Genomic DNA, 52,221 nt, shown 5'->3' with positions numbered 1-52,221 from the left:
CGCCCTGGTGGCCTCCGCCGCGGCCGGCGCGTTCGTGCTGCACCGCCGCATCCCGTGGCGGGGGGGCCGGGGGGGGGCGGGGCGCGGGGGGGGGGGCGCCCCGGGGCCGCCGGGGCCGCTCGCGCCACGGCCCGTGCACGTCCGGACGGCTCAGACCGGGATGCGCGGGCCGCAGGACCCGGTTGGATCGTCGAGAACCGAAGGCGACGGCACCCGCTGCGTCGCCGCTCCGGCGGTGCTCACGGCCGCAGCCGTCCCCCGCCCGAGTCGTTCTTCCACCGATCCGCCGAAATCCGCGGAATCACCGACCTGGCAGTAGGAACGCTAAACGACGTCCGCCGGTGCGCACCACGATCCGGCGGAAGTTGCACGAGACGGACCAGTGCTCGCCAGCGAACGGCCCCGGCCGCAAGTAGGTGCTCGCGCTCCCGGGGCCGGACCGCATTTTCCAGGCGGCACGATCGGCGTCGCGCGGAACGGCCGCGGACCGGCCGAACCCGGGTCCGTCGCTGGTCAGGGAGCCTGGTCGACCGTTCCCGGGTCGGTGTCTCCGCGCCGCCGGGCCGGATCGCGCCGAGCCCCGGGGAGGCCCGGGAGAAACCGGCGCGGGGTGCGCGGACCCGGTTCTGCGCGATTCCTCGGCGCCATCCGGACGGCGGTTCCACGCGACCGGGGCCACCCGCGCGGGCACCGGTCCCGGACGCCGGACGCGGGCCGACGCGCTCGCGCGCGAGGCGTTCTACTGGACGCCGGGCCGCTGCGCGGTGTGCTCCGAACGGCCCAGTCCGAAAACGCGGTGTGTGCAGAGGTGACCATGAGCATGACCCGTCAAGTGGTACCGGTAGCCTTGCGCGACGTGCCTTCCGCGCTCGCGACAGCCCCGCCTCGACCCGCTCTGGTCGAGCCGGTGCAGATCCACCAGCTCGCCGGGACGATCGGTGCGCGGGTCATCGACATCCCTGGTCACACCCCTGGTGAAGGGGTGGTGACCGGAGCGACCCTGCGAGCTCAGCACGTGCGTCCCGGCGATCTGTTCGCCGCCCTCCCGGGAACCCGGGTGCACGGAGCCGACTTCGCCGCCGACGCCCTCACCGCCGGCGCCACCGCCGTGCTCACCGACCAGGCCGGCGTGGACCGCGTCGCGCTGCTCGACCACCCGCGGGTGCGGGCCGGGGAAGTGGCGCTGCTGGTGCACGATGACCCGCGCGGCGTGCTCGGCTCCGCCGCCGCCCGCATCTACGGCGACCCGTCGCAGAAGCTCACCATCCTCGGCGTCACCGGCACGTCCGGGAAGACCACCACCAGCTACCTGCTGGAGTCCGCGCTGCGGGCCGCCGGGCACACCACCGGGCTGGTCGGCACCGTCGAGACCCGCATCGCCGGGGAACGCCTCGACAGCGCCTTCACCACGCCCGAGGCGCCCGATCTGCAGGCGCTGCTGGCCGTCATGGTCGAGCACGGCGTCACGCACGTGCCGATGGAGGTCTCCAGCCACGCCCTCGCGCTCGGCCGCGTCGGTGGCACCCGGTTCGCCGTCGGCGCGTTCACCAACCTCTCGCAGGACCACCTCGACTTCCACCGCGACCTGGAGGACTACTTCCAGGCGAAGGCGCTGCTGTTCGACGGCCGCTCCGAACGCGAAGTGGTGTGCGTCGACGGCGAGTGGGGCCGGCGGCTGGTCACCGAGGACACGATCACCGCGTCCACCACCGGCGACGCGAGCTGGACCGCCACCGACGTCGAGACGTTCCCGACCGGCGAGCAGCGCTTCCGCGCGCACGGTCCGGACCGGACGCTGGACGTGCGGCTGCGGCTGCCGGGGCCGTTCAACATCGCCAACGCGCTGCTGGCCGCCGGAGTGCTCACCGCCGCCGGGATCCCCGCCGACGCGATCGAACGCGGACTGGCCGAAGTGGACGTGCCCGGCCGGATGGAGCGGGTCGCCCTCGGGCAGGACTTCACCGCCGTGGTGGACTACTCGCACAAGCCCGGCGCCGTCTCCGCGGTGCTCGACGCGGCCCGCGCCCAGGTCATCAACGGGGGCGGCCGGGTGCTCGTCGTGCTCGGCTGCGGCGGTGACCGGGACGTGGCGAAGCGGCCGCTGATGGGCGAGGCGGCCGCGCGCCGCTCCGACCTGCTGGTGGTCACCGACGACAACCCGCGCAGCGAGAACGCCACCGACATCCGCGCCGCCATGCTCGCCGGGGCGCTGGAGGTGCCCGAGGGCGAACGCGGCGAGGTCGTCGAAGCGGGCGACCGGCGCGAAGCCATCGCCGAAGCGGTGCACCGAGCCCGGGCCGGGGACGTCGTCGTGATCGCCGGCAAGGGGCACGAGACCGGCCAGGAGGTGGCCGGGGTCGTGCACCCGTTCTCGGACCGGGACGAGGTGGCGGCGGCGCTGCGGCGCAGGCTCGACACCGGCAGCGCCCGGATCGGGGACGGCAGTGGGGGAACGCAGAACACGGGGGAACCCGCGCCCCCGGCCGGTGGCCGGGGCGGCAACGAGGAGGCAAGGTGATCCGGCTCAGCCTGGCTGACATCGCGGAAGCGGTCGGCGGCAGGCTCCACCACGCGGACGGCACCGAGTTCGTGACCGGTTCCGTCGAATTCGACTCGCGCAAGATCGGGCCGGGCGGGTTGTTCGTCGCGGTCCCTGGCGAGCGCGTCGACGGGCACGACTTCGCCGCTCGCGCCGTCGCGGACGGAGCCGCCGGCGTGCTCGCCGCGCGCGAAGTGCCCACCGCCGACGGACCGATCCCGACCGTGATCGTTCCGGAGCTGTCCGAACACCACCCGAGCCGGGCCATGGCCCTCGCCGGGGACGTCGACGGCAGCGGCGCCGCAGTGCTCGCCGCCCTCGCGCGGCTGGCGCGCGCGGTGGTGGACCGGCTGCCCGAGCTCGCCGTCATCGGGGTCACCGGTTCGTCCGGCAAGACCTCGACCAAGGACCTCATCGCGCAGGTCCTCGAACCGGCGGGCCCGACCGTGGCGCCGCCCGGGTCGTTCAACAACGAGCTCGGGCATCCGTGGACCGCGCTGCGCGCCGACGAGCACACCCGGCACCTCGTGCTGGAGCTCTCCGCCCGCGGTCGCGGCCACATCGCCGCGCTCTGCGAGGTCGCCCCGCCGCGGATCGGCGCCGTGCTCAACGTCGGCAGCGCGCACCTCGGCGAGTTCGGCTCGCAGGAGGCCGTCGCGCAGACCAAGGGCGAACTCGTCGAAGCGCTGCCCGCCGCCGCCGACGGCGGGGTCGCCGTGCTCAACGCCGACGACCCGCTGGTCGCCGCGATGGCCGAGCGCACCCGGGCCCGCGTGGTCCGGGTCGGGCAGAGCCCGGCCGCCGACGTGCGCGCCGAGGACATCGAGCTCGACGAGCAGGCGCGCGCCGAGTTCACCCTCGTCACCGCCACCGGCTCCGCCCGGGTGAAGCTGCCGCTGCACGGCGAGCACCACGTCGGCAACGCGCTCACCGCCGCCGCCATCGCCGTGGAGCTCGGCGCGAGCGTCGAGGAGGCCGCCGCGCGGCTCGGCTCGGTGCGGCGCGTCTCCGCCCGGCGCATGGAGGTCACCGAGACCCTCGGCGGCGTCACCGTCATCAACGACGCCTACAACGCCAACCCCGAATCGGTGCGCGCGGCGCTCAAGACGCTCGCGTCGATGACCAGGGGCAAACCGGGCCGCGCCTGGGCGGTGCTCGGAGTCATGGGCGAACTCGGCGATGCCGAGGTCGCCGCGCACGACGAGATCGGGCGGCTCGCCGTCCGGCTCAACATCGACCGCCTCGTGGTGGTCGGTGACCAGGCACGGGCGATGCACCAGGGTGCCTCGCTGGAAGGGTCATGGGGAGAGGAGTCGGTTCTGGTGCCGGATGTCGATGCCGCCGTCGCGCTGCTGCGCGACGAGCTGCGTCCCGGTGACGTCGTGCTCGCCAAGGCGTCCAAGGTCGCCGCGCTGTGGCGCGTCGCCGAACAGCTGACCGAGCAGGTCACCGATCGATCCGCCACCGAGCGAGCCGGGGGTCAAGCGTGAAGAGCATCCTCGTCGCCGCAGCGGTGGCGCTGGTCATCTCCATCCTGTTCACCCCGTACCTGATACGGATCTTCTCCAAGCAGGGCTTCGGCCAGGAGATCCGCGAAGAGGTGCAGAAGTCGCACGCCGCCAAGCGCGGCACGCCCACCATGGGCGGCATGGCGATCCTCGTCGCCATGTGGGCCGGGTACCTGATCACCCACCTCACCGTCGCGGAGGAAGGCCCCACGGTCTCCGGCCTGCTGGTGCTGGGGCTCACCACCGCGCTGGGCATCGTCGGCTTCCTCGACGACTTCATCAAGATCCGCAAGCAGCGCAACCTCGGCCTGAACAAGACCGCGAAGCTCGTCGGGCAGCTGGTCGCCGCCGTGCTGTTCGCGATCCTCGCGATGCGGTTCCCCGACGACAACGGCATCACCCCCGCTTCCGAGCACCTGTCGTTCATCCGCGACATCAGCATCGTGTCGTTCGGCGCCATCGGGTTCGTGATCTTCGCGTACGTGGCGATCAGCGGCTGGTCCAACGCGGTCAACTTCACCGACGGCATGGACGGGCTCGCGGGCGGTACCGCGGCGATGGTGCTGGCCACCTACGTGCTGATCTCGTTCTGGCAGCTGCGCTACGACTGCACGGGCGGGGGCGGCAGCGGGCCCGCCTGCTACACGGTCCGCGACCCGCTGGACATCGCGATCGTCGCCGCGGCCGCCATGTCGGCGTGCATCGGGTTCCTGTGGTGGAACGCGGCACCCGCGAAGATCTTCATGGGCGACACCGGTTCGCTCGCGCTGGGCGGTCTCGTCGCCGGGCTGAGCATGGTCACCCGCACCGAACTGCTGATGATCATCATCGGCGGGCTGTTCGTCGTCGAAGCCCTCTCCGTCGTGCTGCAGATCGTCGTGTTCCGCAGCACCCGGCGCAGGCTCTTCCGGATGGCACCGTTCCACCACCACTTCGAACTCGCCGGGTGGGCGGAAACCACGGTGATCATCAGATTCTGGGTGCTGGCCGGGATCAGCTGCCTGTTCGGCGTCGGGCTGTTCTACGCGGACTGGCTCAGCCTCTACGGCGGCTGACGATCCCGGCGGCCACGCCGCCGGCAGGAGAGGAGAGTGCGGTGACCCGAACGTTGCGGGACCGGCGGGTGCTGGTCGCGGGTGCCGGGGTGTCCGGCCGCTCGGCCGCCGAAGCGCTGCTGGCGGCCGGTGCCGAAGTCACCGTCACCGACGCGTCCGAAGAACGGCTCGCCGCACTCGACTCCGTCCGCGCCGGCGGCGGTCGGCTCCTGCCCGGACTGCTCGAACCGCCCGCCGGGACCGACCTCGTCGTCACCAGTCCCGGCTGGCGGCCCGGCACGCCGCTGCTGGCCGCCGCCGCCACCGCGGGCATCGAGATCATCGGCGAGGTCGAATTCGCCTGGTGGCTCGACCGGGCGCGGCCCGAACCCGCCGACTGGCTCGCCGTCACCGGCACCAACGGCAAGACCACCACCGTCACCATGCTCGAATCGGTGCTGCGCGCCGCCGGGCTCGACGTCGTCGCCTGCGGGAACGTCGGGCTGCCCGTCGTCGACGCGGTGCGTGCCGGGCACCGGGTGCTCGCCGTCGAGCTGTCCAGCTTCCAGCTGCACTGGTCCCGATCGCTGGCCGCGCAGGCCGGGGTCGTGCTCAACCTCGCCGACGACCACCTCGACTGGCACGGCACCCTCGACGCCTACGGCGCCGCGAAGGCCAAGGTGTACGCGGGCAACGTCGTCGCGGTGCACAACGCCGACGACGAGTGGTCCACCCGGCTCTCCACCGGCGCGGGCAGGCCCGTGTCCTTCACCCTCGGCGAGCCCGGACCCGGCCAGCTCGGCATCGCCGACGGCACCCTGCTCGACCGGGCCTTCGCCGACGACCCCGCCGGGGACGTGCTCGCCGACGTCGCCGACGTGCACCCCGGCGGGCCGCACAACCTCGCCAACGCGCTCGCCGCCGCCGCGCTCGCCCGCGCCCACGGCGTCCCCGCCGACGCCGTCGCCCGTGGCCTGCGCGCGTTCGAACCCGGCGCGCACCGCTCCGTCGTCGTCGCCGAAACCGGCGGCACCACCTGGGTCGACGACTCCAAGGCCACCAACCCGCACGCCGCCGACGCCGCGCTGCGCGCCCACGAACGCGTCGTGTGGATCGCGGGCGGCCTGCTCAAGGGCGCCGACGTCGACGAACTCGTCGCGCGCAACGCCGGGCGCCTCGCCGCCGTCGTGCTCATCGGCCGCGACCGCGCCGCGTTCGCCGAAGCGCTCGCCCGACACGCCCCGCACGTGCCCGTCGAGCAGGTCTCGGCGGGGGACGATGCGGGCATGTCCCAGGCCGTCACCAGGGCCGCCGCGCACGCCACACCCGGCACCGCGGTGCTGCTCGCCCCCGCCGCCGCGTCCATGGACATGTTCACCGACTACGCGCACCGGGGGCGGGCCTTCGCCGACGCCGTGCGGGCGCTGCCCGCCACCGCCCCCACCACCGGCGGGTGATCGCGGTGACCACCTTCGCAGCGACCGCGCGCCGGCCCCGCCGCACCCGCAAGCCCACCGGGCTCGCGGCCATCACGACCCCGCTGACCGCGTGGCTCACCCGGCCGCTCGCCTCGTTCCACCTGCTGCTCGCCGTGTTCGGCCTGCTCACCGTGTTCGGGCTCGTCATGGTGCTGTCGGCGTCCAGCGTGGACTCGTTCACCAGCGCCGGGTCCTCCTACGACATCTTCATCCGGCAGGTCATCTACTGCGGCGCCGGACTCGTGCTGTTCTACGGGGCGCTGCGGCTGCCGGTGCGGCAGATGCGCAAGCACAGCCTCACCGTCTTCGGCGGCTGCCTGCTGCTGCTCCTGCTCGTGCTCACTCCGCTGGGCAGCGTCCGCAACGGCGCGCAGAGCTGGTTCGTGCTCGGCGGGATCTCCTTCCAGCCCGTCGAGTTCGCCAAGATCTCCTTCGCGCTGTGGGGCGCGCACGTGCTCGTCACCAAGCGCGGGCTGCTCGCCCAGTACCGGCACCTGCTGGTGCCCGTGGTGCCCGCGGCGATGCTGATGTTCGCGCTCGTCATGCTGCAGCCCGACCTCGGCTCCACCATCACGCTGTTCATCGTGCTGCTCGCCCTGATGTGGTTCGCCGGGGCGCCGCTGCGGTTGTTCGGCGTCTCCGTGCTCGGCGCCATCACCGCCGCCGTCGTCCTCGCGATGGTCGCGCAGTACCGGATGGACCGGATCACCACGTTCCTCGACCCCGCCTCCGATCCCACCGGCCGCGGCTACCACGCCCGGCAGGCGCTGTTCGCGCTCGCCGACGGCGGGCTGTTCGGCCGCGGGCTCGGCCAGGGCTGGTCGAAGTGGCAGTACCTGCCCAACGCGCACAACGACTTCATCTTCGCCGTCATCGGCGAGGAGCTCGGGTTCGTCGGCTGCGTCATCGTGCTCGTCCTGTTCGGCACCACCGCCTACGTCGGGATGCGCATCGCCGCCCGCAACACCGACCCGTGGATCAGGCTCGTCTCCGCGACCCTCACCGCCTGGCTCGTCGGGCAGGCCGCGATCAACGTCGGCTACGTCGTCGGCCTGCTGCCCATCACCGGGCTGCCGCTGCCGCTGATCTCCTCCGGCGGCTCGTCCGTGGTGACCAGCATGCTGGTGTTCGGGCTGCTGGCGAACTTCGCCCGGCACGAGCCGGAAGCGATCGCCGCGCTACGGTCGCTGGGGCCGGGCCGCGTCGGGAAGCTGCTGCGCCTGTCCACGCCCGAGCCCTACCGCCCACCGGCGAAACGCCGCCCGGCGCGCACCGCGCCCACCAGCCGCCCCGGAGCGCGCAGCGCAGGGGCCCAGCCGACCCGCCGGGGATCACCGGACGCGCGGAACCGCACCGCGGCCCGCGGCAAGACCGGATCCCGGGCACAGACACGAGGAGGACACCGTTGAGCGGGCAGCACCCGGCCCCCGGACACCCCGCCCGGCGCGGCCTGTCGGTCGTCGTCGCAGGCGGCGGCACCGCCGGACACATCGAGCCGGCCCTCGCCCTGGCCGACGCCGTACGCAGGATGCGCCCGGACGCGCGCATCACCGCGCTCGGCACCGAACGCGGACTGGAGAACCGGCTGGTGCCCGCACGCGGCTACCCGCTGGAACTGGTGCCGCCGGTGCCGATGCCGCGCAAGCCCAGCACCGAACTGCTGCGGCTGCCGCTGAAGGTGCGCGACTCGGTGCGCAAGACCAAGGACGTGCTCGAACGCGTCCAAGCCGACGTCGTCGTCGGGTTCGGCGGCTACGTGTCGCTGCCCGCCTACCTCGCCGCGCGCGGGCGCACCCCCATCGTCGTGCACGAGGCCAACGCCCGGGCGGGCATGGCGAACAAGGTCGGCGCCCGGTTCGCCGAGCGCGTCCTCGCCGCCACCCCCGACAGCGGGCTCGCCGGGGCCCGGCCCATCGGCATCCCGCTGCGCGAATCCATCACCAGCCTCGACCGCGCCGCGCTGCGCATGCAGGCCCGGCAGTTCTTCGGGCTGCACCCGCACGCGCCGACCATCCTCGTGTTCGGCGGATCGCAAGGCGCCCAGACGCTCAACACCGCGTTCTCCGGGGCCGCGCAGGCGCTCGGGCGCGCGGGCATCGGCGTGCTGCACGCGCACGGGCCGAAGAACACCCTCGCCGTGCAGCAGGTCCCCGGCGCCCCCGTCTACAACGCGGTGCCGTACCTGGAGCGGATGGACCTCGCCTACGCCGCCGCCGACCTCGTGGTCTGCCGCTCCGGCGCCATGACCGTCGCCGAGGTGTCCGCCGTCGGGCTGCCCGCCGTGTTCGTCCCGCTGCCGCACGGCAACGGCGAGCAGGCCCTCAACGCGCAGCCCGTCGTCTCCGCGGGCGGTGCCCTGCTCGTCGCCGACGAGGACATGACGCCGGACAAGGTCATCAACGAGGTCCTGCCCCTCGGCCGCGACCCGCAACGGCTGCACATGATGAGCCGTGCCACGCTGGGAACCGGACACCGGGAAGCCGACCAGGTGCTGGCCCGGATCGTGCTGGAGGTGGCGGGCCGGTGACCGAAGCGCAGACCGCGGAACGCAGCGGCACCGACGACCTGCTGTCCCGCGTCCACCTCGTCGGCATCGGCGGCGCGGGCATGAGCGGCATCGCCCGCATCCTGCTCGCCCGCGACCGGCAGGTCTCCGGTTCCGATGCCCGCGACTCCCGCACCGTGCTCGCCCTGCGCGCCCAAGGCGCGCACGTCGCGCTCGGGCACCGCGGCGAGAACCTCGACCAGCTCGACCAGGATCCCACCGCCATCGTGGTGTCCACCGCGATCCGGCCGGACAACCCGGAACTCGTCGAGGCCCAGCGCCGCGGCATCGCCGTGCTGCGCCGCGCCGAAGCGCTCGCCGCGCTCATGGCCGAGCACCGGGTCGCCTGCGTCGCGGGCACGCACGGCAAGACCTCGACGACCTCGATGCTCACCGTCGCGCTGCAGCACTGCCGGCTCGACCCGTCGTTCGCCATCGGCGGCGACCTCAACGAGTCCGGCGCCAACGCGCACCACGGCGAGGGCGGCGTGTTCGTCGCCGAGGCCGACGAGAGCGACGGATCGTTCCTCGTGTTCGCGCCCTCGGTCGCCGTCGTCACCAACGTCGAACCCGACCACCTCGACCACCACGGCACCCCCGAGGCTTACACCGAGGTCTTCGACGAGTTCGTCCGCCGCATCGAGCCCGGCGGCGTGCTCATCGTCAACGCCGACGACCCCGGATCCGCCCGGCTCGCCGGGCAGGCCGCCGCCGGCGGGCTCCGCGTCCGCCGCTACGGGCACACCGCGGGCGGGCCCGGCGACGCGCGCATCGTCGACTACCGGCCCGAGCACGGGGCCGGTGTCGCCGTCGTCGAGCTCGACGGGCAGCGGATCGACGTGCAGGTCTCGGTGCCGGGCGAGCACATGGCGGGCAACGCCGTCGCCGCGCTGCTCGCCGGGCTGGAACTCGGGGCACCGCTGGACGAACTGCTCGACGGGCTCGCCGCGTTCGGCGGCGTGCGCCGCCGCTTCGAGTTCAAGGGCCAGGCCGGCGGGGTGCTCGTCTACGACGACTACGCCCACCACCCCACCGAGGTCGACGCGCAGCTGCGCGCGGCCCGGCCGGTGGTCGGCGACGGCAGGCTCATCGTGGTGTTCCAGCCGCACCTGTTCTCCCGCACGGCCGCGTTCGCCGCCGAATTCGCCACCGCGCTGGGGCTCGCCGACGAGATCGTGGTGCTCGACGTCTACGGCGCGCGGGAGGACCCGCAGCCCGGCGTCACCGGGGCGCTCATCGCCGACCAGATCCCGGGATCGGCGGACCGGGTGCGCTTCGAGCCGTCGCTGACCGACGCGGCACCGCTCGTGGCCGGGCTCGCCGCGCCGGGGGACCTGGTGCTCACCATGGGCGCCGGTGACGTCACCATGCTCGGGCCGGAGATCCTCGGAGAGCTCGAACGGGCCGCGGGTACCGGAGGTGCGGCGGAGTGAGCGCGGCAGGGCGGTCGTCGAACCGGCCGGGGGTGCGCAGCACTCGCGGCCGGCCGGTGCGCGGCGGGATCCAGCGATCCCCGCGCCGCTGGCTGCTGCCGGTGGCGATGTCCGTGGTGACCGTCCTGGTGCTCGCCCTCTACTACAGCCCGATCCTCGGCGTGCGGTCCGTGCAGGTCGACGGGCTCGCCGCCGTGCCGGAGCGGACCGTGCTGGACACGGCGGGCGTCGAGCTCGGCAACCCGATGCTGCAGGTCGACTCCGAGGCCATCCGGTCCCGGCTGGGCGCGGTCCCGGAGATCGCCGATTCGGAAGTCCACCTGCAGTGGCCCTCCACGGTGCGGCTGGAGATCACCGAACGCGTCGCCGTGGCCTACGTGCCCGCCGACGGACCTGGTGAGAGCGGGGTGCGGTTGATCGACGCGGCGGGCGTGCCGTTCCGCACCGTGCCCCACCCGCCCGCCGGGCTCGCCCAGCTGCGGCTCGGCGACGACCGGGCCGACGGCGTGCGGACCGCGATGATCGCGCTCACCGCGCTGCCCGCCGACCTGCGGGCGCAGGTCACCGAGGTCCGCGCCGAACGGCCGCAGAACCTGTTCCTGGTGCTGGCGGGGGGCAGGCAGGTGCACTGGGGCGAGAGCACGGCCGCGGACCGGAAGGCCGCGATCCTGGTGCCGCTGCTGACCCGCTCCGGGCAGGTCTACGACGTGACGAGCCCGGATCTGCCGACCGTGGCGTGATCGCCCGGCTGCCGGGGTGGCGCCGTGATGGGGTCGGGTGCGGCGGTGCCGGGCGTGCCTTCGCCGGGACAGGTCGTTCGGCGGGTTCGCCGTTGTCCGGCGAAGGTGGAGTCGATGACGGCCATCCGGGTGCGGTGATCACTCTAATGGCGGTCGACCATTGGGAAGAGCGAATCCGTCCGATCGCGGATTTCCCTCGCGATGTGGTCGTGCGCACGCCTGGAATTCGAGTGATCGCGGAATAAGACAACAGGAATATCATCTTCGGCAACTTTGCCGAGCACGCTCCGTGGCCGCTGTCCGACTTTCAGGTGGAAAAACGCGTGACGGCCATTTAATTAGACCGAATTGACCGGCCGGATCGATAACGTTTCCCCATCCGATCAGATCGGAGCGAGGAGGCGAAGTGACCGACGGTGCAGGGCCGGCGCGAGGCGGTGGTGGCTCGCTGGAGGCCGTTTCCGCGCAGCTGGCCGGAATCTCGGCCCAGAACGAGCAGCTCCGCGCGCAAGTGGCGTCCGGTCGGCTCAAGATCGATCCGGAAGCGGCGGAGAAGGCGGCGCAGGCTTATGAGAAGGCGCAGCGGAGAGTGCAGCGGCTCAGCCGAAACACCGATCTGCTGCTCAAGGTGCAAGGGCTCGGGGAATACCACTCGGCTGTCCAGCTATCCCGAAAATTCGAAGCCAAAGCCGATGACGGTTCGTCCGGAGCAGTCGCACTGCTCGGGAGATTGAGCGATGAGTTGAAGGAGAAGGCCGAGCTCTTCCGGCAGGCCGCCAAGGATTACACGGCGACCGACGACGCGATCGCGCAAGATCTGATGCGAGGTGAGGGATGAACGCGATCCCGCGCAAGGCAGGGTTGGCGCTGCTCGCGGTCGGGATGCTGGCATCCGTTTCCGGATGTGCGCTGGATTCCCGAGCCGACGGCGAGTCCGCTGTGGAGGAACCGGTGCGGACCGTCGGGTTGGCGAAGGTCGATCCCTGCACGATGCTCACGGAACAGGAACTCGCCGCACGTGGTGGTCGGCCGCCCGGCTATCCGAACAACGACATCGCGGCGGAACCGGGCTGCGACTTCGACGGAGATCCGTTCGGGTACAGCTTCTACAAGAACCAGGAGATGACCGTCGAACGCTACGGCGAGCGGGACGTCTGGTGGCGGTTCGAACGAAGCGAGCTCGACGGCAGACCGGCCGCGATCACGGTCGTCCGAGGCTCGGCCTCAGCGCGGATCTGCTCCACGATGTTCGACGCCGGGGGTGGCGTGATCACCGTGACGGCCCAGGAGACCGACGACGAAGGTCGCGACGAGTGCGCCGAGTCCTGGCTGGTGGCCGAGCTGATCGCGGCGAAGAGCCCGCGCTGATCGCCGGCGCACACGTGCAGCCCCCGCCGGCGACACCGGTGGGCGGCTGCGAACCGGGGGGATGAATGGGATTCGGGGAGTGGGCGGAGCGCGTCGCGGAGACGGCGCACGACGCCGGGGCGTCCTGGCTGGGCTACGAGACGACGGCGCAACGCGAGGCGCGGGAACGCGCGGAGGTGGCCGAGCGCTCCGGCGAGCGGCGGCGCGACGTGCTGGCCGACCGCAACGAACAGCTGCACGCGGGTGGCGAGTTCGACCCGCCGTCGATCACCGAGCAGGAGAACTGGCAGTCCTACAGCCACCACGAGCTGTACGAGACGAACGAGCGCTCCCTGGACCCGGCGAAGGCGCAGGAGGTCGCGGAAGCGTGGCGGCGCATCGGCACCGCTCTCGCCGAGATCGGCCCGGACCTGCACCGCGAGGCTAGCGGCGCCATCGCGGGCGGCTGGGAGGGCGAAGCGGCCGACGTCGCCACCGCCTCCGCCGAACCGCTCGTGCAGTGGATGTCCGACGGCGGCCGGGCGTTCCAGTTGACCGGGAACAAGGTCGAGCAGGCCGGTTCGGCCGCCGGCCAGGTGAAGGCGATGGTGCCCGCACCGCAGGACTACAGCATCGGCCGCACCCTCGCCGCAGGCATTCCCGGCGGATTCGTCGGCGGCGGCGTGGACGCGCTCGCGCAGATGCGGGAACGGCAGGAAGCGGAACGCGCCGCGCAGGAGACGATGCAGCGCGTCCTCACCCCGACCTACGACGACGTGGACCGGACGGTCCCGGTGTACCCGGGCCTGGACGGGGCGCCGCTGCCGAAGCGGCGGAAGTCCCGGTGCTGAACGGCCCGGCCACGACCGCGGCGGCGGAGCCGACCGGCCCGGCACCGGGAGCCCGGACGGCCCGGCCGGCTCCGATCCGTCGTGGGTGCCGGACCAGCGCCCCGACGGCACCCCGGAACGAGTACCGCCCGGCGGGCAGCGGGACCGGGCCGGTCAGGACCGGTGGCGGGGCGCGCTGCCCGGCGGCGGACTTCCCGGCGGCCCCGGGGGCCGCGGCGGTGGTCGTGGTGCCGGCGCTTCCGCGCTCGGCGGACCCGGCGCAGGCGGCCGGAACACCGGCGGCCCGGGCGGCAGACCCGGCGGCGGAACTCCCGGCACCCGCGCGGGCGGCACCGGCAACCAGCCCGGCCCCGGCGGACGGGCCGGCGTCGGAGCAGGTTCCGGCGCGGGCGCCCGCGGCATCCCGGCAGGCGGCCCGGCCGCCGCCACCAGCGGTGCGCGCGGTGGTGCCGGGGGAGCGGGCGCGGCCCGCCGCGGCGAAGGCGGCGAGGACTACGAGCACGAGCGGCCCGGCTGGCTGGAGGAGCAGGACGACGTCTGGATGGAAGGAATGCCGAAGACCGCCCCACCGGTCTTCGGCGAGTGAACGCCCGCTCTCGTCGCCACGGGGTGGCGGCCTCGTCACCGGTGAGCGAAGGCCGGACTCGCGAGAACGCCGCTGCGAATCCGCGGGCGGCCGGGCCGCGCACCTGGTCGGCGGCTTCGCCGCGGACAGGACGGCGGTCGGTGGACGGGTGGGAGTGTTCGAGGATCGTGCTCAGAGGGGAACCGGATGGCGCTGGTGGGTCGGTGGCGGTTGCACCCGCTGCACCTGTACTTGTTGCGCCGTTACCTGGCGGTGGATGATCTCGCGCTACCGCTGGAGGCCCCGGCGTACGGGCGCACGCGGCGGCAGCTTCGCGAGCTGGCGCGCCGTGAGGCCCCCGCGATGCACCGGGCCGGGCTCCTGGTGGACGACGACGCACCGGCGGAGCTGGCCGAGGCGCTGCGGGTGCTCGCGGGGCCGCAGCTGTGGGTCGACTCGTTGTGGTGCCCGGAGTTCGGCGGTGAGGCCGCGTGGCGCTCGGTGGCCGCGCTCACCGGCCGCGATCGGGTGGTGCTCGGCGTGCAGGAACCGGGGGAGGGCGCGCGGTACGGCGGGGCGCTGACCGTGGAGCTGCACCAGCGGGCGGCGCTGTCGGAGGTGCTGCTGGCGACGCTGCCGCCCGCGCCGCCCGGTACCCGCGGCCGGGTGCGGGTTCCGGAGAGCTCGCTGCGGTCCGGCCCGGAGGAGCTCGCCACCGGGTTCCTGCAGCACGTGGCGCCGGTGCGCGGCAGCAGCGGCGACCGGCTGGTCGAGCAGTACCGGAGCATCGGTTCCGGCCCGCACCTGCGGGCGGGACAGTTCGCCGCGTCCGCGCGCGATCCGCGCGGTGCGCGGCGGCGTTCGGCGGTGGTGCGCTGGTTCGACAACGCCGCCCCCGACGGCCGCTACCTGGATCACGCGGAGCGGGGCGGCGCGGGCGAACGGGTGCACGCCCTCACTCCGGCGGACGTGCGGGAGGTCCGCATCCGGTTGGAGGCGCTGGTCGACTCGGTGCGCTGACCCCGGCGGCGCCCCACCAATGGCGCATTGACCGTGTTCGATCGCCGGGAATAGCGTTCGGCAATCGATTTCTGGGGGAATCAGATGCGCGACGTGCCCGCGATCAGCCGCCGGACCGCCCTCGGGGCGGGTGCGGTGCTGCTCGCGGGTGCCGCCGGGTGCGCGCCGGCGCGGGATCCGGGCGAGATCAGCCTGTGGAACTTCTACGGGCCGGGCGGGCAGAACAAGAGCCAGAGCGACTGGATCAGCAGGCTCGCGGCGGAGTGGAACGCCACGCACGAGGTGCGGGTGCGGCTGCGGTACGTGCCGAACAAGGACTACAAGGCCGGGCCGACCTTGCAGACCTCGTTCAGCGCCGGTGCCGGTCCGGACGTGTTCCTGCTGAGCCCCGGCGATTTCCTGCGCTACTACAACGGGGGCGCGCTGGCCGACCTCACCCCGCACCTCGAACCGGGCGTGCGGGAGGACTTCCTGCCGGAGGTGCTGGCGACGCGGCTGGTCGACGACCGGGTGTACGGGCTGCCGATGGAGATCGAACCGCTGGCGCTGTTCTACAGCGAGGACGCGTTCGAGCGTGCGGGGCTCGCGGAAGGCGACCTGCCGGGTACGTGGGACGAGCTGCTGGGCCTGGCGGAGCGCCTGACCACCCCGGACCGGTTCGGGATGCTGTTCGAGACGAACCCGGGCTACTACCAGAACTTCACCTGGTACCCGTGGCTGTGGATGGCCGGTGGCGACGTGTTCACCCCGGACCTGCGGCGCAGCGCGTTCGACTCGCCGGCCGCGCACCGGGCGATGCGGCTGTGGCAGGACGCGGTCCGCTCCGGTGCCGCTCCGCGCCGGGTGCGCGGCGAGGGCGGCAACGACACGATCTCGAACCTGGCGCAGGGCTACTGCGCGATGCAGCAGCTGGGGATCTGGGGCATCGCCGAGATCGCCGAGCAGGCGCCCGGTTTCCGCTACGGCGTCACGCCGATGCCCGCGCCGCCGGGCGGCACCGCCACCACGGCGCTGGGCAGCTGGGCGATGGTCGCGAACGCCTACGGCGCCAACCCGGAGGCCGCGGCCGAGTTCGTGGCGTGGGCGCTCGGTTCGTCCGACCCGGCGGGGGTGGAGCGGATGCGGCAGTGGAACACCGTGGCGAAGACGGGGATCCCGCCCCGGCGTTCGGTGCGCCGCGCCGCCGAAGCCCAGGGCGCCTTCGACGACGGTCCGATGCGGGTGTTCGCCGACCAGGTGATGGCGCAGGCGCGTCCGGAACCCCGCTACCCGCCGGAGGTGTACCGCGCGATCTCCGACGCGCTGCAGTCCTGCCAGCTCGACGGGGCCGACCCGGCCGAGGCCGCCGGGGCGGCGTCCGAGCAGATCGACACGTTCCTGGCGGGCTACGACGGGGCGGCTATCCAATGAGCGCCCGGCGTTCCGACGGCCGGTCCGCGCTCGGCTTCCTCGCCCCGGACGCGGTGGGGCTGCTGGTGTTCGTGGCCGTGCCGACGGTGCTGGCGCTGGTGGTCGGATTGTTCGAAGTGGACGGTTTCGGCAACGTCGGGTGGGCGGGGCTGGACAACTTCCGGTTGATGGCGGGGGACGGGCTGCTGTGGCGCAGCTTCGGCATCACCGCGCTGTACGCGGGACTGTTCGTGCCGCTGGTGTTCGCGTGCGGGCTGGCGCTGGCGCTGCTGGTGCGGGACCACTTCCCGGGCGTGGGGGCGGTGCGCGCGGCGCTGTTCCTGCCGAACGCGGTGAGCCTGGTGGTGATCGGGCTGCTCTGGCAGTTCCTGCTCACCGACAAGACGGGCCTGGTGAGCCGGGTGCTCGCGGTGTTCGGCCTGGACGGCGTCTCGTGGCTGGGCGATCCGGACCTGGCGCTGGTCACGTTGGTGCTGATCAGCGTGTGGTTCCTGATGGGCTACCAGATGCTGATCTTCCTCGGCGGGTTGAACGACATCCCCGGGGACCTCTACGACGCGGCCACTGTGGACGGTGCGGGCGCGTGGCACCGGTTCCGGCACGTGACCTGGCCGATGCTGCGGCCGACGAGCTTCTTCGTCCTGGTCACGTCGACGGTGAACGCGGTGGCCGGGTTGCAGGCGTTCGACCTGGTCTTCGTGACCACCTCGGGCGGCCCGGCGAACGCGACGTCCACCGTCGTGTACTACGCCTACCAGCAGGCGTTCCAGTTCGGCCGGTTCGGCTACGCGGCGGCGATCTGCGCGCTGCTGGTGCTGCTGCTGGGCGCCATCACCGGGGTGCTGTTCGCCGCGACCCGAGGAGGCCGGTTCGATGCGTAGCGGGATCCGCGGGCGGGCGCTGCTGGCGTACCTGGTGGCGCTGGTGACGATCGCGCCGCTGCTGTGGCTGCTACTGGCGGCGTTCCGGCCGGCGGCGGAGCTGTTCTCGGTGGGCTGGCCGAGCGCGTTGACGCTGGAGAACGTGGGGTACGTGCTGACCGAGGTGCCGTTCCTGCGCTACCTCGCGAACAGCGCGTTCATCTCGGTGGTGGTGACGGCGCTGGCGTTGCTGGTGCACTCGATGGCCGCCTACGCCCTGGCGCGGATGCACTTCCGCGGGCGGGGGATCGCGTTCGCCGCGGTGATCGCGACGTTGCTGATCTCGCTGCCGGTGATCCTGGTGCCGCTGTTCCTGGTGGTCCGGACGCTCGGCATGGTCGACACGTACGCGGGGCTGATCGTGCCGGGCGTGTTCAACGCGTTCGGCATCTTCCTGCTGCGGCAGTTCTACCTGGGGGTGCCGCGGGAGCTGGAGGACGCGGCGCAGCTGGACGGCTGCGGGCACTGGCGCACCTACTGGCACGTGGTGCTGCCGCTGAGCAGGCCGATGCTGGCCGCGCTGGCGGTGCTGTTCTTCCTCGCCAACTGGAACTCGTTCCTGTGGCCGCTGGCGGTGGCCCAGGACGAGTCGTTGCGGGTGGTGCAGGTCGGCATCGCCTCGTTGCAGGGGCAGTACGCCTCCAAGCAGCAGTACGTGATCGCCGCGGCGCTGCTGGCCGCGATCCCGACGGTGCTGGTGTTCCTGCTGGGGCAGCGCAAGCTCATCTCCTCGCTGAAGACCACCGGGCTGAAGTGACCGGGCTCTGTCGGGGGCCGGGCGTAGCGTCCTCGGCACCGGCGGAGGGGGAGCGATGCGGGCGGCGCGGTTGATCTCGTTGGTGCTGCTGCTGCAGAACCGGGGCGCGGCGACGGGGCCCGAGCTGGCCGCGGAGCTGGAGGTCACCGAACGCACCGTCGCCCGCGACGTGCAGGCGTTGACGGAGGCGGGCGTGCCGATCTACGCGGAACGCGGCCGCAACGGCGGCTACCGGCTGCTCGGCGGCTACCGCACCCGGCTCACCGGGCTGCACCGGGCGGAGGCCGAGGCGCTGCTGCTGGCCGGAATTCCCGGCCCGGCGGCCGAGATGGGGCTGACCGAGGCCGTCGGCAGCGCCCGCCGCAAGATCTCCGCCGCGCTCGCGCCGGGGCACCGGGACGCGCCGGACCGGGTCGCGCGGCGCTTCCACCTGGACGCGCCCGGCTGGTTCCGGGAGACCGAGACGCCGCCGCTGCTGCCGGAGCTCGCCGACGCGGTGTGGCAGGACCGCGCGGTGCGGGCCACCTACCGCCGCCGGGACCGGGAGGTGCACCGCGAGATCGAGCCGCACGGCCTGGTCCTCAAGGCGGGTGCCTGGTACCTGGCGGGGCGCTGCGGCGGCCGGTTCCTGGTGTACCGCGTGGACCGGTTCCGATCGGTGGAGGTGGGCGGTCCGTTCGAGCGGGACGCGGAGTTCGCGCTGCCGGAGTTCTGGGCGCGGCGCGGCGCCGAGTTCGAACGCGCCCTGCTGCGCGCGGAGATCACCGTCCGGATCGCTCCCGACGCGCTCGCCGCCCTGCACGGCCAGGTCGGCGGCCCGGCAGCGGCGGACGCGCGCGCCGCGGCCGGGGAACCCGACGAGCAGGGCTGGGTGACGACCACCCTGCCGGTCGAGTCCCTGGAGGTCGCGCACGCGCAGCTGCTCGGGCTCGGCGCGCGGGTCCAGGTGCTGGCCCCGGCGGAGCTGGCCGAGCGGATGGCGCGGACCGCCGCCGAGCTCACCGAGCTGTACCGGCCGGCGGATCAGCGGTACCCGGTGGTGTCCTCCGGCGCCCCCGCTTCGACGACTTCGGCGATGTAGCGCCACGAATCCGGTCGCGAACCGTCCAGGTCGGTGAACCCGTAGTGCTCCGCGAGCTCGAAGCTGGACACGGTGCGCCCGGCCCAGCGGGACACCTCCGGGTCCGCCGCCAGCGCCGCGACCCCGCGGCCGACGAAGTGCGGCGATTCCGAGATCGAGAAGTGCGGTTCGGTTGCCTCGCGCCAGTTCTGCTCGGTGACGTCGAAGTGGTCGAGCATCATCTCCGAGCGCAGCCAGCCCGGGGTGATCGCGAGCGCGGTCCCGCCGTGGGGGCGCAGCTCCTCGGACTGGGCGAACGCCAACCGGCTCGCGGCGATCTTCGTCACATCGAAGAACGCGCCGCAGTCCGCGCGGTAGCGCCGGTTGTACTCGGTGGTGCCGTCGGTCAGCTCCACCACCAGCCCGCCCGGGGTGCGGGACAGCAGCGCGAGCGCGAAGTGGCTGGTGATCAGGTGCGCTTCGATGCCGGTCCGGAGCCTGCGCAGGCCCAGGTCCAGCGAGTGCTCCCACACCGGTTTGTGCCAGTCCATCAGGTGCTCGCCGCCCATGTCGTTGACCAGCAGGTCCAGCCGGCCGCGCTCCCGCTCGATCCGCGCGACCAGGTCCCGGACCTCCTCCGGGACCTGGTGGTCCACCCGCACCGCGACGCCCTCGCCGCCCGCGGCCGTCACCAGCTCCGCGGTGTCCTCAATGGACTCGGGCCGGTCGTAGTCGGAGCGCGCCTCCCGCGTGGTGCGCCCGGTGCCGTACACCGCGGCGCCCGCGGCTCCCAGCTCCACCGCGATCGCCCGGCCCGCTCCCCGCGTCGCGCCCGCGACCAGCGCGATCTTCCCCCGCAGCGGTCGTTCCATCGTCGTGCCCCTCCGTCGGTTCCGGTTCGTCCCACCGATGCTGGCGGCGAATCCGGACGACCGCGGTCCGGATTTCCGCGCCGTTCTTTTCGAGTGGGCCGCCCGGCACGCCCGGCCGCGCGGTACGGTGAACATCGGTGATCGCGCAGCGCCGATCACCGTGCAGGCGAGAACGACGGTCGAGGCGGATCTGCGACGTGGGTGGCATGACACACCTGGGAGAACTCCCGGCGTGGCTGCTGGACGCGGCGACGCGGGCATGCCTACGGTCCGCACCGGGTACGGGGTTGACCGCGTTTCGATCTTGTGCTCGCACGGGACCACTCCGGCGTCGACCGGTACCCGTGCCGGCCCCGGACTACTGTCCGGTTCCCACGGTGACCGCTCCCGCGGCGGTCCGAGCAACGCAGAGCGCTCAGCCACGACCAGGAAGGCGGACCCGATGACGCCCCCGCACAACTACCTCGCGGTGATCAAGGTCGTCGGCATCGGTGGAGGCGGCGTCAACGCCGTCAACCGCATGATCGAGGTCGGGCTCAAGGGCGTCGAGTTCATCGCGGTGAACACCGACGCCCAGGCCCTGCTGATGTCCGATGCCGACGTGAAGCTGGACATCGGCCGCGAACTGACCCGAGGACTCGGCGCGGGCGCCGCCCCCGAGGTCGGGCACAAGGCAGCCGAGGACCACAAGGAAGAGATCGAAGAGGTCCTCAAGGGCGCCGACATGGTCTTCGTGACCGCGGGCGAAGGCGGCGGCACCGGCACCGGTGGCGCCCCCGTGATCGCCGACGTCGCGCGCAAGCTCGGCGCGCTGACCATCGGCGTCGTGACCCGGCCGTTCTCCTTCGAGGGCAAGCGCCGGGCGAACCAGGCGGAGCAGGGCATCAAGGAGCTCCGCGACTGCTGCGACACGCTCATCGTGATCCCGAACGACCGGCTGCTGCAGCTCGGTGACATCGGGGTCAGCCTGATGGACGCGTTCCGCTCCGCGGACGAGGTGCTGCTCTCCGGTGTGCAGGGCATCACCGACCTGATCACCACGCCGGGTCTGATCAACCTCGACTTCGCCGACGTCAAGAGCGTCATGTCCGGGGCGGGCAGCGCCTTGATGGGCATCGGCTCGGCGCGCGGGGAGGGCAGAGCCGTGCAGGCCGCGCAGAAGGCGATCAACTCGCCGCTGCTGGAGGCCTCGATGGAGGGCGCGCACGGCGTGCTGCTGGCCATCGCGGGCGGCTCCGACCTCGGCCTGTTCGAGATCAACGAGTCGGCCTCGCTGGTGCAGGAGTCCGCGCACCCCGAAGCGAACATCATCTTCGGCACGGTGATCGACGACTCGCTCGGCGACGAGGTGCGGGTCACCGTGATCGCCGCCGGTTTCGACGCGGGTGCGCCGACCCACAAGAAGCTGGAGCCGACCAGGGTCGGCGGCAGGGACGCCGTCGCGGGCGGCGAAGCGGGTCAGGTCACGGAGGGACAGGTCGTCGACAGCACGGCCGAGGCCGCTCCCGAGCAGCCCGCCGCGCCGCAGCAGCAGGCCCCCGCGGAGCAGGCACCGCCCGCTCCGGCCCCGCAGCCCGAGCCGTACACCCCGCCGCAGAGCTACGAGCCGCAGGCCCAGAGCTACGAGCGGCGTCCCGCGTACGGCGAGGGCGGCACGCCCGGCGTCTCGGTGCCGACCCGCTCCGGCGGCGGCTACCCGACGCACACCGGCACCCAGGGCATGAGCGGTCAGCTGCCGTCGCGGCCGGTGCCGGTCTCCGACGACAACGACGACGACGTGGACATTCCTCCGTTCATGCGACGCTGATCGCCTTCGAGCGTGGGCCAGAATGGGCACCGGGACGGACTTCGTCCCGGGCCCCGCTCATGTGCGGGCACCGGTGCTCCGGGACGCCGCCCCGCCAGTCGGCAACGACCCTTCGAGATCGGGAGTGATGGAGTGCGGATCCGGCGCGTGATCACCACGCGGGAAGGCGGCAGCTCGAAGCCGCCGTTCGACTCGTTCAACCTCGGCGGCCGGGTCGGCGACGACCCCGAGGCGCTCGCGGCCAACGAGCGCAAGCTCGCCGCCGGCATCGGGCTGGACCCGTCGCGGCTGGTGTGGATGGAGCAGATCCACGGCAAGAACGCCGAACTCGTCGACGGCCCGCGCCCGGAACCGGTGGAGGCCACCGACGCCCTGGTGAGCGCGCAGCCCGGGCTGGCGCTGGCGGTGCTCACCGCGGACTGCGTGCCGGTGCTGCTCGGCGACCCGGTGACCGGCGTGGTGGCCGCGGTGCACGCGGGCCGGGTCGGCGCCCGGGTCGGCGTCCTCGTCGAGGCGCTGAAGGCGATGCGCGGCGCGGGCGCCCGCATCGACGACATCGAGGCGCTGCTGGGACCCGCCGCCTGCGGCCAGTGCTACGAGGTGCCCGAGTCGATGCGCGACGACGTCGAGGAGTACCTGCCCGGCAGCGCCTGCCGCACCCGCAAGGGCACGCCGGGGCTGGACCTGCGCGCGGGGCTGTGGGAGCAGCTGGCGGGCGCCGGGATCGCGAAGATCGGCATCGATCCGCGCTGCACGATGGAGAGCCGCGAGCTGTTCAGCCACCGCCGTGACGGGCCCCGCACGGGCCGGTTCGCCGCCGTGGTGTGGGCGGAGCGGGAGGAGTCGTGAGCGAGGACGACGAGCGCCGCGCGGAGCTCGCCGAGTCCCTGAGCTCGATCCGGCAGCGCCTCGCGGCGGCCTGTGCGGCCGCTGGGCGGCCGGTGGCGGACGTGCAGCTGCTGGCGGTGACCAAGACCTTCCCGGCGCGGGACGTGGCGCTGCTGGCCGATCTGGGCCTGGTCTCGTTCGCGGAGAACCGCGAGCAGGAGGCCCGGCCGAAGGTCGCCGAGCTGGCCGCCCTGCGCCCCGCCGCGGAGGCGCGCTGGCACATGGTCGGGCAGCTGCAGCGGAACAAGGCGCGCTCGGTCGCCCGCTGGGCGGACGTCGTGGAGTCCGCGGACAGCCCGCGGCTGGTGGAGGCGCTGGCCGGTGCCGTGCGCAACGCGCTCGACGCGGGAGAGCGGACACGCCCGCTCGAAGTTCTCGTTCAGGTGAACCTGGACGAGGCGGCCGGCCGGGGTGGCTGCCCCGCCGCCGAGGTGCCCGCGCTCGCCGCCGACATCGCCGCGCGGGATGAGCTCAGGTTGCGCGGAGTCATGGCCGTGGCGCCTCAGAACACCGCGCCGGACGTGGCCTTCGACACACTTTCGGCGATCTCCACCCGGCTCCGCCGGGACCACCCCGAAGCTGGGGAGATCTCGGCGGGGATGAGCGGCGATCTGGAGAGTGCTGTGGCCCACGGCTCCACCAGGGTGCGTGTCGGAACAGCGCTGCTGGGAGGGCGGCGGTTAATCTCGCCGTAGCCTGGGCGGAGGGTCGAACGCCGGTCGAACCGCGCTCGGCTCCGGAGGAGTCGCGGAGGAAGGGCACGCCGATGAGCACGATGCACAAGCTGAAGGCCTACTTCGGCATGGTGCCCGCCGACGAGGTCGACGACTTCGACGACGAGCCCTACGGCGACCGGTACGGCGATGCGGGCGAGTACGACGCGCCAGCCGACCGGGTCGGACGGCGGCGCGTCGGAGTGCGCGGCGGCTACCAGGACGAGGCGGCCGCCGACGAGGGATTCGACGATCACGGGCACCGCGAGGCCGCGCACCGGGACACCGGTCACCGCGGCGAGGAGTACCGCGACGTCAAGCCGTCGCGCAGGCAGTGGACGCTGGAGACCGCGGCGCGCACGGCCGCCGAGCGGGAGTCCGTCTCCCGGTTGCGGGCCGTCACCGACACCGGCAGCCACTTCAACTTGAGCAAGATCACAACTCTGCATCCTCGCAGCTACAGCGAGGCCCGCACGATCGGGGAGCAGTACCGGGACGGCACTCCTGTGATCATGAACCTGACGGAGATGGACGAAGCGGACGCCAAGCGTCTGGTCGACTTCGCCGCAGGTCTGGCCTTCGCGATGCGCGGTTCGATCGAGAAGGTCACCAACCGGGTGTTCTTGCTCTCACCCCCGAACGTGGACGTCGCAGCCGAGGACAAGCGCCGCTTGGCCGAGGGTGCCTTTTTCAACTACGGGTGACCGGTGGCAGAGTTGAGCTGTGGAACTGGCGCTGATCGTCCTTTACTACGCGGTCTTCTTCTTCTGGCTGCTGCTCACGGCCCGTATCGTGATCGAGCTCGTCCGGGTGTTCGCCCGCGACTGGCGCCCCGCTGGAGGGGTTGCAATCGCGTTGGAGAGCATCTACACAGTGACCGACCCGCCGATCCGGCTGCTGCGTCGGGTGATCCCGACGGTCCGGATCGGCGGTGTAGGGCTGGACCTATCCATTATGGTGCTGCTGCTGGTTGTGTTCATACTGATGCAGCTGCTGTTGAGACTATGGGCGCAGTCCGGGTAACGGGGAACCCGGGTGACCCGCAGCCGAAGAGTGCGTGAGGTGATCTTGTGGGCTTGACCCCCGCCGACGTGCATAACGTCGCGTTCAGTAAACCGCCGATCGGGAAGCGCGGTTACAACGAGGACGAGGTGGATGCTTTCCTCGACCTGGTTGAAGCCGAGCTCGCCCGGTTGGTGGAGGAGAACAACGACCTGCGGAGCCAGATAGAGCAGCTGGAGGGCCAGCTGCAGACCGCGCAGGTCGATCTCGACGACGCGCGCAGTCAGGCGTCCGCGGTTCCCGCCGCCCCCGCTCCGGTGGAGGAACCGCGTCGGCTCGCGCCGGTCCCGGCTCCCACCGCGGCCGAGCAGACCTCGCCGGGTGGTGACCACCACGTGCAGGCCGCCAAGGTCCTCGGGCTCGCCCAGGAGATGGCGGACCGGCTGACCGGCGAGGCGAAGGCCGAAGCCGACGGCATGCTCTCGGAGGCCCGGACCAAGTCCGAGCAGTTGCTCTCCGACGCCCGGTCGAAGTCGGACAGCATGGTCAACGAGGCGCGCACCCGCGCCGAGACGATGCTCAACGACGCCCGGACCAGGGCCGAGACGCTGGAGCGGCAGGCCAGGGAGAAGGCCGCCGGTCTGGAACGCGACGCGCAGCGCAAGCACGCCGAGGTGATGGGCAACATCACCCAGGAGAAGAACGCGCTGGAGAAGAAGATCGACACCTTGCGCACCTTCGAGCGCGAGTACCGCACCCGGTTGCAGACCTACCTGGAATCGCAGCTGCGTGAACTGCAGGACCGCGGATCGGCGGCACCCGCCGAGAGCGGGAGCCGCGCTGCCGGCCAGCAGAACACCTACAGCTTCGGAGCTCGGGCCGCCGAAGCCGGCTGAGCGGGCCGGTGACCGGATCCGCCGGTCGTGAGCCATCGCGCGGCCCAGGAGCCGCCGGTGGTCGGCTGCGGAGGGGACAAGGGGGTCCCCGCACGGTGCGGTGAAGGGAAGTTCGGCGTGTTGTTGGTAGTGCTGTTCCTGGTCCTGGCGGCCGGTGGCGTGCTGGTGACGTCGGTGCTGGTCCAACGCCCGGAATGGGCGTGGTTGTCGGTGCTGCTCAGCGTGCTGGCCGCGGCACTGCTCGTGGTGGAACGGTTGCGGCGGCGGAGGGAAGCGAGCTCACCGCCGCGGCAACCGGTCTCCGCGGGCGAGGCGGGGCAGGACCCGGCGGCACCGGCCGGCGAGGTCGACGTCGACGAGGAACCGGACGAGGAGGACACCGATGCGGCGGACGCGCTGCTGGTGTCCGAATCGGACGACGAAGTCGTGGTCGTCGACGAACGTCCCCGGTACCACTTGGCGAGCTGCGACTGGCTCGGCGAGCGCGAGGTGCAGGGGCTGCCGGTGAAGGAGGCCCGGGAACTGGGCTTCACGGCCTGCTCCCGCTGCACCCCGGACGCGGTGCTGGCGGGACAGGCGCGCGCCGCGCGCTAGCAGGACCGCCGGGAACGCGGATCCGCCGCGGAGCGCTCAGGGCCCTGGGCGCGGACCGCGGTGGCCGCGGAAAACCGGTGGCGTCGAATGGTTATGCTGAATGCGGGCTGGTCGCCGGGGAGCGACCGGCCCGCATCGGCGTTGATCCGGCCATCACCGGGGAGCCTCCGGAAGAACGGGCGCAGTGCTCCAGCGGGAGCAGCGCCCCAGTAGAACCGGACGGGTCCGGCCCGTGACAGCCGGCAACGAGTGGCCGTCGCGTTCTGCGGCGGCAAGCGGGGTGGTACCGCGGGACGCGGGCGGCCGGACCGGTCGCGCGCCGTGTCGTCCCCGTGTGGGCATCGAGTCCGGATGCCCGTGCGGCTGCTGACGACACACCGGCGAGGAGAACACCCGCGATGGCTTACCCGAAGGTCCGATTCGGCGGAACGGCCGCCCCGGAGGGCGCGGATCGAGAGGCCCCCCAGGAGCGCGGGGTGGCCGCGCAACCGTCGTTCCCGCAGGTCGAGCGGGAAGTGCTGGACTTCTGGTCCGCGGACGGGACGTTCCGGGAGAGCGTGCAGGCCAGGGACGCGGGCGTCAACGGCTCGAACGAGTTCGTCTTCTACGACGGGCCGCCGTTCGCCAACGGCCTGCCGCACTACGGCCACCTGCTCACCGGGTACGTCAAGGACGCGGTGCCGCGCTACCAGACGATGCGCGGCCGCCGGGTGGAGCGCCGCTTCGGCTGGGACTGCCACGGGTTGCCCGCCGAGGTGCAGGCGGAGAAGCAGCTCGGCATCACCTCGAAGTCCGAGATCGAGTCGATGGGCGTCGCCGAGTTCAACGACGCCTGCCGCGCCTCGGTGCTGCGCTACACGCGGGAGTGGGAGGACTACGTCACCCGCCAGGCCCGCTGGGTGGACTTCGAGAACGACTACAAGACGCTCGACGTGGACTACATGGAGAGCGTCATGTGGGCGTTCAAGACCTTGTGGGACAAGGGCTTGGTCTACGAGGGCTTCCGGGTGCTCTGGTACTGCTGGCGCTGCGAGACGCCGCTGTCCAACACCGAGACGCGGATGGACGACACCTACCGGCAGCGGCAGGACCCGGCGGTGACGGTGGGCCTGCGGCTCGTCGCGCCGGGCAAGGCGTTCGACGGGGCGCTGGCCCTGGTCTGGACGACGACCCCGTGGACGTTGCCGTCGAACCTCGCGGCCGCGGTGCACCCCGAGGTGGACTACGTGCTGGTGGAGCCCGGCCAGGGCGGGGAGCGCTACGTGCTCGCCGAGGCCCGGCTGGGCGCGTACGCGCGGGAGCTCGGCGAGGACGTCGCCGACCGCGTCGTCGCCCGGTTCACCGGCGCCGAGCTGATCGGCACGAGCTACCGGCCGCCGTTCGACTTCTTCGCCGGGCGACCCAACGCCCACCAGGTGCTGCCCGCCGACTACGTCACCACCGAGGACGGCACCGGTGTCGTGCACATCGCGCCCGCCTTCGGTGAGGAGGACAAGGCCGTCACCGACGCGCACGACATCGAACCGGTCGTCCCGGTCGACGCGCGGGGCCGGTTCACCGCCGAGGTCGCGCCGTACGAGGGCCAGCAGGTCTTCGAGGCGAACAAGCAGATCATCCGGGATCTCAAGGAAGCCGGGCTGCTGCTGCGGCACGAGACCTACGACCACCCGTACCCGCACTGCTGGCGCTGCGACAACGCGCTGATCCAGCGGGCCCTGTCGTCCTGGTTCGTGGCCGTCACCCGGTTCCGGGACCGCATGGTCGAGCTCAACCAGCAGATCAACTGGGTGCCGGGGCACATCCGGGACGGCCAGTTCGGCAAGTGGCTGTCCAACGCCCGCGACTGGAACATCTCGCGGAACCGGTTCTGGGGTTCGCCGATCCCGGTGTGGACCTCGGACGACCCGGCGTACCCGCGCACCGACGTGTACGGCTCGCTGGACGAGCTGGAGCGCGACTTCGGGGTACGGCCCGCCGACCTGCACCGCCCGAACATCGACGAGCTGACCCGGCCGAACCCGGACGACCCGACCGGCGCGTCCACGATGCGGCGGGTGCCGGAGGTGCTGGACTGCTGGTTCGAGTCCGGGGCGATGCCGTTCGCGCAGGTCCACTACCCGTTCGAGAACTCCGACTGGTTCGAGCACCACTACCCGGGCGACTTCATCGTCGAGTACAACGGCCAGTCCCGCGGCTGGTTCTACCTGCTGCACGTGCTGGCCACCGCGCTGTTCGACCGGCCCGCGTTCTCCAACGTGGTCGCGCACGGCATCGTGCTCGGCGACGACGGCATGAAGATGTCGAAGTCGAAGAACAACTACCCGGACGTGAACGAGGTCTTCGACCGCGACGGTTCGGACGCGATGCGCTGGTTCCTGATGGCGAGCCCGATCCTGCGCGGCGGAGACCTGGTGGTCACCGAGCGCGGCATCCGGGACGCGGTGCGCCAGGCGGTGCTGCCGCTGTGGAACTCCTGGTACTTCCTGGCGTTGTACGCCAACGCCGAAGGAGTCGAGGGCCGGTTCCGGGTGGACAGCGAGCACGTGCTGGACCGCTACGTGCTCGCCAAGGCGCACGAGCTGGTCGGCGACGTGCAGGCCGCGATGGACGTGTTCGACCCGGCCGGGGCGTGCGCCGCTGTCCGCGACTTCCTGGAGGTGCTGACCAACTGGTACGTGCGCCGCTCCCGGGACCGGTTCTGGGCCGGGGACGCCGACGCCATCGACACCCTGCACACCGTGCTGGAGGTGACCTGCCGGGTGGTGGCGCCGCTGCTGCCGCTGACCGCGGAAGCGGTGTGGCGCGGGCTCACCGGCGGCCGCTCGGTACACCTGTCGGACTGGCCGCTGGTCGACGAGCTGCCTGCCGACGCGGCGCTGGTCTCCGCGATGGACCGGGTGCGGCAGGTGTGCTCCTCGGCGCTGGCGCTGCGGAAGTCGAACTCGCGCCGCGTCCGGCTGCCGCTGGCGAAGCTGGTCGTGGCCATGCCGGAGGCCGAGTCGCTGCGGCCGTTCGTCGACCTGGTCCGGGACGAGGTGAACGTCAAGGAGGTCGAGCTGACCACCGACGTCGCCGCGCACGGCCGGTTCGAGATCGCCGTGAACGCCCGCGCCGCCGGACCTCGGCTGGGCAAGGACGTGCAGCGGGTGATCAAGGCCGTGAAGTCCGGTGACTGGACCCGCAACGCGGCCGGGGCCGTGGTCGCCGACGGCACCGAACTGCAGGAGGGCGAGTTCACCGAGCGGCTGGTGTCCACCGACTCCGGTGCCGCGGCCGCGTTGCCGGGCGGCGCCGGGATGGTGGTGCTGGACTGCGACGTCACCCCGGAGCTGGCCGCCGAAGGCGTGGCCCGCGACCTGGTGCGCGTCGTGCAGCAGGCGCGCCGGGACGCCGGTTTCGAGATCTCCGACCGCATCCGCGTCGAGGTCTCCGCGCCGGCCGAGGTGCTGGCCGCCGTGGACGCGCACCGCGAGTTCATCGCCGCCGAAACGCTCGCCGACGCCGTGTCCGAGGGCGCGGCCGCGGGTGGTTCCGCGGGCAGCGTCGGGGACGGCGTGGACGTCTCGGTCGCCGTCGAACGGGTCTGATCGGTCGCCGCCGGGCGGGTCCGCGGGAACCACCGCGGATCCGCCCGGACGGGCGTGGCGCACCTCCCACTTCGCACGGGGTGGTTGCGCGCGGCGGGGGCGATCCCTAGTCTTCTCCGTCGAAGGTCATGAGTGCCAGCGGGAAACCCCGGTTTGCTGGCCGGCAACCCTCCTACCGCGGTGGGGTGCCCCGGGTGAGGACCTGGCCGATCGCGCAGGGCGATCGGCAAGCGCGGGCCCCGAATGCTCCGGGCCCGGTGAGGCCCTAGGAGGCATCGTGTCGTCAGCCGTCCGCTCCGCCACCGGCGAGATCGCCGAAACCCCGATCTGGTCCGTCGTGGACTCCGTTCCCGCGGTCCCCGCGGTCGTCGGCGCGCAGCTGCGGGTTCCGCTGGTCACCGGCGGTTCCGCCGAGTACGCCAACCTGGACCACGGGGCCAGCGCGCCTTGCCTGAACGCGGTGCGCGACGCCGTGAACGAGCTGCTGCCCTGGTACGCCAGCGTGCACCGCGGCGCCGGGTTCGCCTCCCAGGTGTGCACCCGGGTCTACGAGGGGGCGCGGGAGACGCTGCGCCGGTTCGTCGGCGCCCGCCGCACCGATTCGGTGATCTTCACCCGGAACACCACCGACGCGCTGAACCTGCTGGCCGCCGCGCTTCCCGCGGACACCTCGGTGGTCGTGTTCGACACCGAGCACCACGCGGCGCTGCTGCCGTGGGCGGGGGAGCGGGTGCACCACCTCGGCATCCCGGAGAGCCCGCAGGAGGCGGTGCGACTGCTCGACGCCGCGCTCGCCGAGTGCGCCGACGGGCCGAAGCTGGCCGTGCTCACCGGGGCGTCCAACGTGACCGGCGAGCTGTGGCCGGTCGCCGAGCTCGCCCGCGTCGCCCGCGAGCACGGCGCCCGCACCGTGCTCGACGCCGCCCAGCTCGCCCCGCACCGCCCGGTGCGCATCGCCGACCTCGGCGTGGACCACGCCGTGCTGTCCGGGCACAAGCTCTACGCCCCGTTCGGCGCGGGAGCGCTCATCGGCCGCGACGACTGGCTGGACCGGGCCGAGCCGTACCTGGCCGGCGGCGGCGCCACCCGATCGGTCCCCGACGCGGGCGAGATCGACTGGAACACCGGTCCGGAGCGGCACGAGGCCGGTTCGCCGAACACCGTCGGGGTGCACGCGCTCGCCAAGGCCTGCGAGGTGCTCGCCGAGCACGCCGAGGCGATCGAGGGGCACGAGGACCTGCTGCTGCGCAGGCTCCGCGCCGGGCTCGCCACCGTTCCCGGGCTGCGCGAGCTGGGTCTGTTCGGCCCCGAGCACGACCGGGTCGGCGTGGTCAGCTTCACCGTGGACGGCCAGGACCCCGGGCTGCTGGCGGCGGCGCTGTCCGCGGAGCACGGCATCGGCGTGCGGGACGGGCTGTTCTGCGCGCACCGGGCCGTGCGGCACCTGCTGGCGGGCACCGACGCGCAGCGCGCCGTGCGGATCAGCCTCGGTCTCGGCACCACCGTCGAGCACGTGGACCGGATCGTCACCGCGCTGCGCGGGCTCGTCGCCCACGGTCCGCAGTGGAGCTACGAACTCGACGGCGGCCGCTGGGTTCCCGTCGACGACCCGCGCGAGTTCCCCGCCGCGTTGGCGTGAGCCGCTGCGAACGACCGATCGGCGGTCGGGGAGAATGGGCCGGGTGAACACCGAGCAGTCCGACTCCGAGCAGCCCGGATCGAACCCCGCCACCGGCGAGGGCTCGTCCTCAGAACCGGAAGCGCGACCCGCCGCGAGCGGGGACGGCGGTACCGCCGCGAGCGAGCCGGACCCGGGTTCGGACGGCGACGGTTCGACCGCGGTCGGGGCGGCCGGTGGCCGTGCCTCGCGGAAGCTGCTGGCGCTGCTGTTCGGGGTGGCCGCGCTGCTGCTCGCCGCGGACGTGGTGACCAAGATCGCCGCGGTCGCGCGGCTCGACGGGCAGCCGCCGCTGGAACTGTTCGGCGGGGCGGTGTACCTGGTGCTGGTGCGCAACCCGGGGGCGGCGTTCTCGCTGGCCACCGGCATGACCTGGCTGCTGGCGCTGCTGGCGATCGTCGTGGTCGGCGTCATCGTGTGGCTGGCGCCGAAGCTGCGCTCCACCGGGTGGGCCGTCGGGCTCGGCCTGGTGCTGGGCGGGGCGTGCGGGAACCTGGTCGACCGGTTGTTCCGGGAGCCCGGGCCGTTGCGCGGCCACGTCGTGGACTTCGTGTCGCTGTTCGCGCCGGACGGCAGCGTGTGGCCGGTGTTCAACGTCGCCGACTCGTCCATCGTGTGCGGCGGGATCCTCGTGGTGCTGCTGTCGCTGCTCGGCCGCGACTACGACGGCACCGTGCACACCCGGAAGAAGCGCGAGGACCGGGCATGAGCGATCTGCGGATGCTCCCGGTCCCCGACGGCCTCGAAGGGATGCGGGTCGACGCGGGCCTGGCGAAGTTGCTCGGGTTGTCCCGGAACACGGTGGCGGGGCTCGCCGAATCCGGTGAGGTGCTGCTCGACGGCGCTCCCGTCGGCAAGTCGGACCGGCTGATCGCGGGCGGGCTGGTGGAAGTGACGCTGCCCGACGCGCGGCCCGAACCGGAAGTGGTCGCGGTGCCCGTGGAGGGCCTGCGGATCCTGCACCAGGACGACGACATCGTCGTGGTCGACAAGCCCATCGGCGTCGCCGTGCACCCCAGCCCCGGTTGGGAGGGCCCCACCGTGATCGGCGGGCTCGCCGCCGCGGGCGTGCGCATCGCGACCTCGGGCGCCGCGGAGCGCCAGGGCGTGGTGCACCGGCTCGACGCGGGCACCACCGGCGTCATGGTCGCCGCGAAGAGCGAACACGCCTACACCGCGCTGAAGCGGGCGTTCAAGGAGCGCACCGTGGAGAAGCGCTACCACGCGCTGGTGCAGGGCCACCCCGATCCGAGCAGCGGCACCATCGACGCGCCGATCGACCGCCACCCCAAGCACGACTACAAGTTCGCCGTGGTCAGCGGAGGCAAGCCCAGCATCACCCACTACGAGACGGTGGAGGCGTTCCGCGCCGCGTCCCTGGTGGACGTGAAGCTGGAGACCGGGCGCACGCACCAGATCCGGGTGCACTTCTCCGCGGTCCGGCACCCGTGCGCGGGCGACCTCACCTACGGCGCGGATCCGGTGCTGGCGCGGCGGTTGCAGCTCGGCAGGCAGTGGCTGCACGCGCGGATGCTCGGCTTCGAGCACCCCGCCGACGGGCAGTGGGTGACGTTCACCAGCGACTACCCGGACGACCTGCAGCGCGCCCTGGACACCCTCCGCGAACAGGACTCCTGAGCCGCCGGCCGCCCGCTCCCGCCGCCGGGACGCGCGTTGCGGCGATCGTCGTCCGGACGGGTCCAGCCGGTCGCGTAGCGTGGTCGTGCTGATCCAGGAACAGCGGGGGGAGTGGCCGATGACCCAGGCCGGAGCGAGCGGGACGTTCGACGGGCGTCGCGCGGAGTTCACCGACGACACGCCGACGCCGCCGGCGGGTCTGCCGCTGGGCGGTGCACCGCCGTCCGCGTCCGCGCGGCGGGACGAGCGCGCGGAGGTCGAGGAGCGGTGGCCCACCACCGACGCGGAGCGGACCGATCCCGGCCAGCAGGGGCTGGCGGAGCTGCTGGCGGCGGAGGACGTCGGCCGCGCGGGCCCGGCGGTGCTCGGCGCCGATCCGGAACCCGGCCCGTCCGCGGACGCGGGTGACTGGCCGACCCTGCAACGCCGCGAACGCCGCCCGGAGCGCCCTCGCGGCGGTCCCCTCGACTGGGTTCGCCGCCGCGGCAACTGAGAGTCCGAAGTGGATGGACCAGCTGCGGGCTCCCGCGGTGGGTCCGGCGTCTTCCCGTCACCGGCGACCACCTGAGCAAGCCGCCCCACGCGAGTTCTCGGCCGTCTTCCAGCGAGGACGGCGCTTTCCCCTGTGGCGCAGAGCCACCGGTGCGAACGATCCCCCTCGGCGAGCGGACGGGCGAGGTCCCACCACCGCCCCGCTCAGCAGCGCGAGCGCGGAATCAGAGATCGGTGATGTCCCAGTGGAGGGTGCGCTGGTCGTCCCCGGGGCGCATGGCCCAGCGGACCGTGGACAGCTCGGTGTCCTCCGGCAGCACGTACACGGTGTGCCCGCCCGCGGTCTCGCCGGGCGGCACGCCGATGCGGTGCGGCGGCCGGGAGGACAGCGCGACCGGCGCCTTGCCCACGGTGGACCCGTCCTCGGCGACCAGGACCAGGTAGAGGTCGGGCAGCGAGATGAACGGCATCGGGCTGCGGTTGGTGAGCTCGGTGTGCACGACGACCGAGCGCTCGCCCTCCTGCAGCTGGTAGCCGGCCGCGGTGAACAGGAAGTCGGCCGGGTCGACGACCTCGACGAGCTGGATGGTGATCCGCTCGCCTTCGGGGCCGTCCACGTCGAGCTTGCTGCCGACCTTGCCGGTGCGGGCCGCGGCGGGCACCGGGGTCTTGGCGGTCGGCGCGTGCGGGTTCGCCGGCTGCTGCGCCGGTTGCGGCCCGGACTGCGGTCCGCTCGCGGGCTGGCCGGGCTGCGGGGGCCGCTGCTGGTCGCCGCGCGCCCACGCGGCTGATCCGGGCGGGCCCCACGGGTTCGGCTGCGCCTGCTGCGGTGCGGGCGGCGGCGCGGGCCTGACCTGCTGCGGCTGGCCGAAGGAGGCGGGCGGGCCCGCGGGGGTGAACGGTTGCGGGCCACTGGGCGGGTTCTGGCCGGGATGCCCGCCGCTGTGCGCTCCGCTGGGGCCGCCGTGCACCTGGTAGCCGCCGCTGGGCGGGTTGGGCACCTGGTAGCCGCCGCTGGCCTGGGTCCAGGCGTTCGCGGCGGCGACCGCGTTGCGGATGCCCACCGGGTCGCACTCGACGCCGACGACCATGGGCAGCCCGGTGGTGGAGAGCACCGCGAGCCGGGCGGCCACGTCGCGGACGTCCATCCCGAGCCGCGACGCGATCTCGTGGACCGCGGCGCGCCCGGATTCGGCGACGGCGGTGAGCAGACGTACGTCCACGGGATCAGGTGCGGTCACGTCAGGCCACGCTACCCCCTAGGGGCGATCACCGTCCGCAAGGGCGGGATGTTCGCCGGAACCCGGTCCGCCGAGCTCGTCGAGCTCGGGATCGATCCGGCCGGGCGCGGATCCGCGGCACGCCCGGGAGGGTCGCCGACGGCGCCGGGGAGTGGCGTCAGGCCGTCCCGGCCCGGCACCGCCGCGGCCGCCCCTTCGCGCCGAGAACGGGAGGTGCGGGGCGAGCTGACGGGCCTGGCACCTGCTGATCGGATGAGCGGAGCGGGGCCGTTCGGGCGGCCCCTCCCGGGTCCGCGGCGGTACCCGCGGAGCACCTCGGATGGTGGTCTCGGGACCGCCCTGGGAGCTGAGAATCCTCTCAGACAGCGGCGAGTTGACTGTCCCGCGACAGCCTCCGACCCGAGAGGACGCGATGCCCGCCACCACGGAGGACGCCGAGCCGACCGTCCTCGACGACGCGTTCATGCAAGATCCCTACCTGCGCTACGCGCGGCTGCGCGCCGACGCCCCCGCGCAGCGGGTGATCAGCCGGTCGGGCATCCCGGTGTGGGTCGTGACCCGCTACGCCGAAGCACGGCAGGCGCTCTCCGACCCGAGGCTGCAGAAGAACGTCGAAGGCACCAAGAAGGCCATCGACAACCAGCTGGGGGAGGGCGCGCACCGCGCCGAGTTCATCGACGACCTCAACGCGCACCTGCTCAACACGGATCCGCCGGACCACTCCCGGCTGCGCAAGCTCGTGCTCAAGGGCTTCACCCCGCGCCGCGTCGAAGACCTCCGGCCGCGCGTCGAGCAGCTCACCGGCGAACTCCTCGACGAGCTGGCCGGCCGCGGCGAGATCGACCTGCTGCACGAGTTCGCGTTCCCGCTGCCCATCACCGTGATCTCCGAGATGCTCGGCGTGGAGCAGGAACGGCACGAGGACTTCAAGCGGTGGACCACGGCGCTGGTCAACGGCGCCGACGCCGAGACGATCAACTCGGCCGGGGCCGCCATCGGCGAATACATCACCCGGCTCGTCGCCCGCAAGCGCGAAGAACCGGGGGACGACCTGGTCAGCGCGCTCATCGCGGCCGCCGACGGCGCGGACCGGCTCAGCGAACCCGAACTGATCTCCATGGCGTTCCTGCTGCTCGCCGCCGGGCACGAGACGACGGTGAACCTCATCGGCAACTGCGTCCACGACCTGCTCGGCAATCCGCAGCGGCTGGCCGAGGTGCGCGCCGATCCGGACCTCGTCGACGACGCAGTCGAGGAGACGCTGCGGCACGAGAGCCCGGTGAACCTGGCGACCATGCGGCACACCGCCGAACCGGTCCGGCTCGGCGACGTGGCCATCCCGGCGGGGGAACTGGTGCTCGTGTCGCTGGGTTCGGCGAACCGGGACGAGCGGCGCTTCGACCGGCCCGACGAGTTCGACCTGAGCCGCCCCAGCACCGGCCACCTCGGCTTCGGGCACGGCATCCACTTCTGCCTCGGCGCCTCGCTCGCCCGGCTCGAAGCGCGGATCGCGGTGCGCGGACTGCTGGAGCGCTTCCCGGAGCTGAGCCTGGCCGTGGACCCGGCGGAACTGCGGTGGCGGCCCAGCACCCTCGTGCACGGGCTGGAAGAGCTGCCGATCAGGTTGTCCTGAAACGCACCGCGCCCCCGGGGCGATCCCGGGGGCGCGGTGGTGGTCGTGCGGGTCAGCGCGCGTCGCGCAGCGCGATCACCGTGTACGGGCCGACCTCGCGGCGCTCGAACCGCGGGTCGTCGAACGCGGCCGGGTCGAAGAACACGTCGTAGTCCCGCACGTTCGGCAGCTGCGGGAACGCGTCGCCCTTGAGGTTCAGCGCCAGCTTCCGGCCGTTCTCGTCCGACGGGTCCGCGGCGCGTTCCTGGTCCGCTTCCGAGGCGACCGGGCTGTCCTGGTTGCGCAGGACGAACACGTTCGGCGTGGTGAACGGGCTGCGCTGCAGCATGTCCAGCAGTTCCTGGCCGCTGCGGGCCTTCGTCCAGCGCTCGATCTCCGCGGTCCGCCCGTCGTAGTCCGCCAGCGGGTTCGCGTAGTGCGGCGTCTCCTGCTGGAAGCTCCAGTACGGCTGGAACGACAGCAGCTTGTAGTCGGTGGTCAGCAGCAGGTTCCGCTGCGGCGGGCGGCCGGTCAGCTGCGACACCGCCCGGTACACGTCGTCGGCCCACGAACCCGTCTGCTCCGGGTCGCGGGCGCCCTTCGCGTTGTCGCCCGTCGGGTAGTAGTCGTCGTAGGCCTGCGTCGCGGACGGTGCCAGCGCGCTGCCGATCGCGCCCTGCGTCAACGTGATCGCGCCGAGCAGCCCCAGCGCGCAGGACAGCACCGTGATCCGCGCGGCGTAGGCGGCGTCCACCCGTTCCCGCAGCCAGCCGATGAACTCCAGCACCGCGAACACCCCGGCGACCGCCAGCACCACGCCCAGGATCACGTTCAGCCGGAACGCGAGCAGCGTCGTCTTCGCGACCAGCGCCAGCGTCGAGAGGCCGAACCAGGTGTAGATCGCGACCACCACGGTCAGCATCGCCGCCGCGACCTCGCTGCGCCGCGCGCGCAGCACCAGCCAGGCGAACCCGGCCAGGCACAGCGCGCCGACCGGGCTCGCGTCCGTCATCGGCACCGGCAGGAACGAACCGTCCTCCGGCAGGTAGTGCAGCGCCGCGCTGCGCGGGTTGTCGGTGAACACGTGCGTGGCCAGCACGTACGGCAGCCACACCAGCAGCGAGATCAGCCCGCTGACCACGCCGATCGGCAGCAGCCGGAAGAACATGCGCTGGACCGTCGGCCACACCCGCTCGCCGCGGCGGACCCGGAACACGCCGACCACCACGGCCATCGCCACGATCAGCAGCACCGCGAAGCCGAAGTGCAGCGTGTAGGTGATCGCCGCGAAACCGACGTACCCGCCGACGCACACCAGCGTCCAGCGCGGGGCGCGCTCCTCTCGGCGCAGCGCGTGCCAGGCCAGCACGGCGATCGGCGCCAGCCACGCCGCCGACGGCCACGCGTAGGGCTCCTCGATGCCGTGCAGCATCCCCGCCAGCGAGGTCGCGATGGCCGCCAGCAGCGCCAGCCGCCTGCGCACCACGACGCTCCACAACGTGAACGCGACGACGCTCGTCACCGCCACCCAGATCAAGGCGTACGGCTTGTAGGCGGCCCAGCCCTCCCAGCCGAGCAGGTTCGCGAACCTGCCCCCCAGCCAGAACCAGCCGCCCGGGTAGTACGGCGCGACACCCGCGTAGTTCATGTCGGACAGGCCCCACGTGGAGGCCGCCCGCGTCATGTACTGCAGGCGGAACGCGTTGTCCGTCGAGGAACCGCCGAAGTAGTACCGCGTCGCCTGCAGCGGGATCGCCAGCGCCAGCGTGGTGAACGTGGACAGCGCGGCCCACGTCCCCGCCAGCCGCACCGGCCGCGGCAACCGCGTGGGGCCGACCGCCAGCAGCACGAACGTGATCAACAACACCAGCGCGGCGCCGAGCGAGGCCAGCGCCTCCGGCGCGAAGCTCGGTTCGCTGATGCCCAGCCGCGCCACCGCGAACTGCAGGACGAGGCTCACCGCGGCGGCGACGACCGATCCCGCGACCAGCTCGGAAACGGTGCTGCGCAGCGGAAGTCGCACGGCGGAATTCCGGCGCGGCGCATCGATCGATCGGGGCCCGGTGAGCACCGGACTCGGCAAGGTTCCCGCCACGTGGGTTCGATCCTTCGGAAGTGGGGGACAGGACGCCCGCGCAGAATAGAGGATGGCCACCCGGCGCCCGCGCCGCGCCTGGGCGGGTGCCGACGATCACCCGCTAGGGTGCTGGAGGCGTCGACTTCGTGCTCCTGCCGCGAGGGGCGGGTGGCGGAACCCCGGCGTCCCCCCGCTGCGGAACCGCTCGGTGCACGGGACGAGCCGTCCCCGCGAGGAGCCGCCGCCGGTGGCGTGCGCGGCGGCCCCGCCGCCGACGGAACCGACGAACAACCCACCGCGCAGGCCCCAAGGCGGGCCAGTGCCTGCCACACCACCGAGGAGGGTCGGCTGTTGCCACCAGGAGCGGTCGAGACCAGCGGAACACCCGAACCCGCAGGTGCGGTGCGCGTGCCAGGACCGGAGGAGCGGACCGGGCGGCCGGCGGTGCGCGCCGACCTGCTGCCCGCGCTGAGCGCGCTGTCCCTGGTGGCGCTGCTCGGGATGCCGCTGGGGTGGGTGTGGTCCCGGATCGCGCCGCCGCAGGCGAGCCTGCTCGGCCGCACCGGGACGCCGGTGCCCGCGCAGATCGTGGAGAGCTACCACGACTTCGACGCGCTGGCGCTGTTCCTGCTGCTGTCGTTCGCGACCGGCATCGTCACCGCCGCCGTGCTGTGGACGTTGCGCAGGCGGCGCGGGCCGGTGCTGCTGGTCGCCGCCGCGCTCGGCTCGCTGGTCTCGGCGTGGCTGGCGATGCGGATGGGGGCGACGTTCGCGTCCGAGCTGTACCCGTGGCCGGCGGACCTGGGCTTCGGCTCCGCGCTCACCGTCCCGCCCGCGGTCGGCACGCCGTGGGCCGTGCTGGTGCAGCCGTTGGGGTTGGCGCTCGGCTACGGCCTGGCCGCTTCCTGGAACGGCTTCGACGACCTGGGCCGCCGCAGCTGATCGGCTCGGTCGCCCGGCGGCTCCGCTCAGCCCGCGGGCCGGTTGGGGGTCGTTCGGCCCGCGGGGCGGGGCGGGCGCTGCTCAGCCCGCGGGGCGCACCGAGGCCGTGATGCCGTCGAGGACGTCGGGGGTCACGGCGCCGGGCACCTCCTGGTCGGCACCGACGACGTGCACCACCGAGCTCTCCCCGTTCCCGTTGGTGGCGAGCACGTTGACCACCGCGCTCGGCGCGCCGCACGCCGCGGGCGCGGGGAACGCGGTGGCGACCACCTTGGTCCCCGGCAGACCACCGGGAAGCACCACCGGCTGCGGCGGCCCGAGCTCGATCCGGGCGTCGGCGCCGTAGGCGAGTTCGGCGAACCGGCGGGCCGTGTCGGTGGCGACCGTCGCGTCGTCCGGGCCGCGCCGTGCGGTGGCGCCCGCGAGCGCGCGGAAGCTGCCGCCGCGGTCCGGGCAGTAGCCGCGCTGGTAGATCGCGACCCCGGTCATGGTCACCGGGTCGTCCTGCTCCCCGAAGCCGATCACGTTGTCCGGGGTCTCCAGCCGCCATTCCGGCGGGACGTCGTAGGCGGCCTGCCGCTTCGGCACCGCCACCGCCTGCCAGCCCGGTACCAGCGGCGCGGGTGCGGGCGCGGTGGGCGGGGACGAGCCGGGGGAGGTCTCGGCGGAGGTCTGCGGCGCCGCGAGCGACTCCGAGGTGGGGGCGGGTGACGTCCCGGCCTGCGCGTCGTCGTCCCCGCCCGAGCCGCCGAAGAGGACCGCGGTGATCACCACGACCAGCACGACGGCCACCGCGGCGGACAGCGCGACCAGCGGGCCGCGGTTGCGCTTCGGCGGCGGGGGAGGAGGCGGTGGTGGCGCGGCGGCCGGTTGCGGCGGGCGGTCGAAGGTGCCGAAGCCCTGGTAGCGCATGCCGCCCTGGTACGGCGGTCCGCCGACGTGCTGCCCGGGCTGCGCGCCCCAGTTCTCGCGCCTGCCCCAGGCGTCCCCGTTCTCCGGGTAACCCCAGGTTCCCGGCCCGCCAGGTGATGACATGGGCGAGATCCTAGCGAGTGATCGCGGCGCGCCGGACGGCGTTGCGCGCAGCGGTCAGTTCACGCTGGTCTGCTCGGCGAACTCCGCGAACGGTGCCGGGACGGCCCGCAGTTCCCGCAGGAACTGCGCCTCCCGCGCCAGCAGCCGCCGCACGAGCCGCAGCCGGGCCAGCGGATCGGTCTCGGCGAGCAGCGCCTGGCGGTCCTCGGTGCTGAGCACGCAGTCCTCCGCCAGCGCGTAGGAGAGCTCGCCGGGTTCGAGGTCGGCCGCCGCGGGTTCGTAGTGGTCGCCGCGGAGGCCGGTGCCGTGGTAGCGCTCGTGGGCTTCGCGGGCGGCTTCGTCGAGCCTGCTGACGAGCCGCGGGTCCTCGTCGGGTTCGTCGTCGGGGAGCCATTCCACGCGGGCCATCAGGTACGGCGCGGCCTCCCGGTCGATCTGCAGCAGCCGGAACCGGGCCCCGCCCTCCGCGGTGATGTCGTAGCGGCCCTGCGGCAGCTGCTGCACCTGCTGCAGCCGCGCCGAGCACCCCACGTCGTACATCGAGTCGACGTTGTCGTCGCCGACCTCCCAGCCCTGGCGGATGCCGACGACGCCGAAGCGGCGGTCCGGGACGACCTCGTCGACCAGGTCGAGGACCAGCTGCCGGTAGCGCGCTTCGAAGACGTGCAGCGGCAGGTCGGCGCCGGGGAGCAGCACGGTGCTCAGCGGGAACAGCGGGAGCGTGTCGGTCACGACCGCCAACCTACGTCCCGGCCCCGCCGATCGGCCACCACGGCGCACCGGTGAGCTCGGTCGGCGGCCCCGCCGGTCAGGTCCGCTCGGCCGGCGGGCGCAGCACCGCGAACGGATCGGTGATCTCCAGGTCGGGTTGGGTGAAGCGGAACAGCGCGGGCGGCCGGCCCCCGGCGGGTCCGGCGGGCAGGGTGCGGCCGGTGGGTCGCAGCGCGCCGCGGCGGGTGAGGACCCGCTGCAGGTTGGTGGCCGCGACCTCGTAGCCGAGCGCTGCGGAGTAGATGCGGCGCAGTTCGGAGATGGTGAACTCGGCGGGCGCCAGCGCGAACCCGATGTTGGTGTAGGACAGCTTGGCGCGCAGCCGGTCCCGCGCGGCGCGGGTGATGCGCTCGTGGTCGAAGGCGGTGTCGGGGAGGCCGTCGAGCGGGTGCCAGGCGGTGTCGTCGGGGACCTCCGGGTCGACGTCGGCGGGGACCAGCCCGAGGAAGGCGGTCGCGACCGTCCGCCGCCCGGGGACGCGCGCCGGCTCGCTGAACACGGAGAGCTGCTCGACGTGGCTCAGCTTGTGCACGTCGACCTTCTCGGCGAGCTGGCGGCGGATGGAGGTCTCCACGTCCTCGTCGTCGCGGAGCCTGCCGCCGGGCAGCGACCAGCGGTTCCGGTGCGGTTCCCGGGCGCGCTGCCACAACAGCACGTGGAGCAGGCCGTCCTGCGCGCGCAGCACTCCGGCGAGCACTTCGTGAGCGGTATCTCTCCCGTCCGCATGACCTGCGGTGTTACGATGAGGCACGTTTTCGACCCTAAGGCGAAAACTGCTGGGGAGCAAACGGGGGCGCGCGCGACGCGGCGCGCATCGCCGGTGAGGAGGAGAAATGGTGGTCGCCGAACAGCTCGCGCCGTACGCGGGCGTCGAACCGGACCAGGCGTGGGCGCAGGAGGTCCGCATGCTCGCCGACGAACGCGGCGCCGTCCTGCTCGCGCACAACTACCAGCTGCCCGCGATCCAGGACATCGCCGACCACACCGGGGATTCCCTGGCGCTGAGCCGCATCGCGGCCTCCAGCGACGCCTCGACGATCGTGTTCTGCGGCGTGCACTTCATGGCCGAGACCGCGAAGATCCTCAGCCCCGGGAAGAAGGTCCTCATCCCGGACGAGCGGGCCGGCTGCTCGCTCGCCGACTCGATCACCGCCGAGCAGCTCCGCGCCTGGAAGGCCGAGCACCCCGGCGCCGTCGTGGTCTCCTACGTCAACACCACCGCCGAGGTGAAGGCGGAGACCGACATCTGCTGCACCTCCTCGAACGCGGTGGACGTGGTGCGTTCCATCCCCGCGGACACCGAGGTGCTGTTCTGCCCCGACCAGTTCCTCGGCGCGCACGTCCGCCGCGAGACCGGGCGGGAGAACGTGCACGTGTGGGCGGGGGAGTGCCACGTGCACGCGGGCATCAACGGCGCCGAGCTCGCCGACCGCGCCGCGGCGAACCCGGACGCCGACCTGTTCATCCACCCGGAGTGCGGCTGCGCGACCTCCGCGCTGTACCTCGCGGGGGAGGGCACGTTGCCGCCGGAGCGGGTCAAGATCCTCTCCACCGGCGGGATGCTGGACGCCGCGCGCGGCACCGGTGCCGAGTCGGTGCTCGTGGCCACCGAGGTCGGGATGCTGCACCAGCTGCGCCGCGCCGCGCCCGAGATCGACTTCCGGGCGGTGAACGACCGCGCCTCCTGCCGCTACATGAAGATGATCACTCCGGCCGCGCTGCTGCGCTGCCTGCGCGAGGAGGCCGACGAGGTGCACGTGCCCGCCGACGTCGCCGAACGGGCCCGCGCCTCGGTGCAGCGGATGATCGGCATCGGCAAGCCCGGAGGCGGCGAATGACCTGGGAGGCCCGCGCCGACCTCGTCGTCGTCGGTACCGGGGTCGCCGGGCTCACCGCCGCGCTGCGCGCCCGCGAGCTCGGCCTGCGCACCCTCGTGATCACCAAGGACGCCGCGGCGGCGGGCGGTACCGGCTGGGCGCAGGGCGGCGTCGCGGTCGTGCGCCCCGACGAGCACGACGAGGGCGACAGCGTGCAGCGCCACGTCACCGACACGCTCACCGCGGGCGCCGGGCTCTGCGACGAGCGGGCGGTGCGGGAGATCCTCGCCGACGGGGCGGCCGCCGTGGCGCGGCTGCGCGCGGCGGGCGCGCGGTTCGACGGCACCGGCGGCGCGCTGGCCCGCACCCGCGAGGGCGGGCACACCGCGTTCCGCGTGATCCACGCGGGCGGGGACGCCACCGGCGCCGAGGTGCAGCGGGCGCTGTCCGAGGCGGTCGGCACCGGCGGGATCCCCGTGCTGGAGCGGCATTGCGCGGCGGAACCGGTGCGCGGCGACGGCGGCAACCTCGCCGGGCTCCTCGCGCTCGACCCGCACGGCAACCCCGGAGTGGTGCGCGCCCCCGCCGTGCTGCTCGCCACCGGCGGGCTCGGCAGGCTCTACGCCGCGACCACGAACCCCGAGGTGGCCACCGCCGACGGGATCGCGTTCGCGCTGCGGGCCGGGGCCACCGCGGCCGACCTCGAATTCGTCCAGTTCCACCCGACGGCGCTGCACGTGCCCGGCGCTCGCGGCCGCCGCCCGCTGGTCACCGAGGCGGTGCGCGGCGAGGGCGCGGTGCTGCTGGACGCCCGCGGCGACCGGATCATGGCCGGGGTGCACCCGCTGGCCGACCTGGCGCCGCGGGACGTGGTCGCCGCGGAGATCGACCGGCGCATCGCCGAGACCGGTGCCGAGTGCGCCTACCTGGACGCCACCGGCATCCCGGAGTTCGCCGCCCGGTTCCCCACCGTCTTCGGGTCCTGTCGTGCCGTCGGGGTCGACCCGCGGCGCGAACCGATCCCGGTGACCAGCGCCGCGCACTACTCCTGCGGCGGCGTGGTGACCGATGTGGACGGTCGGACCGGGGTGGCCGGGCTCTACGCGGCGGGCGAGGTGGCGCGCACCGGCCTGCACGGGGCGAACCGGCTCGCGTCGAACAGCCTGCTCGAAGGCCTGGTCGTGGGGGGCCGGGCCGCCGCGGCGGTGGCCCGCGACCTGCGCGGCGGGCTGCTCGCGGCCCGCAGGCCGGTGCTGCCGCCGGTCCCGGCCGCCGCCGTCGTGGACCGCGAGCTGCTGCAGCGCACCATGACCGCGCACGCGGGGATCGGCCGCACCGGGGACGGTCTCGCGGCGGCCCGCGCGACGCTGGACAAGGCGGGCATCGTCCGTCCACTACGGACTCGCGAGGCGGTGGAGGACGCCGCTCTGGCGCTCACCGCGCAGGCGCTGCTCGCCGCCGCCGAGGCCCGCACCGAATCCCGCGGCAGCCATCGCAGGCGTGATCATCCGGCGCGCGACGACGTACGCTGGCGGCGCAGCGTCGCGCTGCGCCTGGACGTGTCCGGCTGGCTGTTCCGCACCGACCGAGAACCCCCGAGGAGCGTGGCATGACCCTGTCCGAGGTGACCACCGGCCACCTGCGCGCCGCCGGACTCGACCCGCAGGAGGTCCGGACCCTGGTGCGGGCCGCGCTCGCCGAAGACCTGCGCTACGGGCTCGACGTCACCACCGAGGCCACCGTGCTCGTCGACGCCATCGCCGAAGCCGCCTTCCGGGCGCGCCCCGCCGGGGTCGTCGCGGGCATCCCCGTGGCCCGCGCGGTGCTCGACGAGGTGCTCGGCGCGGACGGCTACAAGGTGCTGCACAGCCGCGGCGACGGCGACATGATCATGCCGGGGGAGAGCGCGCTGAGCGTGCACGCGCCGGTGCGCGGGCTGCTCACCGCCGAGCGCACCGCGCTGAACCTGCTCTGCCACCTCTCCGGCATCGCCACCGCCACCGCCGAGTGGGTCCGCGCCGTGGAGGGCACCGGCTGCCGCATCCGGGACAGCCGCAAGACCCTGCCCGGGCTGCGGGTGCTGCAGAAGTACGCGGTGCGCTGCGGCGGCGGGGTGAACCACCGGATGGGCCTCGGCGACGCCATGCTGATCAAGGACAACCACGTGGTGGCCGCCGGATCGGTGGTGGAGGCGCTGCGGGCCTGCCGCGACCATGCGCCGGAACTGCCCCTCGAAGTCGAGGTGTCCACGCTGGAGGAGCTGGACGAGGTGCTGGAGGAGGGCGCCGAACTCGTCCTGCTCGACAACTTCACGCCGCAGGACTGCGCCGACGCGGTGCGCCGCACCGAGGAGATCTCGCCCGGCACCGAACTGGAGGCCTCCGGCGGGCTCACCCTCGACGTGGCCCGCACCTACGCCGAGACCGGGGTGCACTTCCTCGCCGTCGGCGCGCTCACCCACTCCTCGCCCGCGCTGGACATCGGCCTGGACATGTGACCGGCCGGGCCGCCCCGGCGCGCCGATCAGCACCGCCGGGCGGCCCCGGGACCTGATCGAAACCGCCGGGCCGCCCCACGGCCGATCAGCACCACCGGGCCGCCCCGTGGCCGATCAACACCGCCGGTGCGCCCTGCAACCGATCAGCACCGCCGGTGCGGCCCGGGCCGGTCAGAACCGCCGGTTCGCCAGCACCGGGATGCTGGCCCGCGCCTGCTCGACCGCGGCCGGGTCCAATTCGGCGACCAGCACGTCCGGTGCGTCGCCGAGCTGCGCGTGCACCGTCCCGACCGGCGTGGCCACGGTGCTGAACCCGATGCCGGTCGGCGCCTTGCCGCTGGCCTCGATCCCCGCGGTGCGCGGATCGCCCTGGCCGCACGCCACCACCCAAGAGGTGCTGTCCAGCGCGCGGGCCCGCACCAGCAGCTCCCACTGCTCGCGCTTGCCCTCGCCGGCGCCCCAGGAGGCCGCGGTGACGATCACCGAGGCACCCCGGTCGGCCAGCGCCGCGTACAGCCCGGGGAAGCGCACGTCGTAGCAGGTCGTCACGCCCACACCGGTGCCGCCGATGTCGACCACCAGCGGCTCCGCGCCGGGCGCGACCGTGCGCGACTCGGCGAAGCCGAACGCGTCGTAGAGGTGGATCTTGTCGTAGTGCGCGTCCACGCCCGGCCCGGTGACCAGCAACGTGTTCGCCACCCGCCCGTCGTCGGCCGGGGTGAACATGCCCGCGACCACGACGAGGCCGGCGTCCGCGGCCAGCCGGCGCACCTCGGTGGCCCACGGGCCGTCCAACGGCTCCGCGATCGGCCCCAGCGGGATGCCGAAGCAGGCCATGGTGGCCTCCGGGAAGACCGCGAGCTCCGCGCCCGCCTCCGCCGCCCGGCGGACGCCGTCGGCGACCAGCTCCAGGTTCGCCGCCGGATCAGGGGTGGACACGATCTGGCACAGCGCGACGCGCATGGGTTCCGCCTCTCTTCGCCTCTGCCTGGTTGTATACCAAGGATATGCAAGACTGGGACGGCATCGTCCCGCCGCGCAAGGAGCCGCCGTGACCTCGGGCCGCCAGCTCGCCTACGACCACCTCAAGGACACCGTGCTCAGCGACCCCGCGATGCAGGGCAGCTTCGTCAACGAGCAGTCCCTCGCCGACGCCATCGGCGTCTCCCGCACCCCGATCCGGGAGGCCCTGCTGCTGCTCGCCGCCGAGGAGCTCGTGCAGCTGGTCCCCAAGCGCGGCGCCTACATCGCGCCCGTCGCCGGGCGGGAGATCCGCGAGCTGTTCGAACTGCGCGGGATGATGGAGCGCTACGCCGCGCAGCGCACCCTCGAACTCGGCACCGCCCCGGTCCAGGAGATGAGCGGCGAACTCGATCGGCAGCGCGAGCTGCGCGCCGCCGAGGACGCCAGGGCCTTCATCGACCTCGACCACCGCTTCCACGCCGCGCTGGTGCGGGCCGTCGGCAACGACATGCTCACCAAGAACTACGACGGGCTGCGCGCCCGCCAGGTCCGCGCGGGCATCGTGGCGCTGTTCTCCGCGCGGAACCGGCGCGAGGCCGTCGTCGACGAGCACGACACGATCCTCGCCGCGCTCGCCGACGGCGACACCGCGGCCGCGCACGCCGCGATCACCGCGCACCTGGACGCTACGCAGCACGTGCTGCTCGCGGGCTGATCGCCAACCCGAGCAAGGTCACCGCGCAGGTCGCGAACAGGTAGCAGGCGGGCGCGACCCAGCTGTCGAAGTACGCGAACAACGAGGTGAACAGCAGCGGCGCCAGCGCACCGCCGATCACCCCGGCCAGCGTGTACGCCAGCGAGCAGCCGGTGTAGCGCAGCCGGGTGCTGAACTGCTCCGACACGAACGCCGCCTGCGGCCCGTACATCAGCGAGTGCCACAGCAGGCCGACGACCACGCCCAGCACCAGCAGCGGCGCCGAACCGCCGCCGATCAGCGGGAAGAAGGCGAACGGCCACACCGCGCCGCCGATCGCGCCGATCGCGTACACCCGCCGCCTGCCCCAGTGGTCCGACAGCCACCCCGCGGCCGGGATCAACGCCAGCTGGCAGGTCGACCCGAGCATCACGCCGGTGACCGCCCAGCTCTGCGGGAGCCCGAGCTCCTTCGTCACGTAGGTCAGCACGAACACGGTGAACAGCGCGTAGAGCACGTCCGGGCCGACCCGGGACAGGATCGCGGAGATCAGCGCCCGCGGTTCCTCGGTGAACACCTCGCGCAGCGGCGCCGAGGCCTGGTCGCCGGAGCGCTGCAGCTCGCGGAACACCGGCGTCTCCTCCAGCTTCACCCGGATCCACAGGCCGAAGACCACCAGCACCGCGGAGAGCAGGAACGCGACCCGCCAGCCCCAGGACAGGAACTGCTCCGAGGTGAGGGTGGCGGCCAGCACCGCCAGCACCCCGTTGGCCAGCAGGTTGCCCGCGGGCGGTCCGACCTGGGCGGCGGAGGCCCAGAAGCCGCGCCGCTTGTCGTCGCCGAACTCGCTGGACAGCAGCACGGCGCCGCCCCACTCGCCGCCGATGCCGACGCCCTGGGCGAAGCGCAGCACCACCAGCAGCACGGCACCCCACGCACCGACCTGGCCGTGCGTGGGCAGCAGCCCGATGAGCACGGTCGCGATGCCGGTGAGCAGCAGCGTCGTGACCAGCACCTGCTTGCGGCCGAGGACGTCGCCGAGCCTGCCGAACACGAACCCGCCCAGCGGCCGGGACAGGTACCCGACGGCGTAGGTGGAGAACGCCAGCAGCGTGCCGGACAGCGGGTCGTGGCTGGGGAAGAACAGGTCGCCGAACACCAGCGCGGAGGCCACCGAGTAGGCGGCGAAGTCGTACCACTCCAGGGAGGTCCCGGACAGCGCGGCGATGAACGCCTTGACCAGGTCCTTGCGCGGTGGGCGGGCGGGTGCGTCGGGGAGCGCTTGACTCATCGGCGGTCCTTGTCGAGGGGGTTCGTCACATCGGTCGTGTCGTCCGGCGAATCGGTGATACGAACTGTATACAAGAAGTATGCTGATCGGGAGGGTCTGATGTTTCCGCTTCGTTTCGATGTGGCAGGCACGTCCGTCGAGGTGCCGGTGCGCACCCTGCTCAACGCCGGGTACGCCGGGCGCAGCCAGGACGACGTGGCCGCGCACGTCGCCGAACTCGCCGAGCTCGGCGTGCCCGCGCCCACCCGCACGCCCTGCCTCTACCCGGTCGCGCCCTACCTCGCCATGCAGACCGGCGAGGTGCCCGCGCAGCACGGCCGCACCTCCGGCGAGGCGGAGTGGGCGCTGGTCATCGCCGGGCCCCGAGAGGAGGACGTGCTGCTCACCGTCGCCTGCGACCACACCGACCGGGCGCTCGAAGTGCACGGCGTGGCCTGGAGCAAGCAGGCGGGGCCGGACGTGCTCGGGTCCCGGGCCTGGCGGCTCGTGGACGTCGCCGACCGGATCGACTCGCTGACCCTCAGCGCGCACGTCGGCGGGCGGCGCCTCCAGCACGGCTCGCTCGGCGAGCTGCTCACGCCCGCGTACTGGCTGGACGAGCTGCGCGGGCTCGGCCTGGCCGAGGAGGGCACGGTGCTGCTGTCCGGCACCATCCCGATGGACGCCGAAGTGGACCAGTTCGCGGGCCCGTGGCGCGTCGAACTGGCGGACCCGGCGACCGGCGACGTGCTGACCTGCGAGTACACCGTCCGGCAGCTGCCGGAGCCGATCGCCTAGCGCGCCACTCCCGAGCGCGGTCGCACGATCGTGCCCGATCTCGCGGACCGGTCGGCCGGTGCCGGCCGCCCGGTCGCCGCGGGAGCCCCGCCGGGTGCGCGGGCTGCTTGCCCTGCGGGGGTGTCCGCCGTCATGCTCGGCGGCACCGCGGCGGCCCGGGGCCGGTGAAGCCCGAGGTGCCGCGAAGCCGGGCCGCCACCGGGCACGTGGTCGGAATGTGATCCGGCCGATGTGGCATCGTGACTCCCTGCAAGTTCACGACGCCCCGTCGTGAACGGTGCCAGGAGCAGCACACGAAGAGGGAGACAGACGTGAGCGACAGCGGCGAGGGCACCACTTTCATGCAGTGGCGCGAGCGGGCGCAGTCGGAGGTCCAGGAGGAGCGGCCGCAGCTGCGGGCCGTGCTGATCACGGCCGCGGTCGTGGTCCTGGTCGGCATCCTCGTGGGTGTCGTCGTGCTCCTGCTGTCCTGATCGTTCGTCCGGGCGTTTCGGGGGCGCCCGGATGGTCGGAGCCGGTGTGGGCGCGGTTCTCGGAACCCGCCCGCCGGTCTCGATGGGCCGGGAGGCCGCCTCCGATGCTCGGATGCCGTGAGAATTCTTGGCGGTCGTGGCTGATTCCCACTGGATACAGCCCGATCAAGTGATGACGAACCCGTGTTCGAATCGGAACACTGGGTGTCATGGAATCCACGATCTCGCCCTCGGCGATCGGCCACCGGTCCGCACCGCGCTCTTCCGCGCTGCCCGGGCTCCGCGCGTCCGGTTCCGCCTTCCGGTCCGCCGCGCTCAGATCCGCCGCGCTCGTGTCGGCCGCACTGCTGTCGGCCGCGTTCCGGGCCGCCGCCCTCCACACCGCGATGTCCCGGTACACGGCGTGCCGACGTGGCGCCGTGCGGCTCGTGCCGCCCGCCATACCGGACCGGATGAGCGGAAGCGGCGGTCTCCCGCCGCCCGGATCACGACCGTGCCGACGGTCGCACGCCTACCGCGGACCAGCCGCTGCCCACGGCGGCGCGGACCTCCGCGCCCACCGGGACGTCCGGTCGCCAGTCGACCACCGGCACCACTCCCGGCGGGACCAGCGCCCAACCGGCCATCAGCTCCCCGGCCTGCTCCGCGGGCCGCAGGCTCAGCGGGGTCGGGGTCCGGTCGTAGATGCGCAGCCCCTCCACCACCTGCGTCGAGGTCAAGCCCGCGCCGGAGGCGTGGCTGACCGCCAGCACGCTGCCCGGGGCGCAGGCGTCCCGGTAGGTCGCGAGCACTCCGGTCGGGCCGGATTCGTCCGGGATGAAGTGCAGCACCGACAGCGCCAGCACCGCCACCGGCTCGCGCAGGTCCAGCAGCCGCCGCACCCCGGCGGCGGCGAGCACGTCCGCCGGGTGTGCCAGGTCGGCCTGCGTGACGCTCACCCGCGGCTCCGCCTGCAACAGCCGACGCGCGTGCGCGACCGCCACCGGCTCGTGGTCCACGTAGGCGATCACCGCGTCCGGATCCCCCTGGTGCGCGACCTCGTGCACGTTGCCGACCGTCGGGATCCCCGAACCCAAGTCCAGGAACTGGCGGATGCCGCGCTCCACGCAGAACCGCACGACCCGGCGCAGGAAGGACCGGTTCTCGCGGACTCCGACGCGGGTCTCGGGGAGCAGTTCCAGCTGCTTGCGGGCTGCCCCGCGGTCGGCGGGGAAGTTCTGCGTCCCGCCGAGGAAGTAGTCGTACATGCGTGCCGCGTTCGGCCGATGCAGGTCGAGCTCGCCGTGGATGTCGGCCAGCTCCCCGACGCGTTCGTCCTCGTTGATCGCGAACTCCTTCCCGGCCGGGCCGATGCTCGCGCGCGTACCGCTCGGCCCTTCGAACGGGAAGAGCCCGGACGCCCCACGGGCATCCGGGCTCTCCAGCACCGTGCGAACCGCGGCTCAGGCGCCGGCTTCGCGGAGCACGATGTCCACGGCGCCGTCGTTGCGGGCGGTTTCTCGCTCGATCACGTCACCCGGCGGGTAGAACCCGTCGAGGCCACCGTCGGAGGGGTACATCTCCAGGGTGAACGCGAGGATCTTGTGCTTGCCCCACATCCAGTCGAGGCTGTCGCCGTCGGTGGTGTAGAGGTCGCTGGACTGCTGCGGGGTGTAGCCGTTGGTCTCCGCCATCTCGGTGCCGACCTTCTCGAACCGGTCGAACTCCTCCTGGGTCATCCCCTCGGTCACGTCGTCCTGGGTGTGCCCGAACGGCCACAGCACCAGCTCCGAGAAGGTGTGGAAGTCGATCGCCGACTTGATCTGCTGCTCACCGCCGATCACGCGGGAGTCGATGAAATCGGCCAGCGCCTTCGTCTCCGGCGCGGAGAACGCCTCGGTGCCGCGGTAGGTCTCGTCCTGCGGGTCGTCGCTGGCACCGCCGCAGCAGCCCCACAGGTAACCCCAGTTGCGGTTCAGGTCGGTACCGCTGTCCTGCCGGTTCTTCCGCCAGCCCTGGTACTCGCCGGACTCCACGTCGTAGGTGGAACCGTCCACGTTCACCGACGGGACGATCCACACCTCGCGGCTGTCCACGTTCTCCTTGACCGCGGGGTCGTCGGCGTATCCGTCGGTGAGCCGGTTCGCGATCTGCAGGCACATCTCGGTGGTGAGGTGCTCGCGCGCGTGCTGGTTGCAGTCGAACAGGACCTCCGGCTCGTCCTCGTCCTCCGCGACTTTGCCGCTGATCTTGAGCAGCGGGATGTCCCGGCCCTCGAAGCTCTCGCCGAGGCTGGACTTGGCGGCGATGTCCGGGTGGTCCGCGACGATCGCGTCTAGCTCGGCGACCATCTCGTCGTAGTTGTGGTACGCCTCGTCGCCGGGCGGGAAGTCCCGCGGCGTCGCCTTCTGCCGCAGCTCGAAGCCCTGCGCGCGCAGCTGTTCCGCCTGCGCCGCGGTGGCCTCCACCGTCGCCACGCCGTCCTTCGCGCCGAGGACCTGGGCGCCGGAGGCGTTGATGTCGGTACGGGTCCGGCTGTCGGTGTTCGGTACCGAGTACACCCCGCTCGGCCCCCCCGCCCCCGCGGGGGGGGCCCCCCCCGGGGGGGCGCCCCCCCCCGGGGCCGGGACGGCCCGCGGCCCGGGGGGCGGGGCGGCCCCCCCCCCAGCACAAGGCCC

The 52,221-nt window shown here is 73.2% G+C and carries 47 protein-coding genes and 1 riboswitch; of the genes, 37 read left to right on the top strand and 10 right to left on the bottom strand.

The window, feature by feature from the left end:
- The first annotated feature begins 820 nt into the window (after window positions 1–820).
- From LCD35_RS15925 to LCD35_RS15845, 17 genes are all read left to right on the top strand, one after another.
- Complete coding sequence (locus tag LCD35_RS15925; RefSeq protein WP_255615027.1) at window positions 821–2,518, top strand: UDP-N-acetylmuramoyl-L-alanyl-D-glutamate--2,6-diaminopimelate ligase; 1,698 nt, start codon at window positions 821–823, stop codon at window positions 2,516–2,518.
- Window positions 2,515–4,029: a UDP-N-acetylmuramoyl-tripeptide--D-alanyl-D-alanine ligase gene (murF, locus tag LCD35_RS15920; RefSeq protein WP_225044400.1), complete on the top strand. Its 1,515-nt coding sequence runs from the start codon at window positions 2,515–2,517 to the stop codon at window positions 4,027–4,029. The genes LCD35_RS15925 and murF overlap by 4 nt, the downstream gene beginning before the upstream one ends.
- Window positions 4,026–5,102, top strand: coding sequence for a phospho-N-acetylmuramoyl-pentapeptide-transferase (gene mraY / locus LCD35_RS15915; RefSeq protein ID WP_224959306.1), 1,077 nt, complete (start codon window positions 4,026–4,028; stop codon window positions 5,100–5,102). The genes murF and mraY overlap by 4 nt, the downstream gene beginning before the upstream one ends.
- Window positions 5,103–5,143: 41 nt before the next feature.
- Entirely contained in the window at window positions 5,144–6,538 is a 1,395-nt protein-coding gene (murD, locus tag LCD35_RS15910) for a UDP-N-acetylmuramoyl-L-alanine--D-glutamate ligase (protein WP_224959308.1), read from the top strand.
- Between the two features lie 5 nt (window positions 6,539–6,543).
- Complete coding sequence (gene ftsW, locus LCD35_RS15905) at window positions 6,544–7,968, top strand: putative lipid II flippase FtsW (RefSeq protein WP_224966939.1); 1,425 nt, start codon at window positions 6,544–6,546, stop codon at window positions 7,966–7,968.
- The gene (murG, locus tag LCD35_RS15900) at window positions 7,965–9,086 is read left to right on the top strand and encodes an undecaprenyldiphospho-muramoylpentapeptide beta-N-acetylglucosaminyltransferase (RefSeq protein WP_224966940.1); all 1,122 of its coding nucleotides are present in this window, start codon (window positions 7,965–7,967) and stop codon (window positions 9,084–9,086) included. The genes ftsW and murG overlap by 4 nt, the downstream gene beginning before the upstream one ends.
- A complete protein-coding gene (gene murC / locus LCD35_RS15895) occupies window positions 9,083–10,537 on the top strand; it encodes a UDP-N-acetylmuramate--L-alanine ligase (protein WP_224966941.1) in 1,455 nt (484 codons plus the stop codon). The genes murG and murC overlap by 4 nt, the downstream gene beginning before the upstream one ends.
- Complete coding sequence (locus LCD35_RS15890; RefSeq protein WP_224959314.1) at window positions 10,534–11,277, top strand: FtsQ-type POTRA domain-containing protein; 744 nt, start codon at window positions 10,534–10,536, stop codon at window positions 11,275–11,277. The genes murC and LCD35_RS15890 overlap by 4 nt, the downstream gene beginning before the upstream one ends.
- A gap of 406 nt (window positions 11,278–11,683) precedes the next feature.
- A complete protein-coding gene (locus tag LCD35_RS15885) occupies window positions 11,684–12,115 on the top strand; it encodes a hypothetical protein (RefSeq protein ID WP_224966942.1) in 432 nt (143 codons plus the stop codon).
- On the top strand, window positions 12,112–12,645 hold the full coding sequence (locus tag LCD35_RS15880) for a DUF3558 family protein (RefSeq protein WP_224966943.1): 534 nt from the start codon (window positions 12,112–12,114) through the stop codon (window positions 12,643–12,645). Before LCD35_RS15885 ends, LCD35_RS15880 begins: the two co-directional genes overlap by 4 nt.
- 65 nt (window positions 12,646–12,710) lie before the next feature.
- Window positions 12,711–13,475 carry a PPE domain-containing protein gene (locus tag LCD35_RS15875; RefSeq protein WP_225044399.1) on the top strand — a complete coding sequence of 255 codons (765 nt, stop codon included), beginning with the start codon at window positions 12,711–12,713 and terminating at the stop codon, window positions 13,473–13,475.
- A gap of 85 nt (window positions 13,476–13,560) precedes the next feature.
- Window positions 13,561–14,061, top strand: coding sequence for a hypothetical protein (locus LCD35_RS15870; RefSeq protein ID WP_225044401.1), 501 nt, complete (start codon window positions 13,561–13,563; stop codon window positions 14,059–14,061).
- A 186-nt stretch (window positions 14,062–14,247) separates the two neighbouring features.
- Window positions 14,248–15,060 (top strand): ESX secretion-associated protein EspG, encoded by an 813-nt coding sequence (locus LCD35_RS15865; protein ID WP_225044398.1) that lies wholly within the window; start codon window positions 14,248–14,250, stop codon window positions 15,058–15,060.
- An 84-nt stretch (window positions 15,061–15,144) separates the two neighbouring features.
- Window positions 15,145–16,470, top strand: a complete 1,326-nt coding sequence (locus LCD35_RS15860; RefSeq protein ID WP_224959319.1) for a sugar ABC transporter substrate-binding protein — start codon at window positions 15,145–15,147, stop codon at window positions 16,468–16,470.
- Complete coding sequence (locus LCD35_RS15855) at window positions 16,467–17,351, top strand: carbohydrate ABC transporter permease (protein ID WP_224959320.1); 885 nt, start codon at window positions 16,467–16,469, stop codon at window positions 17,349–17,351. Before LCD35_RS15860 ends, LCD35_RS15855 begins: the two co-directional genes overlap by 4 nt.
- Window positions 17,344–18,147 (top strand): carbohydrate ABC transporter permease, encoded by an 804-nt coding sequence (locus LCD35_RS15850; RefSeq protein WP_224959321.1) that lies wholly within the window; start codon window positions 17,344–17,346, stop codon window positions 18,145–18,147. The genes LCD35_RS15855 and LCD35_RS15850 overlap by 8 nt, the downstream gene beginning before the upstream one ends.
- A 55-nt stretch (window positions 18,148–18,202) precedes the next feature.
- Entirely contained in the window at window positions 18,203–19,228 is a 1,026-nt protein-coding gene (locus LCD35_RS15845; RefSeq protein ID WP_224959322.1) for a YafY family protein, read from the top strand.
- Here LCD35_RS15845 and LCD35_RS15840 read toward each other — a convergent pair.
- The gene (locus tag LCD35_RS15840) at window positions 19,171–20,079 is read right to left on the bottom strand and encodes an SDR family oxidoreductase (protein ID WP_224959323.1); all 909 of its coding nucleotides are present in this window, start codon (window positions 20,077–20,079) and stop codon (window positions 19,171–19,173) included. The two genes, LCD35_RS15845 and LCD35_RS15840, sit on opposite strands and share 58 nt — an antisense overlap.
- A 442-nt stretch (window positions 20,080–20,521) precedes the next feature.
- On the opposite strand from LCD35_RS15840, the gene ftsZ reads away from it, so the two are divergent.
- The 12 genes from ftsZ (at window position 20,522) to LCD35_RS15780 (ending at window position 33,375) form a co-directional block, all read left to right on the top strand.
- Window positions 20,522–21,886 carry a cell division protein FtsZ gene (gene ftsZ, locus LCD35_RS15835; protein ID WP_224959325.1) on the top strand — a complete coding sequence of 455 codons (1,365 nt, stop codon included), beginning with the start codon at window positions 20,522–20,524 and terminating at the stop codon, window positions 21,884–21,886.
- A 132-nt stretch (window positions 21,887–22,018) separates the two neighbouring features.
- A complete protein-coding gene (gene pgeF, locus LCD35_RS15830) occupies window positions 22,019–22,735 on the top strand; it encodes a peptidoglycan editing factor PgeF (protein WP_224959329.1) in 717 nt (238 codons plus the stop codon).
- Window positions 22,732–23,469: a YggS family pyridoxal phosphate-dependent enzyme gene (locus LCD35_RS15825; RefSeq protein WP_224959330.1), complete on the top strand. Its 738-nt coding sequence runs from the start codon at window positions 22,732–22,734 to the stop codon at window positions 23,467–23,469. Before pgeF ends, LCD35_RS15825 begins: the two co-directional genes overlap by 4 nt.
- Before the next feature lie 71 nt (window positions 23,470–23,540).
- Window positions 23,541–24,191 carry a cell division protein SepF gene (locus LCD35_RS15820; protein ID WP_224977794.1) on the top strand — a complete coding sequence of 217 codons (651 nt, stop codon included), beginning with the start codon at window positions 23,541–23,543 and terminating at the stop codon, window positions 24,189–24,191.
- A 19-nt stretch (window positions 24,192–24,210) separates the two neighbouring features.
- Complete coding sequence (locus tag LCD35_RS15815) at window positions 24,211–24,510, top strand: YggT family protein (RefSeq protein WP_224959332.1); 300 nt, start codon at window positions 24,211–24,213, stop codon at window positions 24,508–24,510.
- A 47-nt stretch (window positions 24,511–24,557) separates the two neighbouring features.
- Window positions 24,558–25,385, top strand: a complete 828-nt coding sequence (locus LCD35_RS15810) for a DivIVA domain-containing protein (RefSeq protein WP_225044397.1) — start codon at window positions 24,558–24,560, stop codon at window positions 25,383–25,385.
- 117 nt (window positions 25,386–25,502) lie between these two features.
- The gene (locus tag LCD35_RS15805; RefSeq protein ID WP_224959334.1) at window positions 25,503–25,979 is read left to right on the top strand and encodes a hypothetical protein; all 477 of its coding nucleotides are present in this window, start codon (window positions 25,503–25,505) and stop codon (window positions 25,977–25,979) included.
- A gap of 398 nt (window positions 25,980–26,377) precedes the next feature.
- Complete coding sequence (ileS, locus tag LCD35_RS15800) at window positions 26,378–29,566, top strand: isoleucine--tRNA ligase (RefSeq protein WP_225044396.1); 3,189 nt, start codon at window positions 26,378–26,380, stop codon at window positions 29,564–29,566.
- Between the two features lie 124 nt (window positions 29,567–29,690).
- Window positions 29,691–29,805: riboswitch (SAM riboswitch) on the top strand.
- A 71-nt stretch (window positions 29,806–29,876) separates the two neighbouring features.
- Complete coding sequence (locus LCD35_RS15795) at window positions 29,877–31,205, top strand: aminotransferase class V-fold PLP-dependent enzyme (protein WP_224966952.1); 1,329 nt, start codon at window positions 29,877–29,879, stop codon at window positions 31,203–31,205.
- Window positions 31,206–31,239: 34 nt separating this feature from the next.
- On the top strand, window positions 31,240–31,953 hold the full coding sequence (gene lspA / locus LCD35_RS15790; RefSeq protein WP_224959336.1) for a signal peptidase II: 714 nt from the start codon (window positions 31,240–31,242) through the stop codon (window positions 31,951–31,953).
- 11 nt (window positions 31,954–31,964) lie between these two features.
- Entirely contained in the window at window positions 31,965–32,882 is a 918-nt protein-coding gene (locus LCD35_RS15785; protein ID WP_374108087.1) for an RluA family pseudouridine synthase, read from the top strand.
- Between the two features lie 118 nt (window positions 32,883–33,000).
- Window positions 33,001–33,375: a hypothetical protein gene (locus LCD35_RS15780; protein WP_225044394.1), complete on the top strand. Its 375-nt coding sequence runs from the start codon at window positions 33,001–33,003 to the stop codon at window positions 33,373–33,375.
- A gap of 223 nt (window positions 33,376–33,598) precedes the next feature.
- Here the strand turns inward: LCD35_RS15780 and LCD35_RS15775 are convergent, their stop codons facing one another.
- Window positions 33,599–34,615: an AsnC family protein gene (locus LCD35_RS15775; RefSeq protein WP_225044393.1), complete on the bottom strand. Its 1,017-nt coding sequence runs from the start codon at window positions 34,613–34,615 to the stop codon at window positions 33,599–33,601.
- Between the two features lie 412 nt (window positions 34,616–35,027).
- On the opposite strand from LCD35_RS15775, the gene LCD35_RS15770 reads away from it, so the two are divergent.
- The gene (locus LCD35_RS15770; RefSeq protein ID WP_225044392.1) at window positions 35,028–36,248 is read left to right on the top strand and encodes a cytochrome P450; all 1,221 of its coding nucleotides are present in this window, start codon (window positions 35,028–35,030) and stop codon (window positions 36,246–36,248) included.
- A gap of 52 nt (window positions 36,249–36,300) precedes the next feature.
- On the opposite strand, the gene LCD35_RS15765 is transcribed toward LCD35_RS15770, so the two are convergent.
- A complete protein-coding gene (locus LCD35_RS15765) occupies window positions 36,301–38,250 on the bottom strand; it encodes an arabinofuranosyltransferase (RefSeq protein ID WP_225044391.1) in 1,950 nt (649 codons plus the stop codon).
- Between the two features lie 405 nt (window positions 38,251–38,655).
- Here LCD35_RS15765 and LCD35_RS15760 point away from each other — a divergent pair, with 405 nt between their 5' ends.
- A complete protein-coding gene (locus LCD35_RS15760) occupies window positions 38,656–39,246 on the top strand; it encodes a DUF2567 domain-containing protein (RefSeq protein WP_224959344.1) in 591 nt (196 codons plus the stop codon).
- A gap of 81 nt (window positions 39,247–39,327) precedes the next feature.
- Here LCD35_RS15760 and LCD35_RS15755 read toward each other — a convergent pair whose 3' ends face one another.
- The 3 genes from LCD35_RS15755 to LCD35_RS15745 all read right to left on the bottom strand — a co-directional run bounded on the left by LCD35_RS15755 (window position 39,328) and on the right by LCD35_RS15745 (window position 41,749).
- The gene (locus LCD35_RS15755; RefSeq protein ID WP_225044390.1) at window positions 39,328–40,281 is read right to left on the bottom strand and encodes a hypothetical protein; all 954 of its coding nucleotides are present in this window, start codon (window positions 40,279–40,281) and stop codon (window positions 39,328–39,330) included.
- Window positions 40,282–40,335: 54 nt separating this feature from the next.
- On the bottom strand, window positions 40,336–41,013 hold the full coding sequence (locus LCD35_RS15750) for an LON peptidase substrate-binding domain-containing protein (RefSeq protein ID WP_224959599.1): 678 nt from the start codon (window positions 41,011–41,013) through the stop codon (window positions 40,336–40,338).
- A gap of 76 nt (window positions 41,014–41,089) precedes the next feature.
- Window positions 41,090–41,749 carry an NUDIX domain-containing protein gene (locus LCD35_RS15745; protein WP_224959598.1) on the bottom strand — a complete coding sequence of 220 codons (660 nt, stop codon included), beginning with the start codon at window positions 41,747–41,749 and terminating at the stop codon, window positions 41,090–41,092.
- A 136-nt stretch (window positions 41,750–41,885) separates the two neighbouring features.
- Between LCD35_RS15745 and nadA the strand changes: the two genes are divergently transcribed.
- Genes nadA through nadC form a run of 3 tightly spaced genes read left to right on the top strand, consistent with a single transcriptional unit; the run spans window position 41,886 to window position 45,366 of the window.
- Entirely contained in the window at window positions 41,886–42,890 is a 1,005-nt protein-coding gene (nadA, locus tag LCD35_RS15740; protein WP_224977797.1) for a quinolinate synthase NadA, read from the top strand.
- A complete protein-coding gene (locus tag LCD35_RS15735; RefSeq protein ID WP_224966861.1) occupies window positions 42,887–44,482 on the top strand; it encodes an L-aspartate oxidase in 1,596 nt (531 codons plus the stop codon). Before nadA ends, LCD35_RS15735 begins: the two co-directional genes overlap by 4 nt.
- Window positions 44,479–45,366, top strand: coding sequence for a carboxylating nicotinate-nucleotide diphosphorylase (gene nadC, locus LCD35_RS15730; RefSeq protein ID WP_224959595.1), 888 nt, complete (start codon window positions 44,479–44,481; stop codon window positions 45,364–45,366). Before LCD35_RS15735 ends, nadC begins: the two co-directional genes overlap by 4 nt.
- A 171-nt stretch (window positions 45,367–45,537) precedes the next feature.
- Here the strand turns inward: nadC and LCD35_RS15725 are convergent, their stop codons facing one another.
- The gene (locus LCD35_RS15725) at window positions 45,538–46,329 is read right to left on the bottom strand and encodes a carbon-nitrogen hydrolase family protein (protein WP_224959594.1); all 792 of its coding nucleotides are present in this window, start codon (window positions 46,327–46,329) and stop codon (window positions 45,538–45,540) included.
- Between the two features lie 88 nt (window positions 46,330–46,417).
- Between LCD35_RS15725 and LCD35_RS15720 the strand changes: the two genes are divergently transcribed.
- Complete coding sequence (locus LCD35_RS15720; RefSeq protein WP_224959593.1) at window positions 46,418–47,044, top strand: GntR family transcriptional regulator; 627 nt, start codon at window positions 46,418–46,420, stop codon at window positions 47,042–47,044.
- Here the strand turns inward: LCD35_RS15720 and LCD35_RS15715 are convergent.
- Entirely contained in the window at window positions 47,016–48,314 is a 1,299-nt protein-coding gene (locus tag LCD35_RS15715) for an MFS transporter (protein ID WP_224959592.1), read from the bottom strand. The two genes, LCD35_RS15720 and LCD35_RS15715, sit on opposite strands and share 29 nt — an antisense overlap.
- Window positions 48,315–48,413: 99 nt before the next feature.
- Here LCD35_RS15715 and LCD35_RS15710 point away from each other — a divergent pair, with 99 nt between their 5' ends.
- Together LCD35_RS15710 and LCD35_RS15705 are read left to right on the top strand one after the other, a co-directional pair.
- Window positions 48,414–49,091: a DUF2848 domain-containing protein gene (locus LCD35_RS15710; protein ID WP_224959590.1), complete on the top strand. Its 678-nt coding sequence runs from the start codon at window positions 48,414–48,416 to the stop codon at window positions 49,089–49,091.
- 311 nt (window positions 49,092–49,402) lie between these two features.
- Entirely contained in the window at window positions 49,403–49,564 is a 162-nt protein-coding gene (locus LCD35_RS15705; protein ID WP_224959588.1) for a hypothetical protein, read from the top strand.
- 485 nt (window positions 49,565–50,049) lie between these two features.
- On the opposite strand, the gene LCD35_RS15700 is transcribed toward LCD35_RS15705, so the two are convergent.
- Together LCD35_RS15700 and LCD35_RS15695 are read right to left on the bottom strand one after the other, a co-directional pair.
- Window positions 50,050–50,991: an SAM-dependent methyltransferase gene (locus LCD35_RS15700; protein ID WP_224959586.1), complete on the bottom strand. Its 942-nt coding sequence runs from the start codon at window positions 50,989–50,991 to the stop codon at window positions 50,050–50,052.
- A 15-nt stretch (window positions 50,992–51,006) separates the two neighbouring features.
- On the bottom strand, window positions 51,007–52,221 hold a 1,215-nt coding region (locus LCD35_RS15695), incomplete at its 5' end, for a M14 family metallopeptidase (RefSeq protein WP_374108086.1).

The organism is Saccharopolyspora sp. 6V, from assembly GCF_020176785.1.
In the GTDB taxonomy this organism is placed as follows: Bacteria; Actinomycetota; Actinomycetes; order Mycobacteriales; family Pseudonocardiaceae; genus Saccharopolyspora_C; species Saccharopolyspora_C gregorii.
Note: the sequence above shows the minus strand (reverse complement) of the source record. Positions and strands in the feature narration are given on the sequence as shown.

Bases quoted from the DNA above. Each gene is read 5' to 3' on its own strand.
- LCD35_RS15925 (WP_255615027.1), top strand. From the start codon at position 821: ATGACCCGTCAAGTGGTACCGGTAGCCTTGCGCGACGTGCCTTCCGCG.
- LCD35_RS15880 (WP_224966943.1), top strand. From the start codon at position 12,112: ATGAACGCGATCCCGCGCAAGGCAGGGTTGGCGCTGCTCGCGGTCGGG.
- LCD35_RS15875 (WP_225044399.1), top strand. From the start codon at position 12,711: ATGGGATTCGGGGAGTGGGCGGAGCGCGTCGCGGAGACGGCGCACGAC.
- LCD35_RS15865 (WP_225044398.1), top strand. From the start codon at position 14,248: ATGGCGCTGGTGGGTCGGTGGCGGTTGCACCCGCTGCACCTGTACTTG.
- LCD35_RS15860 (WP_224959319.1), top strand. From the start codon at position 15,145: ATGCGCGACGTGCCCGCGATCAGCCGCCGGACCGCCCTCGGGGCGGGT.
- LCD35_RS15855 (WP_224959320.1), top strand. From the start codon at position 16,467: ATGAGCGCCCGGCGTTCCGACGGCCGGTCCGCGCTCGGCTTCCTCGCC.
- LCD35_RS15850 (WP_224959321.1), top strand. From the start codon at position 17,344: ATGCGTAGCGGGATCCGCGGGCGGGCGCTGCTGGCGTACCTGGTGGCG.
- LCD35_RS15845 (WP_224959322.1), top strand. From the start codon at position 18,203: ATGCGGGCGGCGCGGTTGATCTCGTTGGTGCTGCTGCTGCAGAACCGG.
- LCD35_RS15840 (WP_224959323.1), bottom strand. From the start codon at position 20,079: ATGGAACGACCGCTGCGGGGGAAGATCGCGCTGGTCGCGGGCGCGACG.
- ftsZ (WP_224959325.1), top strand. From the start codon at position 20,522: ATGACGCCCCCGCACAACTACCTCGCGGTGATCAAGGTCGTCGGCATC.
- LCD35_RS15820 (WP_224977794.1), top strand. From the start codon at position 23,541: ATGAGCACGATGCACAAGCTGAAGGCCTACTTCGGCATGGTGCCCGCC.
- ileS (WP_225044396.1), top strand. From the start codon at position 26,378: ATGGCTTACCCGAAGGTCCGATTCGGCGGAACGGCCGCCCCGGAGGGC.
- lspA (WP_224959336.1), top strand. From the start codon at position 31,240: ATGGGCCGGGTGAACACCGAGCAGTCCGACTCCGAGCAGCCCGGATCG.
- LCD35_RS15785 (WP_374108087.1), top strand. From the start codon at position 31,965: ATGCTCCCGGTCCCCGACGGCCTCGAAGGGATGCGGGTCGACGCGGGC.
- LCD35_RS15780 (WP_225044394.1), top strand. From the start codon at position 33,001: ATGACCCAGGCCGGAGCGAGCGGGACGTTCGACGGGCGTCGCGCGGAG.
- LCD35_RS15770 (WP_225044392.1), top strand. From the start codon at position 35,028: ATGCCCGCCACCACGGAGGACGCCGAGCCGACCGTCCTCGACGACGCG.
- LCD35_RS15755 (WP_225044390.1), bottom strand. From the start codon at position 40,281: ATGTCATCACCTGGCGGGCCGGGAACCTGGGGTTACCCGGAGAACGGG.
- nadA (WP_224977797.1), top strand. From the start codon at position 41,886: ATGGTGGTCGCCGAACAGCTCGCGCCGTACGCGGGCGTCGAACCGGAC.
- LCD35_RS15735 (WP_224966861.1), top strand. From the start codon at position 42,887: ATGACCTGGGAGGCCCGCGCCGACCTCGTCGTCGTCGGTACCGGGGTC.
- nadC (WP_224959595.1), top strand. From the start codon at position 44,479: ATGACCCTGTCCGAGGTGACCACCGGCCACCTGCGCGCCGCCGGACTC.
- LCD35_RS15725 (WP_224959594.1), bottom strand. From the start codon at position 46,329: ATGCGCGTCGCGCTGTGCCAGATCGTGTCCACCCCTGATCCGGCGGCG.
- LCD35_RS15715 (WP_224959592.1), bottom strand. From the start codon at position 48,314: ATGAGTCAAGCGCTCCCCGACGCACCCGCCCGCCCACCGCGCAAGGAC.
- LCD35_RS15710 (WP_224959590.1), top strand. From the start codon at position 48,414: ATGTTTCCGCTTCGTTTCGATGTGGCAGGCACGTCCGTCGAGGTGCCG.